54 protein-coding genes and 1 riboswitch (2 of these 55 only partly in view) are annotated in these 56,071 nt (G+C 73.8%); of the genes, 21 read left to right on the top strand and 33 right to left on the bottom strand.

Annotated features, from left to right (window positions below):
* Together O7542_RS29755 and O7542_RS29750 are read left to right on the top strand one after the other, a co-directional pair.
* Positions 1-1,031 carry the 3' portion of an ROK family protein gene (locus O7542_RS29755; RefSeq protein WP_030501547.1) on the top strand. Its footprint begins 145 nt before the window's first position, so the window shows 1,031 of its 1,176 coding nt (coding positions 146-1,176); its start codon lies off the left edge, out of view; it ends in the stop codon at positions 1,029-1,031.
* 98 nt (positions 1,032-1,129) lie between these two features.
* Complete coding sequence (locus tag O7542_RS29750) at positions 1,130-1,867, top strand: DUF4142 domain-containing protein (RefSeq protein WP_043328319.1); 738 nt, start codon at positions 1,130-1,132, stop codon at positions 1,865-1,867.
* A 13-nt stretch (positions 1,868-1,880) separates the two neighbouring features.
* Here the strand turns inward: O7542_RS29750 and O7542_RS29745 are convergent, their stop codons facing one another.
* The 4 genes from O7542_RS29745 to tsaB are packed head-to-tail and all read right to left on the bottom strand — an operon-like array spanning position 1,881 to position 4,321.
* Positions 1,881-2,135, bottom strand: coding sequence for a hypothetical protein (locus O7542_RS29745; RefSeq protein ID WP_030501549.1), 255 nt, complete (start codon positions 2,133-2,135; stop codon positions 1,881-1,883).
* 16 nt (positions 2,136-2,151) lie between these two features.
* Positions 2,152-3,198, bottom strand: a complete 1,047-nt coding sequence (gene tsaD, locus O7542_RS29740) for a tRNA (adenosine(37)-N6)-threonylcarbamoyltransferase complex transferase subunit TsaD (RefSeq protein ID WP_030501550.1) — start codon at positions 3,196-3,198, stop codon at positions 2,152-2,154.
* Between the two features lie 5 nt (positions 3,199-3,203).
* Positions 3,204-3,647, bottom strand: a complete 444-nt coding sequence (gene rimI, locus O7542_RS29735) for a ribosomal protein S18-alanine N-acetyltransferase (protein ID WP_064446583.1) — start codon at positions 3,645-3,647, stop codon at positions 3,204-3,206.
* Positions 3,644-4,321: a tRNA (adenosine(37)-N6)-threonylcarbamoyltransferase complex dimerization subunit type 1 TsaB gene (gene tsaB, locus O7542_RS29730; protein ID WP_281605507.1), complete on the bottom strand. Its 678-nt coding sequence runs from the start codon at positions 4,319-4,321 to the stop codon at positions 3,644-3,646. Before tsaB ends, rimI begins: the two co-directional genes overlap by 4 nt.
* A 171-nt stretch (positions 4,322-4,492) precedes the next feature.
* Between tsaB and O7542_RS29725 the strand changes: the two genes are divergently transcribed.
* Positions 4,493-5,218, top strand: coding sequence for a helix-turn-helix transcriptional regulator (locus O7542_RS29725; RefSeq protein ID WP_281605506.1), 726 nt, complete (start codon positions 4,493-4,495; stop codon positions 5,216-5,218).
* On the opposite strand, the gene ung is transcribed toward O7542_RS29725, so the two are convergent.
* A complete protein-coding gene (gene ung / locus O7542_RS29720; RefSeq protein WP_043328313.1) occupies positions 5,207-5,905 on the bottom strand; it encodes a uracil-DNA glycosylase in 699 nt (232 codons plus the stop codon). The two genes, O7542_RS29725 and ung, sit on opposite strands and share 12 nt — an antisense overlap.
* A 181-nt stretch (positions 5,906-6,086) precedes the next feature.
* On the opposite strand from ung, the gene O7542_RS29715 reads away from it, so the two are divergent.
* On the top strand, positions 6,087-7,457 hold the full coding sequence (locus O7542_RS29715; RefSeq protein ID WP_281605505.1) for a lipase family protein: 1,371 nt from the start codon (positions 6,087-6,089) through the stop codon (positions 7,455-7,457).
* A 1-nt stretch (position 7,458) separates the two neighbouring features.
* On the opposite strand, the gene tsaE is transcribed toward O7542_RS29715, so the two are convergent.
* From tsaE to O7542_RS29695, 4 genes are all read right to left on the bottom strand, one after another.
* Positions 7,459-7,941: a tRNA (adenosine(37)-N6)-threonylcarbamoyltransferase complex ATPase subunit type 1 TsaE gene (tsaE, locus tag O7542_RS29710; RefSeq protein WP_043328309.1), complete on the bottom strand. Its 483-nt coding sequence runs from the start codon at positions 7,939-7,941 to the stop codon at positions 7,459-7,461.
* Positions 7,938-9,023, bottom strand: a complete 1,086-nt coding sequence (locus tag O7542_RS29705) for an alpha/beta hydrolase (RefSeq protein WP_043328307.1) — start codon at positions 9,021-9,023, stop codon at positions 7,938-7,940. The genes tsaE and O7542_RS29705 overlap by 4 nt, the downstream gene beginning before the upstream one ends.
* A complete protein-coding gene (gene alr / locus O7542_RS29700) occupies positions 9,020-10,138 on the bottom strand; it encodes an alanine racemase (protein ID WP_043328305.1) in 1,119 nt (372 codons plus the stop codon). Before alr ends, O7542_RS29705 begins: the two co-directional genes overlap by 4 nt.
* An 85-nt stretch (positions 10,139-10,223) precedes the next feature.
* The gene (locus tag O7542_RS29695) at positions 10,224-11,693 is read right to left on the bottom strand and encodes an NAD(P)H-hydrate dehydratase (protein ID WP_043328303.1); all 1,470 of its coding nucleotides are present in this window, start codon (positions 11,691-11,693) and stop codon (positions 10,224-10,226) included.
* Between the two features lie 220 nt (positions 11,694-11,913).
* On the opposite strand from O7542_RS29695, the gene O7542_RS29690 reads away from it, so the two are divergent.
* Together O7542_RS29690 and O7542_RS29685 are read left to right on the top strand one after the other, a co-directional pair.
* Positions 11,914-12,216 (top strand): type VII secretion target, encoded by a 303-nt coding sequence (locus O7542_RS29690; protein WP_069087943.1) that lies wholly within the window; start codon positions 11,914-11,916, stop codon positions 12,214-12,216.
* Positions 12,213-13,865, top strand: coding sequence for an alpha/beta hydrolase (locus O7542_RS29685; RefSeq protein ID WP_281605504.1), 1,653 nt, complete (start codon positions 12,213-12,215; stop codon positions 13,863-13,865). Before O7542_RS29690 ends, O7542_RS29685 begins: the two co-directional genes overlap by 4 nt.
* Positions 13,866-13,984: 119 nt before the next feature.
* Here O7542_RS29685 and glmS read toward each other — a convergent pair whose 3' ends face one another.
* Complete coding sequence (gene glmS / locus O7542_RS29680) at positions 13,985-15,898, bottom strand: glutamine--fructose-6-phosphate transaminase (isomerizing) (protein WP_064446591.1); 1,914 nt, start codon at positions 15,896-15,898, stop codon at positions 13,985-13,987.
* 271 nt (positions 15,899-16,169) lie between these two features.
* On the opposite strand from glmS, the gene O7542_RS29675 reads away from it, so the two are divergent.
* Both O7542_RS29675 and O7542_RS29670 read left to right on the top strand, forming a co-directional pair.
* The gene (locus tag O7542_RS29675; RefSeq protein WP_166456944.1) at positions 16,170-17,150 is read left to right on the top strand and encodes an MmpS family transport accessory protein; all 981 of its coding nucleotides are present in this window, start codon (positions 16,170-16,172) and stop codon (positions 17,148-17,150) included.
* Between the two features lie 31 nt (positions 17,151-17,181).
* Positions 17,182-18,366, top strand: a complete 1,185-nt coding sequence (locus tag O7542_RS29670; RefSeq protein ID WP_166456945.1) for a pyridoxal phosphate-dependent aminotransferase — start codon at positions 17,182-17,184, stop codon at positions 18,364-18,366.
* 43 nt (positions 18,367-18,409) lie between these two features.
* Here the strand turns inward: O7542_RS29670 and glmM are convergent, their stop codons facing one another.
* The 6 genes from glmM to O7542_RS29640 form a co-directional block, all read right to left on the bottom strand.
* A complete protein-coding gene (gene glmM / locus O7542_RS29665) occupies positions 18,410-19,765 on the bottom strand; it encodes a phosphoglucosamine mutase (RefSeq protein WP_030501566.1) in 1,356 nt (451 codons plus the stop codon).
* Positions 19,766-19,881: 116 nt separating this feature from the next.
* Positions 19,882-20,346 (bottom strand): 30S ribosomal protein S9, encoded by a 465-nt coding sequence (gene rpsI, locus O7542_RS29660; protein WP_030501567.1) that lies wholly within the window; start codon positions 20,344-20,346, stop codon positions 19,882-19,884.
* Positions 20,347-20,366: 20 nt separating this feature from the next.
* Entirely contained in the window at positions 20,367-20,810 is a 444-nt protein-coding gene (rplM, locus tag O7542_RS29655; RefSeq protein ID WP_013288574.1) for a 50S ribosomal protein L13, read from the bottom strand.
* A 209-nt stretch (positions 20,811-21,019) separates the two neighbouring features.
* Positions 21,020-22,387 (bottom strand): nitrate/nitrite transporter, encoded by a 1,368-nt coding sequence (locus tag O7542_RS29650; protein ID WP_166456946.1) that lies wholly within the window; start codon positions 22,385-22,387, stop codon positions 21,020-21,022.
* 121 nt (positions 22,388-22,508) lie between these two features.
* Positions 22,509-22,802, bottom strand: coding sequence for a type II toxin-antitoxin system PemK/MazF family toxin (locus O7542_RS29645; RefSeq protein WP_166456947.1), 294 nt, complete (start codon positions 22,800-22,802; stop codon positions 22,509-22,511).
* Positions 22,792-23,049, bottom strand: a complete 258-nt coding sequence (locus O7542_RS29640; protein ID WP_030501570.1) for a DUF6364 family protein — start codon at positions 23,047-23,049, stop codon at positions 22,792-22,794. The genes O7542_RS29645 and O7542_RS29640 overlap by 11 nt, the downstream gene beginning before the upstream one ends.
* 170 nt (positions 23,050-23,219) lie before the next feature.
* On the opposite strand from O7542_RS29640, the gene O7542_RS29635 reads away from it, so the two are divergent.
* Together O7542_RS29635 and O7542_RS29630 are read left to right on the top strand one after the other, a co-directional pair.
* Positions 23,220-23,687, top strand: a complete 468-nt coding sequence (locus O7542_RS29635; RefSeq protein ID WP_043328291.1) for a helix-turn-helix domain-containing protein — start codon at positions 23,220-23,222, stop codon at positions 23,685-23,687.
* Positions 23,688-23,727: 40 nt separating this feature from the next.
* On the top strand, positions 23,728-24,327 hold the full coding sequence (locus tag O7542_RS29630; RefSeq protein ID WP_083296964.1) for a PIN domain-containing protein: 600 nt from the start codon (positions 23,728-23,730) through the stop codon (positions 24,325-24,327).
* On the opposite strand, the gene O7542_RS29625 is transcribed toward O7542_RS29630, so the two are convergent.
* Entirely contained in the window at positions 24,300-25,010 is a 711-nt protein-coding gene (locus O7542_RS29625; protein ID WP_281605503.1) for a class I SAM-dependent methyltransferase, read from the bottom strand. The genes O7542_RS29630 and O7542_RS29625 overlap by 28 nt on opposite strands.
* A 147-nt stretch (positions 25,011-25,157) precedes the next feature.
* Between O7542_RS29625 and O7542_RS29620 the strand changes: the two genes are divergently transcribed.
* Genes O7542_RS29620 through O7542_RS29600 form a run of 5 tightly spaced genes read left to right on the top strand, consistent with a single transcriptional unit; the run spans position 25,158 to position 32,671 of the window.
* Positions 25,158-27,266: a molybdopterin oxidoreductase family protein gene (locus tag O7542_RS29620; protein WP_281605502.1), complete on the top strand. Its 2,109-nt coding sequence runs from the start codon at positions 25,158-25,160 to the stop codon at positions 27,264-27,266.
* Positions 27,263-28,735 (top strand): FAD-dependent oxidoreductase, encoded by a 1,473-nt coding sequence (locus tag O7542_RS29615; RefSeq protein ID WP_281605501.1) that lies wholly within the window; start codon positions 27,263-27,265, stop codon positions 28,733-28,735. Before O7542_RS29620 ends, O7542_RS29615 begins: the two co-directional genes overlap by 4 nt.
* On the top strand, positions 28,732-31,239 hold the full coding sequence (gene nirB / locus O7542_RS29610; protein WP_281605500.1) for a nitrite reductase large subunit NirB: 2,508 nt from the start codon (positions 28,732-28,734) through the stop codon (positions 31,237-31,239). Before O7542_RS29615 ends, nirB begins: the two co-directional genes overlap by 4 nt.
* The gene (gene nirD, locus O7542_RS29605; RefSeq protein WP_064446599.1) at positions 31,236-31,583 is read left to right on the top strand and encodes a nitrite reductase small subunit NirD; all 348 of its coding nucleotides are present in this window, start codon (positions 31,236-31,238) and stop codon (positions 31,581-31,583) included. Before nirB ends, nirD begins: the two co-directional genes overlap by 4 nt.
* Positions 31,583-32,671, top strand: coding sequence for a uroporphyrinogen-III synthase (locus O7542_RS29600; RefSeq protein WP_030501576.1), 1,089 nt, complete (start codon positions 31,583-31,585; stop codon positions 32,669-32,671). Before nirD ends, O7542_RS29600 begins: the two co-directional genes overlap by 1 nt.
* An 11-nt stretch (positions 32,672-32,682) precedes the next feature.
* Here O7542_RS29600 and O7542_RS29595 read toward each other — a convergent pair whose 3' ends face one another.
* Genes O7542_RS29595 through O7542_RS29580 form a run of 4 tightly spaced genes read right to left on the bottom strand, consistent with a single transcriptional unit; the run spans position 32,683 to position 37,176 of the window.
* A complete protein-coding gene (locus tag O7542_RS29595) occupies positions 32,683-33,300 on the bottom strand; it encodes an ATP/GTP-binding protein (protein ID WP_030501577.1) in 618 nt (205 codons plus the stop codon).
* Positions 33,281-33,643 carry a DUF742 domain-containing protein gene (locus O7542_RS29590; protein WP_030501578.1) on the bottom strand — a complete coding sequence of 121 codons (363 nt, stop codon included), beginning with the start codon at positions 33,641-33,643 and terminating at the stop codon, positions 33,281-33,283. The genes O7542_RS29595 and O7542_RS29590 overlap by 20 nt, the downstream gene beginning before the upstream one ends.
* Before the next feature lie 60 nt (positions 33,644-33,703).
* Positions 33,704-34,111 (bottom strand): roadblock/LC7 domain-containing protein, encoded by a 408-nt coding sequence (locus tag O7542_RS29585; RefSeq protein ID WP_013288588.1) that lies wholly within the window; start codon positions 34,109-34,111, stop codon positions 33,704-33,706.
* Complete coding sequence (locus O7542_RS29580) at positions 34,108-37,176, bottom strand: nitrate- and nitrite sensing domain-containing protein (protein WP_281605499.1); 3,069 nt, start codon at positions 37,174-37,176, stop codon at positions 34,108-34,110. The genes O7542_RS29585 and O7542_RS29580 overlap by 4 nt, the downstream gene beginning before the upstream one ends.
* A 447-nt stretch (positions 37,177-37,623) precedes the next feature.
* Between O7542_RS29580 and O7542_RS29575 the strand changes: the two genes are divergently transcribed.
* Positions 37,624-38,805: an ABC transporter substrate-binding protein gene (locus O7542_RS29575; RefSeq protein ID WP_043328278.1), complete on the top strand. Its 1,182-nt coding sequence runs from the start codon at positions 37,624-37,626 to the stop codon at positions 38,803-38,805.
* A gap of 158 nt (positions 38,806-38,963) precedes the next feature.
* On the opposite strand, the gene O7542_RS29570 is transcribed toward O7542_RS29575, so the two are convergent.
* Both O7542_RS29570 and O7542_RS29565 read right to left on the bottom strand, forming a co-directional pair.
* A complete protein-coding gene (locus tag O7542_RS29570) occupies positions 38,964-39,797 on the bottom strand; it encodes an ABC transporter permease (protein WP_104113834.1) in 834 nt (277 codons plus the stop codon).
* A 102-nt stretch (positions 39,798-39,899) separates the two neighbouring features.
* The gene (locus O7542_RS29565; protein ID WP_043328275.1) at positions 39,900-40,928 is read right to left on the bottom strand and encodes an ABC transporter substrate-binding protein; all 1,029 of its coding nucleotides are present in this window, start codon (positions 40,926-40,928) and stop codon (positions 39,900-39,902) included.
* A 284-nt stretch (positions 40,929-41,212) separates the two neighbouring features.
* Here O7542_RS29565 and O7542_RS29560 point away from each other — a divergent pair, with 284 nt between their 5' ends.
* The 4 genes from O7542_RS29560 (at position 41,213) to O7542_RS29545 (ending at position 45,928) form a co-directional block, all read left to right on the top strand.
* A complete protein-coding gene (locus tag O7542_RS29560; RefSeq protein ID WP_064446604.1) occupies positions 41,213-41,995 on the top strand; it encodes an ABC transporter ATP-binding protein in 783 nt (260 codons plus the stop codon).
* Positions 41,996-41,997: 2 nt separating this feature from the next.
* Complete coding sequence (locus O7542_RS29555) at positions 41,998-42,948, top strand: LLM class F420-dependent oxidoreductase (RefSeq protein ID WP_064446605.1); 951 nt, start codon at positions 41,998-42,000, stop codon at positions 42,946-42,948.
* Positions 42,945-43,253 carry a cupin gene (locus O7542_RS29550; protein ID WP_043328269.1) on the top strand — a complete coding sequence of 103 codons (309 nt, stop codon included), beginning with the start codon at positions 42,945-42,947 and terminating at the stop codon, positions 43,251-43,253. Before O7542_RS29555 ends, O7542_RS29550 begins: the two co-directional genes overlap by 4 nt.
* Positions 43,254-43,327: 74 nt before the next feature.
* The gene (locus tag O7542_RS29545) at positions 43,328-45,928 is read left to right on the top strand and encodes a hypothetical protein (protein ID WP_281605498.1); all 2,601 of its coding nucleotides are present in this window, start codon (positions 43,328-43,330) and stop codon (positions 45,926-45,928) included.
* A gap of 46 nt (positions 45,929-45,974) precedes the next feature.
* On the opposite strand, the gene thiC is transcribed toward O7542_RS29545, so the two are convergent.
* From thiC to thiE, 7 genes are all read right to left on the bottom strand, one after another.
* Positions 45,975-47,558, bottom strand: coding sequence for a phosphomethylpyrimidine synthase ThiC (gene thiC, locus O7542_RS29540; RefSeq protein ID WP_104113831.1), 1,584 nt, complete (start codon positions 47,556-47,558; stop codon positions 45,975-45,977).
* Positions 47,559-47,575: 17 nt separating this feature from the next.
* Positions 47,576-48,364, bottom strand: a complete 789-nt coding sequence (gene thiD, locus O7542_RS29535; RefSeq protein WP_281605497.1) for a bifunctional hydroxymethylpyrimidine kinase/phosphomethylpyrimidine kinase — start codon at positions 48,362-48,364, stop codon at positions 47,576-47,578.
* Positions 48,361-49,110, bottom strand: coding sequence for a thiamine phosphate synthase (locus O7542_RS29530; RefSeq protein WP_281606515.1), 750 nt, complete (start codon positions 49,108-49,110; stop codon positions 48,361-48,363). Before O7542_RS29530 ends, thiD begins: the two co-directional genes overlap by 4 nt.
* 62 nt (positions 49,111-49,172) lie before the next feature.
* The gene (locus O7542_RS29525) at positions 49,173-49,946 is read right to left on the bottom strand and encodes a thiazole synthase (protein ID WP_043328260.1); all 774 of its coding nucleotides are present in this window, start codon (positions 49,944-49,946) and stop codon (positions 49,173-49,175) included.
* A 5-nt stretch (positions 49,947-49,951) separates the two neighbouring features.
* A complete protein-coding gene (gene thiS, locus O7542_RS29520) occupies positions 49,952-50,152 on the bottom strand; it encodes a sulfur carrier protein ThiS (RefSeq protein WP_013288601.1) in 201 nt (66 codons plus the stop codon).
* Positions 50,143-51,273: a glycine oxidase ThiO gene (gene thiO / locus O7542_RS29515; RefSeq protein WP_281605496.1), complete on the bottom strand. Its 1,131-nt coding sequence runs from the start codon at positions 51,271-51,273 to the stop codon at positions 50,143-50,145. Before thiO ends, thiS begins: the two co-directional genes overlap by 10 nt.
* Entirely contained in the window at positions 51,267-51,893 is a 627-nt protein-coding gene (thiE, locus tag O7542_RS29510) for a thiamine phosphate synthase (protein WP_281605495.1), read from the bottom strand. Before thiE ends, thiO begins: the two co-directional genes overlap by 7 nt.
* Positions 51,888-51,999, bottom strand: a riboswitch (TPP riboswitch). It overlaps the preceding gene by 6 nt.
* 118 nt (positions 52,000-52,117) lie before the next feature.
* On the opposite strand from thiE, the gene O7542_RS29505 reads away from it, so the two are divergent.
* Positions 52,118-53,002 (top strand): type IV toxin-antitoxin system AbiEi family antitoxin, encoded by an 885-nt coding sequence (locus O7542_RS29505; RefSeq protein WP_281605494.1) that lies wholly within the window; start codon positions 52,118-52,120, stop codon positions 53,000-53,002.
* A 285-nt stretch (positions 53,003-53,287) separates the two neighbouring features.
* On the opposite strand, the gene O7542_RS29500 is transcribed toward O7542_RS29505, so the two are convergent.
* The 3 genes in view from O7542_RS29500 to O7542_RS29490 are tightly spaced (at most 41 nt apart) and all read right to left on the bottom strand, a layout consistent with a single transcriptional unit that may run on beyond the window.
* Complete coding sequence (locus O7542_RS29500) at positions 53,288-54,250, bottom strand: aldo/keto reductase (protein WP_281605493.1); 963 nt, start codon at positions 54,248-54,250, stop codon at positions 53,288-53,290.
* A 37-nt stretch (positions 54,251-54,287) separates the two neighbouring features.
* On the bottom strand, positions 54,288-55,967 hold the full coding sequence (locus O7542_RS29495; protein WP_281605492.1) for an ATP-binding cassette domain-containing protein: 1,680 nt from the start codon (positions 55,965-55,967) through the stop codon (positions 54,288-54,290).
* A gap of 41 nt (positions 55,968-56,008) precedes the next feature.
* Positions 56,009-56,071, bottom strand: partial view of a methyltransferase gene (locus O7542_RS29490; protein ID WP_064446615.1) — the final stretch only. 543 nt of this gene lie beyond the right edge of the window; the window shows 63 of its 606 coding nt (coding positions 544-606); the start codon falls outside the window, past its right edge; its stop codon occupies positions 56,009-56,011.

Raw genomic sequence — 56,071 nt, 5'->3', positions numbered from 1 at the left:
CGGACCTGGCCGGCGCCGGTCTGGTCAGCGAGGGGACGCCGAAGGAGACCGGCCGGGCCGGACGACCGTCACTCGTCGTCCGGCCCGAGTCGGGGCGGGTCTACGCGTACGCGTACAGCGTCGAGGTGGACCGGCTGCGGGCCGCGCGGGTCGGACTCGGCGGTGAGGTGCTCGACCGCCGGGAGATGGACCGGCCGCGCAACCTGGTCGCCGGGGAGGCCGCCCCGCTGCTCGCCGGCGCGGTCAAGGAGATGCACCAGTCGGTGCCGCCGGACGCGATCTGCGTCGGCGCCGGCGTGGCGGTGTGCGGCATGGTCCGCCGCGAGGACGGGCTGGTCCGGCTCAGCCCCACCACCGGCTGGGTGGACGAGCCGATCGGTGCGGCGCTCGCCGTCGAGCTGGGGATAGACGTACCGATCACGGTGGGCAACGTGGCCGACGTGGCCGCGTACGCCGAGCACGCCCGGGGCGCGGCGGTCGGCTGCGACAACGTCATCTACATCTACGGCGACGTCGGTGTGGGCGCGGGCATCATCGCGGGAGGGCGGCGGCTGAGGGGGCACGGCGGCTACGGCGGCGAGGTGGGCCACATGGTGGTGGTCCGCGACGGGGTGCGCTGCGACTGCGGCCGGCGCGGCTGCTGGGAGACCGAGATCGGCGAGCACGGGCTGCTGCGCGCCGCCGGCCGGTCCGAGGCGCGCGGCCGGGACGCGCTGCTGGCGGTCTTCGACGCCGCCGACCGGGGCGACGCCCGCGCGCAGACCGCGGTACGGCAGGCCGGCGACTGGCTCGGCTTCGGCGTCGCGAACCTGGTGAACATCTTCAACCCGGAGATGGTCATCTTCGGCGGCACCATGCGTGACCTCTACCTGGCCTCCGCCGCGCAGGTGCGCAGCCGGCTCAACTCCAACGGGCTGCCCGCGTGCCTGGAGCACGTGCGGCTGCGTACCCCGAAGCTGGGCGACGACGCGGCGCTGATCGGCGCCGCCGAGCTGGCGTTCGAACGACTCCTCGCCGATCCGCTGAACTGATCGGCCCGGTGATCCGTACCAGTGTGCGGACGGGCGGCCGGCTTGCGCGGCCGTCCACGACCCCGCGTACCGGTCCGGACCGAGGAGGCACCGCAACCATGGCATCGCTGGAATCCGCACGCCGCAAGCTGGCGCACCGGGTGGTACTGCTGCTCGCCGCGCTGGGCGCGGGGATCGGCGTCGTTCCCGGGACGGCGCAGGCCGCGCCCAACCCCGGCGTGCAGATGAACGCCGCCGACATGACGCTGCTCAACGGCGTACGGCTGGCCGGGCTGTGGGAGATGCCGGCCGGGCAGATGGCGGCCGAGAAGGGCCAGTCCGCCCGGGTACGCGAGGTCGGCGCGGAGATCGCCAAGCAGCACGCGGAGCTGGACCAGCTGGTGGTCGAGGCGGCCAACAAGCTCGGCGCCACCCTGCCGACGGATCCGACGGCAGAGCAGCAGGGGTGGCTGACCGAGATGCGGAACGCCACCGGTGCCCGGTTCGACCAGATCTTCGTCACCCGGCTGCGGGTCGCCCACGGCAAGATCTTTCCGGTGATCGGCGCGGTCCGGGCCAGCACCCGCGACCCGATCGTGCGGAAGCTGGCCGAGGACGCCAACAAGTTCGTCAACGACCACATGACCATGCTGGAGAGCACCGGGCTGGTGCGCTGGCAGCAGTTGCCGCCGGCCGCGCTGCCGCCCGCGCAGAGCGACTCGCTCGTCGCCGCCGCCCAGGCCAACGTGGGCAGCGGCGGTGGGCTCCAGGTCGGCACCGGCCTGGTGTGGGCGGTGTTCCTGATCGCGCTCGGCACCGGCGGGTACGCGACCTGGCGGCTGACCCGCCGCTCCTAGCGGGGCGGCGGCGTCAGCGGTCGACCTGGGCGAAGTCCCAGCTGTGCGGCGGGCGGGCGATCAGGCGCGCCGGTGGCTCGGGCAGTTCCCGGGGGTTGTTCCGCCACTTGGAGATGACCACGAGCCGGTGGTCGGTGGAGGAGAACACCTCGCTGGAGACGTGCATCGGGTCGTGCTCGAACTCGGGCAGCGCGGTCTCGCAGACCCAGGTGATCAGGTCGGCGAAGCCGTACGACTCGGCCTTGGCCTCCCACATCCGGACGATCATGTCGGTTCCTCCCCGCTCACACACTGACCACTGTCAGCGGCATCGCCGAGTCGGCCGGCAGGTCCAGCCGGCTCGGCGCGACGCCCGCGGCGACCAGGTGCGAGCCGAGCGCGGCCACCATCGCGCCGTTGTCCGTGCAGAGCTTCGGCCGGGGCGTACGCACCCGGATGCCGTACTTGCCGGCCCGCTGCTCGGCCATCGCCCGCAGGCGGGAGTTGGCTGCCACTCCGCCGCCGATCACCAGCGTGTCGATGCCGCTGGTGCGGCAGGCGTCGATCGCCTTGCCGACCAGCACGTCGCAGACCGCCTCCTGGAAGGACGCCGCCACGTCGGCGACCGGGACCGGCTCACCGGCCCGCTGCCGCGCCTCCACCCAGCGGGCCACCGCCGTCTTCAGGCCGGAGAAGGAGAAGTCGAACCGGTGTCCGACCAGGTCCTTCGCGGCGGTCAGCCCGCGCGGGAAGGCGATCGCCGCCGGGTCACCGGCACGTGCTTCGCGGTCGATGTACGGTCCGCCCGGGAACGGCAGCCCGAGCAGCCGGGCCACCTTGTCGAACGCCTCGCCGGCCGCGTCGTCGATGGTGGCGCCGAGCGGTACGACGTCGCGGGCCAGGTCGTCGACGCGCAGCAGCGAGGAGTGGCCGCCGGAGACCAGCAGCGCGATGGCGGGCTCGGGCAGCGGGCCGTGTTCGAGCGTGTCCACAGCGACGTGCGCGGCGAGGTGGTTCACGCCGTACACCGGCTTTTCCGCCGCGACCGCGTACCCCTTGGCGGCGGCGACCCCGACGAGCAGCGCGCCGGCCAGGCCCGGCCCGGAGGTCACGGCGATGGCGTCGATGTCGGCGATGGTGACGCCTGCCTCGCGCAGCGCCCGGTCCATGGTCGGCACGATCGCCTCCAGGTGGGCGCGGCTGGCCACCTCGGGCACCACGCCGCCGAACCGGGCGTGCTCCTCGACGCTGGAGGCGAGCGCGTCGGCGAGCAGCGTGTGCCCGCGCACGATGCCCACGCCGGTCTCGTCGCAGGAGGTCTCGATGCCGAGGATCAGTGGTTCGTCAGCCATGCGCGTCAGTCCTCGTTGCGCTGCATGACCAGCGCGTCGGTGTTGCTCGGTTGGTAGTAGCCGCGCCGTACGCCGATCGGCTCGAAGCCGTAGCCGGCGTAGAGCCGCTGCGCCGGGGCGTTGTCCGCGGCGACCTCCAGCAGCGTGCTGCGGACGCCGCGCCGGGCCGCCTCGGCGAGCAGCGCCTCCAGCAGCAGCCGGCCGATGCCCCGCCGCTGCGCGTCCCGGCGGACCGCGACGTTCTGCACCCACGCCTCGTCGGGCGGGTAGACGGCCAGCCCGGCGTAGCCGAGCACGGTGCCGTCGTCGTCGGTGGCGGCGAGATAGAAGTGGCCGTTGGCGAGTTCGTTCCAGAACATCGCCGCCGACCACTGCTCGGCGCCGAACAGGTCCGCCTCGATGGGCAGCACCTCCTCGACGTGCCACCAGCGGAACCGGCCCAGCCTCATGGCAGGACCGGCTTGTGGCCGGTGGCGGCGACCGCGTCCGGGCGGCGCAGGTAGAGCGGGGTGAGCGTCTCACCGGGCGCGCCCGCGCGGATCCGCGGCGCGGCGAGACGCGCCAGCGCCAGCGGGTCCGGGTAGCGCGGCTCGTCCCGCACCGGCAGGCCGAGCACGTCCGCGTACCGGTGCGCGCCGTCGCCCACCGCGACGGTGACCGCCAGGTCGCGCGCCCGCTGCGCGACCACCGCCGGGGCCGCCACCTCCGGGCCGGCCAGGCGCTGACCGGCGCCGTCGTAGACGGCCCAGTAGATCTCCCGCCGCCGCGCGTCGCTCGCCGCCAGCACCGGCTCGCCGGCGGCCGCCGGGTGGCCGAGCCCGTCCAGCGAGCAGACACCGTACGTGGGGACGCCGAGCACCTGACCCATGGTGGCGGCGGTGACCAGCCCGACGCGCAGCCCGGTGAACGGGCCCGGGCCGAGGCCGGCGACGATCGCGGCCAGGTCGGCGGGCCGCGCGCCGACGTCCGCCAGCACGGCGTCGACCTGCGGCGCGAGCAGCTCGCCGTGGGCGCGGGCATCGACGGTGCACCGGGACGCGCGAACCGCGACGCCGTCCGCCGAGACCTCGGCCAGCGCCGCGGTCACCGCGGGCGTCGAGGAGTCCACCACGAGTACGAGCACGGTAAGCCAGCCTAGCCGTCCGCCCCGTCCGCCCTCGGCACGCCCTCGCCGCTGACCCGGTCACGGTGCGTAGTGTCCCGACGGAAGAGGTGACCTGGGAGCGATATACCTCTCGGTCATAAATATGACTCACAGGTATATCGCTCGACGGCGAGTTGCCATCCTCCGGAGATGACGGAGAGTCGCCTGGCCCAGGAGATCGCCCGCGCCCTGCGCCACGAACGGGAACTGGCCGGGCTCACCCAGCAGGCCCTGGCCGTGCGGGTCGGGATCAGCCAGGCCGCCGTCGCCCGGATCGAGCGCGGCGACCGGCTGCCCAGCCTGACCACCGCGGAACGTCTGCTCGCCGCGCTGGATCGGCAACTGCGGATCGAGGTCGAGCCGCTGGACAGTCACCTGGACGCGGCGCTTGACGAAATGGCCGGGACCGCGCTGACCGAGCGGATCGATCATCTCCGGCTCGACCCGATCATGGACGCGCTGGGCGACCTGCCGTACGTGCTGGCGGGCGGCACGGCGGCCCTGTTGCAGGGCGCGCCACTGCCGGTGGACGCGGTCGAGATCGCGGTGCGGTGGCGGGACTCCCCGCGGTTCACGGCGTTCCTGGAGCGGGGCCGCGCGCAGCGCTGGGATGCCCGATGGCAGGAGTGGGGCGGGGGCCACCCGGAGCCCGAGGAACCGGGCGAGCACCGCTGGCGGACCCGGTTCGGCGAGCTGCGGGCCCGGATGTGCGACGAACTGCCCGAGCCCATCGAGGTCCGCCTCGGTGAACGTACGTACCCGGTGGAGCCGCTGATCGAGGTGGAGGTGACCGACAAGCGTACGGCCGAGCTGCTGTCCCGGTACCGCCGGCGCCTCGCCGCGGCGGGCGAGGCGCCGGACGGGTCAGCCGGCTGAGCGTTCCCAGTCGACGGTGGGCAGCCCCGCGTCGGCGAGCGCCTTGTTTGCCGCGCTGAACGGACGGCTGCCGAGGAAGCCGCGCGGGTTCATCGGGCTCGGGTGCCCGGCCTCCAGCACCACGTGCCGCGGGTTGGTCACCAGCGCCGCCTTCTTGCGGGCGTAGCCGCCCCAGAGCAGGAAGACCACGCGCTGGTCGAGCGCGTCCAGCGCCCGGATCGTGGCGTCGGTGAACTCCTCCCAGCCCTTGTTCGCGTGCGAGCCGGGGGTGGCCTGCCGGACCGTCAGCACCGAGTTGAGCAGCAGCACGCCCTGCGCGGCCCAGCCGTCGAGGTTTCCGCTGCGCGGCTTGGGCACGCCCAGGTCCTCGCTCAGCTCCTTGAAGACGTTGCGCAGCGACGGCGGCACCGCCACCCCCTCGCGCACGCTGAAGCTCAGCCCGTGCGCCTGGCCCGCCTTGTGGTACGGGTCCTGGCCGAGGATGAGCACCCTCGTGTCGGCCGGGGCGCAGTGCCGGTAGGCGGAGAACAGGTCCTCCAGCGGCGGGAAGACCGTGGCGGTCGCGTACTCCCGGGTGACGAACTCGGCCAGCGCGGCGGTGCGGGCCGGGTCGAGGTGGGGGGTGAGCACGGCACGCCAGGCCTCCGGCAACAGCGCCGGCAGGTCCAGGGTGGGGGCGTCGGGCATCGGCAACCTCTCCTAGTCGGTCGCCATCTTCCTACCAGCCGCGACCGACACTCCCGGGCAGCGGCCGGGCCGGGTACTGGACGAGAAAAGTTACCGGAGCGTAACCTACTGGCAAGTTACTTACGCCACACCACCACTGCTAGCTTGCATCCACCACCATCGATGCTCGCTAGGAGTGCCCGTGAGCAGCAGGAACACCCGTCCCCGCACGCCCTCCGCCCGCCGCGCGATCGGCCTCCGGATCCTCGCCGTCGCCGCGGCGGCAGCCACCTACCTGGCCGGATCCGGCGCAGCCGCAGCCGCCGACGACGCCACGCCCGTGGTCTCCCGCGGCGTGACCATCCCCGCCTTCTACCACCCGCCCACCGACCTGCCCGCCACCAACGGCACGCTGATCCGCACCGAACCCCTGCCGCTCGGCCTGAGCATTCCCGGGCTCGACGGCCGCCCGATGCCCGGCACCGCCACCCGACTCATGTACCGGTCCACCGACTCCAACGGCCGGCCCGTCGCGGTGACCGGCGCCTACATCGAACCGTCGGCGGCGTGGCGGGGCGCCGGCCCGCGCCCGCTGGTGGCCGTCGCCTCCGGAACCATGGGGCAGGGCGACCAGTGCGCGCCGTCGTTCTCGCTGCAACACCCGCTCACGCTCACCGGCGACACCCTGTCCGTCGGCTACGAGGCCCTGGCGATCTATCGCCTCCTCGCCACCGGCGCGGCGGTCGTCGTCACCGACTACGTCGGCCTGGGCGCGACCGACCGGCTACACACCTACGTCAACCGCCTCGACGGCGGCCACGCCCTGCTCGACGCGGCCCGCGCCGCCCGCGCCGTACCCGGAGCATCGGTCACCGCCCAGTCCCGCGTCGGTCTGTACGGATACAGCCAGGGCGGGGGCGCCAGCGCCGCGGCCGCCGAACTCCACTCCACCTACGCGCCCGACGTGCCGCTCGCCGGCACCTACGTCGGCGCGCCGCCCGCCGACCTCACCGCGGTCATCGGCGGCATCGACGGCAGCGCGCTGGTGGGGGCGCTGGGATGGTCGCTGAACGGCTTCGCCCAGTCCGACCCGGCGCTGCGGGACGTCATCGAGGCCGCCGTCAACGACACCGGCCGGGCGGCGCTGAAGGACACCTCGACCATGTGCGTCGGCGACGCGATCCTCCGGTACGCGTTCACCAGGAGCAGCAAGTGGATCACCGGCGGCCGCTCCCTCACCGCCGTCATCGCCGCCTCGCCCGAGGCCCAGGCCGTCCTCGACCGGCAGCGCATCGGCACGCTCAAGCCCACCGGCCCGGTACGTGTGGCAACAGGCATCCAGGACGACATCGTGCCCCACCGGCAGGCCCGTCAACTGGCTGTCGACTGGTGCCGCAAGGGCGGCAACGTGACCTACCAGGCGATCAGCCTGCCCAACCTCGGCGACAAGATCCTCACCAACCACCTGGTGCCGCTCATCACCGACCAGGGCGACGCGGTGGCCTGGATGAGCGACCGGCTCGCCGGGCGGACCGCCTACTCCAACTGCTGGACGATGCCCCTTCAGCCCTGACTCAGGACAGTTCGGCGACCCGGGCGGCCCAGTCGCCACCGACCGGTTCCAGCGTGACCGCCCGGGTGTCGTCGTCGCGGCGGTCGATGCGTACCCGCAGGTGCGCGTCGACCAGCTGCTCGACCATTCCCTCGCCCCACTCCACCACTGTCACCGCCTCGTCCACCGAGGCGTCCAGGTCGAGGTCGTCGATCTCCGCCCGCGGGTCGGCGGCCTCACCCAGGCGGTACGCGTCGGCGTGCACGAGCGTCACCCGGCCGCCCCGATCCGGGTCGGGGCGGTGCACCCGGGCGATGACGAAGGTGGGCGAGGTGATGTCGCCGCGTACGCCCAGGCCGGCGCCGATGCCCTGGGTCAGCGCGGTCTTGCCGGCCCCGAGCGGGCCACTGAGCAGCAGCAGGTCACCCGCGCGCAGCACCCCGGCCAGCCGACGCCCGAACTCGTGGGTGTCGTCGACCGTCTTCAGCTCCACGACCACTGTCATAGCGAATCCAGGAACCTCTCCAGCGCCGCGTTCACCTCGTCGGCGTGCTCCAGCATCACCACGTGCCCGCTGTCGTCGATCTTCACGAACTCGGCGTGCGGCAGCCGCCGGACGATCTCCTCGGAGTGCGTCACCGGCGTGATCATGTCCTTGTCCCCCACGATCACCAGCACCGGCGTGCCGGCCAGCGCGGCCAGCGCCGGGAACCGGGAGTGGGTGGCGATCGTCCGCAGGTAGCGGGTGACCGTGTCGGCCGAGGTGCGCGAGTTCATCATCTCGACGTACGACACCAGGGCCGGGCTCGGCGCCGAGGTGCCGAAGCCGTACTTGCGGGTGAGCAGCCAGGCCACGTTCGAGGTCGACCGGCGCGCCCGGTCGATCACCGTGCCGCCGTACCGGGTGGCGTTGCTCATCATGTAGAGCACCGGCGAGCCGACGCGGCCGAGCAGCGCGGGCGCCACCAGCTTCGTCTCCGCCGCCAGACCGCCCGAGGTCGCCATCAGCACGGTGCCGACCACGCGGTCACCGAACATCTCCGGGTACAGCTCGGCCAGCGCCATGATCGTCATGCCGCCCATCGAGTGCCCGACCAGCACCAGCGGGCCCTCCGGGGCCACCTCGTCGAGCACCCGGCGCAGCGTGTGGCCCAGCGCGGTCAGGTCGTACTCGCCGCTCTCCAGCCGGCCGGAACGGCCGTGCCCCGGCTGGTCGTACGCGACCACCCGGTAGTCGCCGCGCTCGGCGAGCCGCTTGCGCTGGAAGTGGAACGTGCCCATGTCCAGGCAGAACCCGTGCACCAGCACCACAGTCGGGTGCCCGGCGACCGGGCGGGTCGGCTCGACCACCTCCACGTGGATGTCGGTGCCGTCCGGCATCTCCAGCCGGTACGCCTGGTCGTAGCGCTGCTCGCCGAAGACCTCGTCGGCGTACCTGTCGGTGGGGTCGTTCTTGAGCCGGCGGACCAGTACCCGCTCGCTGACCACGCCCGCCGCGAGCCCGGCGGCGGCCACCCCGACGGCGGCGCCGACCAGCCCGGCGACCTTGCCGGCGGCGGTACGCGGACGCGGCAACCGGAGACTCATGCGCGCTCGCCGTCGTAGAACCGGGGCACCCGCACGCCGCCGAAACGGGTCACGATCTCGTAGTTGATGGTGCCGACCGCCTCGGCCCAGTCGTCGGCTGTGGGCCCGCCGTCCGCGCCGTCGCCGAACAGCGTCACCATGTCACCGGCGGCCACCTCGTCGTCGCCGCAGTCGACCACGAACTGGTCCATGCAGACCCGGCCGGAAATGTTCCGGCGCTTGCCGGCGAGGTGCACCGGGCCGGTGTTGGAGGCGTGCCGGGGCACACCGTCGGCGTAGCCGAGCGGCACCACCGCCAGGTTGGTCTCCTGCTCGGTGAGGTAGGTGTGCCCGTAGGAGACGCCGGTGCCGGCCGCGACCCGCTTGGTCAGCATCACCCGGGCGCGGGCGGTCATCGCCGGGCGCAGGCCGAACTGCTCGCCCGCGACCGGCGACAGACCGTAGACCGCGATGCCGGGCCGGACCAGGTCGAAGTGCGTGTCCGGCCGGGTCAGCGTGGCGGCCGAGTTGGCCAGGTGGCGGTACCGAGGGCGCAGACCGGCGCGCGTCACCATCTCCAGCCCCTCGTGGAAGACGGCGAGCTGGCGGTCGGTGGTGGGGTGGCCGGGCGAGTCCGCGTACACGAAGTGGCTCCACACGCCGACCACCTCGACCAGGCCGTCGGCCTGGGCCTTCGCGGCGGCCTCCAGCAGCGCCGGCCAGTCGGCGACGGTGGCGCCGCCCCGCGCCAACCCGGTGTCGATCTTGAGGTGCAGCCGGGCCGGGCGGTCCGCCCGGCGGCTCGCCTCGATCATCTCGTCGAGCTGGGTGAGGCTGGCGCAGCCGAGGTCGACGCCGACGGTGATCCCGTCGTGCAGCGGCAGCCCGGGTGTGAGCAGCCAGGCCAGCACCGGCGCGGTGATGCCGTCCTGGCGCAGCCGCAGCGCCTCGTCCAGCGTGCAGACGCCGAGCTGGTCCGCCCCCGCGTCGAGCGCCGCGCGGGCGGCGGGCACCATGCCGTGGCCGTAGCCGTCGCCCTTGACCACCGCCATCAGCTCGGCGCTGGTGCCGGCCTTGAGCCGGGTCACGTTCTCCCGGATCGCGTCCAGGTCGACGCGCACCTCCGACTGCCACATGTCCCCAGCCTACTTCCGTCAGTGATCATCAGCGCCCTGAGCCGTGCGGGCGGTGCCCGTCGCCACCCGGGCGTCGCCGCCCGGATCAGCCCAGCCGGGCCAGTACCGGACGCAACGCCGCCGCCACGTCGGGCGCGGTGACCGGACCGCCGCGCGCCGCCTCCCGGCCGGCCAGCCCGTGCAGGTACGCCGCCGCGGCGGCCGCCCGCTCCGGGGCCAGCCCGGCGGCGAGCAGCGAACCGAGCAACCCGGCCAGCACGTCGCCGGTGCCACCGGTGGCGAGCACCGGCGTGCCGGTCGGGTTCACGTACGCGCGGCCGTCGGGCGTGCCGATGATCGTGTGGTCACCCTTGAGCAGCACCACCGCGTTCATCCAGGCGGCCAGCCGCAGCGCGGCGGCGACCCGGTCCTCCCCCGGCATCTCGCCGCAGAGCCGGGCGTACTCCCGGTCGTGCGGCGTCACCACGATCGGCGCGTCCCGGCCGCGCAGCCGGTCGGCCAGCTTGCCGTCGACGAGCAGCGTCAGCGCGTCCGCGTCGAGCACCACCGGCACCGGCGCGGCAAGCACCGCGCGCAGCTCGGCGGCGGACTCCTCGCCCGTACCGAGGCCGGAGCCGCACACCCACGCCTGCACCCGGCCCGCGTCCGCGACCCGGCCGGTGGCGATCACCGACGGGTGCTGGTGCAGCACCTCGCCCTTGGCGCTCCCGGCGTAGCGGACCAGGCCGGTCGGGCCGGCGAGCGCCCCGGCGACCGAGAGCACCGCGGCGCCGGGGTAGGTGGCCGAGCCGGTGGCCACGCCGACCACACCCCTGGTGTACTTCTCCGACGACGCGCCCAGCTCCGGCCACCAGCCGACCACGTCTGTCTGCTCGATCACCTGGAGCGCCGGGGTGCCGCGCAGCCACGGCGTCAGCCCGATGTCGACCAGCTCGACCTCGCCGGCCAGCTCGGCGGCCGGGCCGACGACCAGCGCCGGTTTGAGCGCGCCGAACGCCACCGTCACGTCGGCGCGGACCGCGCGGGGCCGCCCGGCGTCGGTCAGCGGGACGTGGCCGGTGTCGACAGCGACGCCGCTCGGCACATCGACAGCGACCACCGTGGCGGGCCCACCGTCGCGCCCGCGCTGCCCGGTCAGGCTCGCGGCCAACTGCTCGGCGGTCTCCCGCAGCCCACCGGTGCCGCCGATGCCCACGATCCCGTCGAGCACCAGGTCGGCTCCGGCGGGCGGCCGATCGACGACGCGCCCGCCGGCGGCACGCAGGGCCGCCAGCCCTTCCGCGTGCGCCCGCCCGGGGCTCAGCAGCAGCGCGGCCACCGCCGCGCCCCGGCGGGCCAGGTGCGCGCCCGCGAAGAGCGCGTCACCGCCGTTGTCGCCGGAGCCGATCAGCAGCAGCACCCGGGCGCCGTAGACCCCGCCCCGGTCACCGAGCAGCAAGGCGCAGCGCCGGGCCAGCCCGGCCGCGGCCCGCTGCATCAGCGCCCCGGGCGGAAGGGTGGCCATCAGGCCCGCCTCCGCCGCGCGAACGTCCGCGACGCGCCATACCGGTCTCATGCCACCCCGTCCCGTTCGTCGCGCCGGCTCAGCGCCCGCCCGCGGCTGTCCCGATCACGGCCTCACCCTACCGGCGGTACGAACCCGGGACCGGCTGACGGAAACGCCCTGTGGAAAACCCCGGCCGTTGTCCACAGGGGTCGGCGGCCGGGTCGCCGGACGGCCTAGCGTCCCGGTGTCCGGGGCCGGTGGGTGGCGTCGGGCGACCTGGGGAGGTCACGTGGTGGAGAAACCGTTCGACGTCGACCCGGAGCTGCTGCGCGCGGTCGCACGGGAGCTGGCCGACGACGCGTACCGGCTGGCCCGAGGGCCGGGGGCGGCGCCGGAGGCGCTGCTGGTGGCGGCGCCGGACGGCTGGCGGGCCGGGGCGGCGCTGGCCGACCTGGAGTCCGCGGTAAGGCGCTGGTCCGGCGCGCTCGGCGCCCGGGTGGCCGACACCGCCGGGGCGTTGCGCCGCGGGGCGGACGGCTACGAGGCGGTGGACGAGCGCGCCGCGCGCCGCCTCAGCGGGGTGCTCCGGTGACCGGCGGCGCTCCCGGGCGGCCCGATCCGAGCTCCGGAGGGCCCGGCGAGGGCCCGGCGGACGTCGGGTACGCGCAGCTCTGGCGGGCCGATCCGGCTGCCTGGTCCACGGCCGGGGTGGCCTGGCGAGGGCTCGCCGGGCCGGTGCGCCGTCGCGCCGACGCGCTGACCGCCCGGATCGGCACGCTCCGGCCCGGGTGGTCGGGCGCCGCCTCGGTCGCGGCCCAGCAGCGGATCGGGGACCTGCGCACCGACCTCACCGACGTGCTGCCCGCCCTGTTCGAGGTAGACCAGGTGCTGGCCGAGTTCGGCGCCCGGCTGGGGGCGGCGAAGGCCCGCCTCGGCGCGGAGGTGGCCCGCGCCGAGTCCGGCGGCCTGCTCGTCGACCGTGCCGGCGCGGTGCGGTCCGATCCGGCCCGCCCGGTGTCCCGGGCCGGTCCGGCGGTGGTGGACGCGCGGGCCGGGATCCGGGGCGCGCTGACACTCGCCGGCGCCGCCGACCGGGAGGCGGCTCGCCGCCTGGCGGAGCTGACCACCGCCACGGTGACCGGCTGGGTCAGCGTCCCGCCCGCGTGGCGGCCGGGCCCCGGCGCCGGGCCGGCCGAGGTGAGCCGCTGGTGGGCCGGGCTGAGCGCGGCCGAGCGGCGCTGGCTGGTCGGGCGGGAACCGGATCGGATCGGCCGCCTCGACGGCGTGCCGGCCGCCGCCCGGGACCAGGCCAACCGGCTGCTGCTCGGCGACCGGCGGGAGCAGTTGCTCGTCCGGCGGCTCGCGCTGCTGCGGCCGCTGCCGGCCGGACCGTTGGAGGCGTCCCGGCGGGTCCGGCTCGCCGGCGTCGAGGCAGCGCTGCGCGGGCTGAACCGGCTGAGCGAGCGGCTCGCCGCGCCCGGGCTGCCGCGGGCGTACCTGCTGGGGCTGGACCCGCGCGGCGACGGGCGCGCGGTGGTGGCGCTCGGCAACCCGGACCGGTCCGCCGCGGTGCTGACCTACGTCCCGGGCATGACCTCGGACCTCGCCGACGCGCCGGACGAGCTGGGCCGGGCCGCCCGGGTGCTGCAGCGGTGCGCGGCGCTGGGGCCGGGCGAGGAGGCGGCGGCGGTGCTCTGGCTGGACTACGACGCGCCCGACTTCCTCACCGAGGCGGCCGGCCCCCGGCAGGCCGAGGACGCCGGGCCGGCTCTGCACCGGTTCCAGGAAGGGCTACGCGCCGCACACGAGGGTTCGCCGGCCCGGCAGACGGTGCTCGGGCACAGCTACGGCTCGCTGGTGGTCGGCGCCGCCGCCCGGGACCACGGGCTGAGCGCGGACGCGCTGGTATTCGTCGGCTCGCCCGGCGTCGGCGTCGACCACGCCACCGAGCTGCGGATGCGCGCCGGCGAGGTCTGGTCGTCGACCGCGCCGGACGACGTGATCCGGCTGGCGCGTCCGCCGGACGAGCGGGCCCGCCGCGCCCTGCTCGCCGGCACGCCGCTCGGCCCGGCGCTGGCCGTGCTCGACCCGCACGCCGAGCGGCTCTGGTTCGGCGCCGACCCGAGCGCGCCGGGTTTCGGCGGGCGGCGGTTCCCGAGCGCCCCGCACGGTCACACCGGCTACTGGGACCCGGACAACCCGGCGCTGGACGGGATGGCCCGGATCGTGCTGGGCCGATGAGCCGCCCGATGCCGTCCGGCGGCCGTCCCAAAGGATCCGGGAGCCGCCCGGGGCGGGCCGGAGACGGCGCGGTCCCTCCCCCCGGCCGACGGGTGGAGGGACCGCTGGCGAAAAGCGGACTACTCGACGGTGACCGACTTGGCCAGGTTCCGGGGCTGGTCCACGTCGTGCCCGCGGGCGGCGGCGATCTCGGCGGCGAGCACCTGCAACGGCACGGTGGTCACCAGCGGCGCCAGCAGTGTCGGCGTACGCGGCACGTAGATCAGGTGGTCGGCGTAGCGGACCACCGCCTGGTCGCCCTCCTCCGCGATCACGATCGTGCGGGCGCCCCGGGCGCGTACCTCCTGGATGTTGGAGACGACCTTGTCGTGCAACATGCCCCGGCCGACCGGCGACGGCACGATGCAGATCACCGGGGTGCCCTGGTCGATCAGCGAGATCGGGCCGTGCTTCAGCTCACCGGCGGCGAAGCCCTCGGCGTGCATGTACGCCAGCTCCTTGAGCTTCAGCGCGCCCTCCAGCGCCACCGGGTAGCCCACGTGCCGGCCGATGAACAGCACCGTCGGCTCGGACTTCAGCTCGCGGCCCAGCTCGCGGACCGGCTCGATCCGGTCCAGCAGCTCCCGCAGCTTGCCCGGCATTTCCTGGAGCTGGGCGACCACCGCGCCCACCTCGTCGGCGAACTTGATGCCGCGCACCTGGGCCAGGTGCAGGCCGATCAGGTAGCAGGCGACGACCTGGGTGAGGAACGCCTTGGTGGAGGCGACGGCGATCTCCGGGCCGCCGTGGGTGTAGAGCACGGCGTCGGACTCGCGCGGGATGGTCGAGCCGTTGGTGTTGCAGATGGCCAGCACGCGGGCCTTCTGCTCCTTGGCGTGGCGCAGCGCCATCAGCGTGTCCATCGTCTCGCCGGACTGCGAGATCACCACGATCAGCGTGGACCGGTCCAGCACCGGGTCGCGGTAGCGGAACTCGCTGGCCAGCTCCACCTCGCAGGGGATTCGGGTCCAGTGCTCGATGGCGTACTTGGCGACCAGGCCGGCGTGGTAGGAGGTGCCGCAGGCGACGATGAAGATCTTGTCGACGTCGCGCAGGTCCTGCTCGCTGAGGCGGACCTCGTCGAGGGCGATCTCGCCGGTCTCGGTGAGCCGGCCCAGCAGCGTGTCGGCGATGGCCTGCGGCTGCTCCTCGATCTCCTTGAGCATGAACCAGTCGTAGCCGCCCTTTTCGGCGGCCGACGAGTCCCAGTCGATGTGGAAGTCGGTGCCGCTGGCCGGCTGACCGTGGAAGTCGGTGATGTCGATGCTGTCCGGGGTGATCAGGACGATCTGGTCCTGCCCCAGCTCGACCGCGTCCCGGGTGTGCTCGATGAACGCGGCGACGTCGCTGGCCAGGTAGTTCTCGCCGTCGCCCCGACCGACGACCAGCGGCGAGTTGCGCCGGGCGCCGACCACCGCGCCGGGGATGCCGGCGTCGACGGCGAGCAGCGTGAACGCGCCCTCCAGGCGCCCGCAGACCACGCGCATGGCGGCGGCGAGGAGCTGCGGGCTGTCGGTCTCGCCGGCCGCGCGCAGGTCGGCCAGCGCGCGGGCGATCAGGTGCGCGGCGCACTCGGTGTCGGTGTCGCTGGCGAACTCGACGCCCTCGTCCTCCAGCTCGGCGCGGAGCTTCGCGAAGTTCTCGATGATGCCGTTGTGGATCACCGCGACGCGGCCGTCCGGGGAGAGGTGCGGGTGGGCGTTACGGTCGGTCGGGCCGCCGTGGGTGGCCCAGCGGGTGTGGCCGATGCCGGTGGTGCCGTCGCCGATGCCGATCGGGCTGGCGGCGCAGTCCTCGGGGTTGTCGGCCGCCCGCTCGGAGAGGACCTTCTCCAGGTTCGCGAGCTTGCCGGCCTTCTTCTCGGTCAGGAGCTCGTCCTCGCAGACCACGGCGACACCGGCCGAGTCGTAGCCGCGGTATTCGAGCCGCCGCAGTCCGTCAAGCACGATGCCGAGCGCCGGGCGGGCACCGGCGTAACCCACGATTCCACACATGGTCCGCAGCCTAACCGAGTTTCGCTCATCGCGCGTGCTCGGAAGGCCGGTTAACGATCACTGAATTTGAGCGAACCGAACACCGGGGTTGCTATGTCGGACAACGCACCAGCCGGGCTCATCTGCCGTTTGCGTACCGGTTCGGGACGTGCCGCGCACCGGGCGGACCGGGTCCACGCGGGTGGCCGCCACGGCCTACATTGGGGCCGGGCTCCGCCCCCGGGCCCATCGTTCCGCGGGCGTCCGCGCCGTACCCCTGTGAGCTGAGCCGATGTCCGAGACGACCCCTACCCCCGAGCCGACCTCCGGACCGGTCGACCCGACCGCCGCGCCGGTGCCCCCGCAACCCTCCACCTGGACGCCGCCGGACCCGCTGGCCGCTCCGCAGCCGTGGACGCCACCCGAGCCCTGGTCGCCGTCGTCGCCGTCGCCCTGGAGCGCCCCCGGCGCCGGTCACCCCGGTCCGGCGGGCGGCGCCGAGGGGCGGCCGGCGGGCGATCCGGGCCGGGCCGCTCCGGCCGACTCACCGGGCGCCGGCGACCAGGGACAGCCCGGGACGCCGGGCGGGCCCGCCAACCCGGACGCACCGCAGTGGCCGGCCCAGCCGGGAGCACCGGGCTGGCCGGCGCAGCCGGGCACCCCTGGCTCGTCCCCACCGCCGAGCGCCTACCAGCCCGGCACGTATCCGCCCGGGCCGTACCCGCCCACCGCGTACCCGCCGGGGCCCTACCCGCCGCCGTACGCGTACCCGGGGATGCCGCCGCGCCGCAGCGGCGGCGGTTGGGCGGTCGGGGTGGTGGTCGGCATCGTCACCGTCCTGGCGCTGATCGTCTGCGGCTGCGTCGGGCTGGCCTTCCTCGGCAGCACCATGGACGACGGGTCCGCAGCCGGCACCGGGTACGAGGAGCCGATCTACGGCGAGCCCGGCGACTGGACCGACGACCCGAGCGCGCCCCCGGCGAGGCCGGCGACCACCCCGTCCGGCGGCCCCGGCAAGTACACAGTGCTGTACGAGGTGACCGGCTCCGAGGGCGACGCGGAGGTGCAGTACTACGACGCGAACGGCGACTTCCACCAGCTCAACCTGGTGGACTCGTCCTGGCGGCTGAGGTTCACCACGAACAACCGTGAGCGGGTCCAGATCGTCACCATGCCCGGAAGCGCTGCTGGGTTGACCTGCCGGATAACCATCGACGGCAAGGTCGTCTCCCAGAAGTCGGGAAGGTGGGGCGTGACCTGCTTCGGCTGGTGAGCCCGTGGTGGCGGGCCGTAGGCTCGCAGCCGTGACGACGACCGATCCCCTGGTGGCCCGGATGCGGCCGTTCGGCACCACCGTCTTCGCCGAGATGTCCGCGCTGGCCGTGCGTACCGGGGCGGTCAACCTCGGGCAGGGCTTCCCGGACACCGACGGCCCGCCGGAGATGCTCGCCGCCGCCGCCGAGGCGCTGCGTACCGGCCACAACCAGTACCCGCCCGGCCCGGGCATCCCCGCGCTGCGCGTCGCCGTCGCCGCGCACCAGCGACGGTTCTGGGACCTGGAGTACGACCCGGACGGCGAGATCGTCGTGACGGCCGGCGCGACCGAGGCGATCGCGGCGAGCATCCTCGCGCTGTGCGAGCCGGGTGACGAGGTGATCTGCTTCGAGCCGTACTACGACTCGTACGCCGCCTCGATCGCGCTCGCCGGAGCGGTGCGCCGCCCGGTGACGCTGCGGCCCGGCGCCGACGGCAGGTACGCGTTCGATCCGGACGAGCTGCGCGCCGCGTTCGGGCCGCGTACCCGGCTGGTGCTGCTGAACTCGCCGCACAACCCGACCGGCAAGGTCTTCACCGCAGACGAGCTGACGACGGTCGCCGAGCTGTGCCGGGAACACGACGTGTACGCGGTCACCGACGAGGTGTACGAGCACCTGGTGTTCACCGACGCCGCCGCGCCGCACGTGCCGCTGGCCACGCTGCCCGGCATGCGGGAGCGGACGCTACGCATCTCGTCGGCCGGCAAGACGTTCTCCTGCACCGGCTGGAAGGTCGGCTGGGTGAGCGGACCCGCGCCGCTGGTGGCGGCGGTGCTGCGGGTGAAGCAGTTCCTCACGTTCGTCAACGCCGGCCCGCTGCAACCGGCGGTGGCGGTGGCGCTCGGGCTGCCGGACGCCTACTTCACCGGGTTCCGGGACGACATGCAACGCCGCCGGGACCAGCTCGTCGCCGGGCTGGCCGACGCCGGGTTCGGCGTACTCGCGCCGGAGGGCACCTACTTCGTCACCGCCGACGTCACGCCGCTCGGCGGCCGGGACGGGGTGGAGTTCTGCCGGGCGCTGCCGGAGCGCTGCGGCGTGGTGGCGGTGCCCACGCAGGTGTTCTACGACGACGTGGAGGCCGGCCGACGGCTGGTCCGGTTCGCGTTCTGCAAGCGGCCGGAGGTGCTGGCCGAGGCGGTGACCCGGCTGCGCGGTCTGCGCGGAAACTGAACCGCCCGCTGGAGCGAGATCCCCAGCGGGCGGGCGGCGTGGCTCAGGCGACCGGGCTGGCGGTGCGGACCTGCTCGGCGATGCGCTCGGCGACCTCGCGCGCGGTGTCCTCGGTGGCCGCCTCGACCATGACCCGCACCAGCGGCTCGGTGCCCGACGGGCGCAGCAGCACCCGGCCGGTCTCGCCCAGCTCCGCCTCGGCGCGCTCGACCTCGGCCCGGACAGCCGGTGCGGCGGCGCCGACGGTACGGTCGCCGACCGGCACGTTGATCAGCACCTGGGGCAGCTTGGTGACCACGGCGGCCAGCTCGGCCAGCGAGGTGCCGGTGGCGGCCATCCGCGCCATCAGGTGCAGGCCGGTCAGCACGCCGTCGCCGGTGGTCGCGTACGCGGGCAGCACGATGTGCCCGCTCTGCTCGCCGCCGAGCGCCAGGCCGGAGGCGCGCAGCTCCTCCAGCACGTACCGGTCGCCGACCTTGGTCTCGACCAGCCGGATGCCGTGCTCGGACATGGCCAGCCGGAGACCGAGGTTGCTCATCACGGTGGCGACCAGCGTGTCCTGGGTCAGCTCGCCGGCGTCCCGCATGGCCAGCGCGAGGATCGCCATGACCTGGTCACCGTCGACCTCGTCGCCGTCGGCGGTGACCGCGACGCAGCGGTCGGCGTCGCCGTCGTGGGCGATGCCCAGGTGCGCGCCGTGCTCGACCACGGCGGCGCGCAGCGCGTCGATGTGGTTGGAACCGCACTCGTCGTTGATGTTGAGCCCGTCCGGCTCGGCGTGGATGGCGATGACCTCGGCGCCTGCCTCGCGGTAGGCGACCGGGGCGACGTCGGCCGCCGCGCCGTTGGCGCAGTCGACCACGACTTTGATCCCGTCGAGGCGGTGCGGCACGGTGCCGACCAGGTGCTGCACGTAGTGGTCGGCGCCGTCGAGCAGGTCGTGTACGCGGCCGACGCCGGCGCCGGTGGGGCGCTTCCAGGCGGTGGTGGCGTTCGCCTTCACCGCCTCCTCGATCCGCATCTCGATCTCGTCGGGCAGCTTGTGCCCGCCGGCGGCGAACAGCTTGATGCCGTTGTCCGGCATCGGGTTGTGCGAGGCGGACAGCATCACGCCCAGGTCGGCCTTGGCCTCGGCGGTGAGGAACGCCACGGCCGGGGTGGGCAGCACGCCGACCCGGACCACGTTGGCGCCGGCGCTGGTGAGCCCGGCGACCACCGCCGCCTCCAGCATCTCGCCGCTGGCCCGGGTGTCCCGGCCGACCACCGCGAGCGGCGGATGGCTCTTGTCGGTCTCGGCCAGCGTGTGGGCCGCGGCCACCGCGACCGCAAGCGCCAACTCCGGGGTGAGATCCGCGTTCGCCCGCCCGCGTACGCCGTCCGTGCCGAACAACCGGCCCATACCCGCCAACCTCCGTGGAACTGCCGATGAGGAGAGAAACGCGGAACGGCCGGTCCGCCTCCCGGGAAGGGGAAGCGGACCGGCCGTCCGTCAGAAGTACAAGGCGCTTGTGGTGATCAGCGCTTCGAGTACTGAGGAGCCTTGCGGGCCTTCTTGAGGCCGTACTTCTTGCTCTCCTTGACCCGGGCGTCACGGGTCAGGAAGCCGGCCTTCTTCAGGGCCGGGCGGTCGTCGGGCTCGCTGACGATCAGCGCCCGGGCGATGGCGAGCCGCAGCGCGCCGGCCTGGCCGGTGGTGCCGCCGCCACGCAGGTTGGCGATCACGTCGAACGCCTCGGCCTTCTCGGCGGTGACCAGCGGGTCCTTGATGAGCTGCTGGTGCACCTTGCTCGGGAAGTAGGCCTCGAGGTCGCGGCCGTTGCAGGTGATCTTGCCGCTGCCCGGGACGATCCGGACCCGGACGATGGCTTCCTTGCGCCGACCCACGGTCTGGATCGGGCGGTCACCACGGGGCGCGCGCGCGACGGGCGCCGGCGCCTCGGTGGCCTCGGGGGCGACCTCGGTGGCGGTGATGTCGGTCATGCTGCTTCCTTCGCCCGCGCTCACTGCGCGATCTGCTTGATCTCGAACGGCACCGGCTGCTGCGCGGTGTGCGGGTGCTCGGCACCGGCGTAGACCTTCAGCTTCTTGAGAAGCTGACGGCCCAGCTTGTTGTGCGGGAGCATGCCCTTCACGGCCAGCTCGATGGCCCGCTCGGGCCGCTTGGTGAGCAGCTCGTCGTAGCCGACCCGCTTCAGACCACCCGGGTAACCGGAGTGGCGGTAAGCGACCTTGGTCTGGCGCTTGTTGCCGGTCAGCGCGACCTTGCCCGCGTTCACGATGACGACGAAGTCGCCCGTGTCGACGTGCGGCGCGAAAGTCGGCTTGTGCTTGCCACGCAGGAGCGTGGCGGCGTGGGTCGCCAGGCGGCCCAGCACGACATCAGAGGCGTCGATGACGTGCCACTGACGCTCGATCTCACCCGGCTTCGGGCTGTACGTACGCACAGGTCTACCTTGTCTCGTCGTCGGTCTGGGGTCGCGCGCCGAGGTGACCGGGAATACCCAGCCGGACCAGCGCGCACGAACGACCAAGCGTACCTGATGCGGCACGCCTAAGAATGTCGTACAACAGCAGGCAACGATACCCGGCCGCCCGGCGGCAGGTCAAAACGGGGTAGTACCCCGCGTGGCCTGCGCGTTCGCCATGGCGCAGCTCACACGCCGACCAGCGTACGCGGCCCGGGACGCAGGTAGACCACCCAGGTCACCAGGAAGCAGAGCGCGTACCAGGCGATGAATGCCAGGTAGGCGGCGTCAGCCGTGCCGGAGGCCAGGAACGACTGCCGGAACGCCACGTTCACCAGCACCCCGCCCGAGGCTCCGACCGCCCCGGCGATGCCGATCACCGCCCCGGACAGGCGCCGGGCCCGCCGCTGCGCCGCCTCCGGGTCGCCGGTCAGCTCGCTCTCCGCGACGGCCCGGGCCCGGAAGATCGCCGGGATCATCTTGTACGTCGAGCCGTTGCCGATGCCGGAGAAGACGAACAGCGCCAGGAACCCGGCCAGGTAGAGCGGGAACGAGCGCTCCCGGGCCGCGTACAGCACCAGCCCGGCGCCGGCGGCCATGGCCACGAAGTTCCAGAACGTGACCCGGGCCCCGCCCAGCCGGTCGGCGAGCTGGCCGCCCACCGGCCGGATGAGCGACCCGATCAGCGGCCCGAGAAAGGTCAGCCAGGCGGCGTCGACGGGCGTCGGGAACCGCTCGTGGAACTGGAGTTGGAGCACCTGGCCGAAGGCGAACCCGAAGCCGATGAACGAGCCGAACGTGCCCACGTAGAGCAGCGACATCACCCAGGTGTGCGGGTCGCGGGCCGCCGCGCGCAGCGCGCCCGGCTCGTTGCGCGCCCCCGGAACGTTGTCCAGCCAGCGGGCCGCGGCCAGCGCGGCCAGCACGATCAGCGGCAGGTAGACCGCCGGCACCAGCCGGGGGTACGCGGCGCCGGCCGTCGCCAGCACCGCCAGCCCCACCAGTTGCACGGCAGGTACGCCCAGGTTGCCGCCACCGGCGTTGAGCCCCAGCGCCCGGCCCTTGAGCCGCTCCGGGAAGAACAGGTTGATGTTCGCCATCGAGGAGGCGAAGTTGCCGCCGCCGACGCCGGACAGGCAGGCCAGCACCATCAGCGTGGCGTACGACACCCCGGGCTCGATCAGCACCGCCATCGGCACCGCCGGCACGAGCAGCAGCAACGCGCTCACGATGGTCCAGTTCCGGCCGCCGAAGCGGGCCACCGCCAGCGTATACGGCAGCCGCAGCACCGCCCCCAGCGCGGCCGGTACGGCGGTGAGCAGGAACTTCCCGGCCGGGTCGATGCCGTACTCGGGACCCAGGAACAACACGGTCACCGACCAGAGGCTCCACACGGAGAAGCCGACGTGCTCGGCGAAGATCGAGACGTACAGGTTGCGCCGGGCGACCCGGGCGCCCCCGGCGGCCCAGAACGCCGGGTCCTCCGGCCGCCATTCGGTGAGCCGTCCGGCGGTGCGGGCCGACGGCCGGGTCGGTGCGGAAACGAGCGTGCTCACGGCGACTCCTCCTCGTCGATGACGAGGGGACGCTCTCAGCCGGCGGTTTCCCCGGCGTACCCCGCGCGCGTCGGCGCGGCAACGGAGATCGCACGTCCGCCGGAGGGCGCCCGTGAGGCGGTCACAGCTCCTGGAGGATCCGCAGGGCCCGGCCGACCCGCTGCATGGTCTCGGTGTCGGCCACGTCCACGCACTCGGCGAACCACTTCTTCATCGGTGCGGAGATCCGGTCGGGCATCACCACGTACGCGCCCATCGGCACGGCCAGCGGCGAGTCGCGCAGCAGCGACTCCTCGACCACCTCGGCCACGATCACGATGGGTACCGCAGTGGCGTTGTAGACGTCGGAGCTGATCACCAGACCGAACCGTTCCCGGGCGCCGGAGATGCGCCAGACCTCACCCCTACGCAGCACGCGGACGCCCGCCGAACAGGGCGTCGTCGACGAGCGCGGCCTCCTGGGCGTCGGCCAGGGCGGCGGCTTCCAGGTCCAGGCCGGCACGGCCGACCGCGTCGGCGTGCGCGGTGAAGACCTCGCGCAGCGCCTTCTCCCGGGCGGCCTGGTCCATCCAGGCGGAGAGGGAGAGCCCTTCCCGCTTGGCGAACCGGCGCGCTTCCTCGATCGTCTCGTCGGAGAACGACAGTGTCACCTTGGCGGTCATGCCGGGAAGACTACCCAGCGGTATGACCAGCAGTCATCCTCGTTCCCGCCGGACGAGGAATCGGACACCAGCAGGTGAAACAAGTGAAGCTGGTTGCGGATATTGCACTTGGACGCGACCATGGAGGAGGTCCGAACGGACGCGAGCCACATCTGCCACAGGGAGCCGCGATGAGCCTCAGCACCGGCATGGCCGCCTCGGTCATGCCCACCGAGGGAGCGGAGCGCCGGAAGGCGGCCGCCATGGAGGAGTTCCTCGTACGGCATCCCCTCGCTGCGGGCGAAGGCGTGGCCCGACTCGTCTCGGCGGACGGCGAAGAGGTCGAGGTTCCCGCCCAGATGTTCGACGTCCTCCATCAGATCTCGGCGATGCTCGCCCGCGGCGACGGCGTCGCGATCAGCGCCATCTCCCGCGAACTGACGACGACCGAGGCGGCGAGGCTGCTGGGCATGTCCCGCCCCACACTCGTCCGTCTCCTGGAGAACGGATCGATCGCCTCCCACCGGGTCGGCAGCCACCGGCGCCTCTTCCTCCGCGACGTCCTCGCATTCCGGCAACGACAAATGGAAGAGCGACGGAAGTCGTACGAGGCCCTGATGTGGGAGTCCGACGCGCTGGGTTTCACCGACGACGTGTAGTTCCGGGCCCGGCCAGTGGGCGCTGGGTAGGGTGTCCACTGTGATCCCCAGCGCCCCACTGGTGTTCCTGGACGCGAACATTCTCTATTCCAGGACCCTTCGCGACTGGATCAGTCTTCTCGCGCTCGAAGGCGACTGCGCCGTCTTCGATCTGCGGTACAGCGAGGACGTTCTGGCGGAATGGATGTATCGCCTGCGCCGTAAGCGGCCCGAGCATTCCGAGCAGGCGATCGGCGGCCAGCGACGCCGCTTCGTCCAGGCGTTCCCGTACGGCCTCGTCACCGGCTATTCGCCGAACGACGTCCCGTGCCCGCCGGACCCGGACGACCGGCACGTGCTGGCCGCCGCCGTGCACAGCCGCGCCGACATCCTGGTGACCGACGACCGGCGCGCCTTTCCGCCGGAATGCGTACGGGAATCGCTGTCGGTCCGCACCGGCGACGAGTTCCTCAACTGGGTGGCCGACCGTTCGATGCCTCTGGTCATGAGGACGTTGGCGCGGCAGATCGACTACTACCGGCGCAGCCTGGTCGCCGAGGACAAGGACGCGGTCGAACTGATCACCCATCTACGGAAGGCCGGCGCGCCCCGTTTCGCCGATCGGCTCGAGAATCACCTCGCCGAACCGTCCGGCCGCTGACCGCCGAAGACCGCGAAACGCCATTCCTTGAAGAAGCAGTCCACGTCCACCAGCCCCGCCTCGGTCAGCCACCGGCACTGGTCTGCCACCGTGGCCGGCCGGTCGTGCCGCATCCGCTGCCGGGCGCCGGCGATCTCCTCTGCGTCCGAGCCCAGCTCGGTGATCCGCGCCGTCCACACCTCGTCGTAGCGGCGGTCCAGCGCCGGCGTCGGCCCGGCCACCTGCTCGGCGTTGACGAACACGCCGCCCGGCGCCAGCGCGCCCGCGGCCCGCTTGTACAGCGCCCGTTTGCCCTCGTCGTCGAGGTGGTGGATGGCCAGCGCGGAGACCACCGCGTCGTACCGGCCGGCGGGCAGCAGGTCGGCCAGGTCGGCGTGCACAGTGCGGTGCGCCACGCCGCGTTCTGTCAGGTGTCCGGCGGCCACCGCGAGCATGCCGGGGGCGCCGTCCACGAGCGTCAGGCGGACGCCGGGCACGGCCGCGGTCAGCAGCAGGGACAGCAGGCCGGTGCCCGCGCCCAGGTCCAGCACCTCGGGGGTACGCCCGGCGGCGAGCGCGGCACGCAGCGGCGGCGCGGCCACCTCGACGGCGGTGCCGTAGAAGGCGTCGAAGCAGGGCACCAGTCGGCGTCGGGCCTGGTCGTAGCTGCCGGCCACCGCGTCGAACGCGTCCGCCACGCCCATCAGAGCCTCCCGTTATTTGAGACAACTTTCCCACATTGTAAACCCCGCCGAGGACGACGTCACCTACGTGCGGTGTGAAGCGCTCGTGACAGGACCGAAACAGAGCAGACCCGGACCGGAAACCGCCCGACGGCACGCTTTTCCGACATGACAGACGGTGCACGCACGGCGACGCGAACGGGTTCAGGCCCCGCGCAGGCCGCCACGCACTGCCCGTACTGCGCCCTGCAGTGCGGCATGGTGCTGCGCGCCACCGGCGACGGCGTCGAGGTCGGCGCCCGGGACTTCCCGACCAACCGGGGCGGGCTGTGCCAGAAGGGCTGGACCGCCGCCGACCTGCTCGACCACCCGGACCGGCTCACCACCCCGCTGCTGCGCGACCGGCCCGGCGGCGAGCTGCGCCCGGCGACCTGGGACGAGGCGCTCGACCGGATCGCCGCCGGGGTGCGGGACGTGCAGCAGCGCCACGGGCCGGACGCGGTAGCGGTCTTCGGCGGTGGCGGCCTCACCAACGAGAAGGCGTACGCGCTGGGCCGCTTCGCCCGGGTGACGCTGCGGACCCGGCACATCGACTACAACGGACGCTGGTGCATGTCCTCGGCCGCGGCGGCCGGCAACCGGGCGTTCGGGATCGACAGGGGGTTGCCGTTCCCGCTGGCGGACCTCGGCCGCGCGGACACGCTGCTGCTGGTCGGCGCGAACCCGGCCGAGACCATGCCGCCGCTGATGCGGCACGTCACCGACCTGCGGGAACGCGGCGGCCGGCTGATCGTGGTCGACCCGCGCGCCACCGCTACCGCCCGCCAGGCCGACCTGCACCTGCAACCGCTGCCCGGCACCGACCTCGCGGTGGCGAACGCGCTGCTGCACATCGCGCTCACCGAGGGCTGGCTGGACCGGGCGTACGTGGCGGAGCGGACCACCGGCTTCGACGAGGTCCGGCGGACGGTGGCCGGCTACTGGCCGGCGGAGGTGGAGCGGCTCTCCGGCGTGCCGGTGGCCGACCTGTACGCGACCGCCCGCGCGCTGGCCACAGTGGACCGGGCGATCATTCTCACCGCGCGGGGCGCCGAGCAACACGCCAAGGGCGTGGACACGGTCACCGCCCTCATCAACCTGGCGCTCGCCCTGGGCCTGCCCGGCCGCCCCGGCTCGGGTTACGGCTGCCTGACCGGGCAGGGCAACGGGCAGGGCGGCCGGGAACACGGGCAGAAGGCCGACCAGCTCCCCGGCTACCGGCGTATCGACGACCCGGCGGCCCGCGCGCACGTCGCCGGGGTGTGGGGCGTCGACCCGGACTCGCTGCCCGGGCCGGGGGTGCCCGCGTACCAGCTCCTGGACGCGCTGGGCACGCCGTCGGGCGCGCGGGCGCTGCTGGTGTTCGGCTCCAACCCGGTCGTGTCCGCGCCCCGCGCGGCCCGGGTCGAGTCCCGGCTGCGCGCCCTGGACCTGCTCGTGGTGGCGGACTTCGTCCGCTCCGAGACGGCCGAGCTGGCCGACGTGGTGCTGCCGGTCGCCCAGTGGGCCGAGGAGAACGGCACGATGACCAATCTGGAGGGCCGGGTGCTGCGTCGCCGCGCGCTGCGTGAGCCACCGGCCGGGGTCCGTACCGAGCTGGAGATCCTCGCCGCGCTCGCCGGGCGGCTGACCGACGGCGCGCCACTGCCGAGCGACCCGCGCGAGGTGTTCGCGGAGCTGGGCCGGGCCTCGGCCGGCGGTCCGGCCGACTACGCCGGGATCACCTGGGACCGGATCGACGCCGACACCGGCGTGTTCTGGCCCTGCCCGGACCGGGACGGCCCGGACACGCCCCGGCTGTTCGCCGACCGCTTCCCCACCCCGGACGGCCGGGCCCGGTTCCACGCCGTGACCCACCGGCCGGCCGCCGAGCCGGTGTGCGCCGACTACCCGCTGCACTTCACCACCGGCCGGGTGCTCGCGCAGTACCAGTCCGGCGCGCAGACCCGGCGGGTCGCCGCGTTGCGCCGGGCCGCGCCGGGCGGCTTCGTCGAGCTGCACCCGGACCTGGCGGCACGGCTCGGCGTGACCGAGGGAGCGCCGGTACGTGTGGTCTCCCGCCGGGGCGAGCTACGGGCGCCGGCCCGGCTCAGCACCGCGATCCGGCCGGACACCGTCTTCGCCCCGTTCCACTGGCCCGGCGCGCAACGCGCCAACTCGGTCACCAACGACGCGCTCGACCCGGTCTCCGGGATGCCCGAGTTCAAGATCTGCGCGGTCCGGGTGGAGCCGGCATGAACGAGCGCATCGTCGTCGTCGGCCACGGCATGGCCGGCGCCCGGCTCGCCGCCGAGCTGCACGCGCGCGGCGGGGACCACTCGATCACCGTGCTCGGGGCGGAGCCGCACCGCGCGTACAACCGGATCATGCTCTCCACGCTGCTCGCCGGACGCATCGGTGAGCCGGACGTGGAGCTGGTCGAAGCGGTGGGGCCGGGCGTCGAGGTGCACACCGGCGCGGCGGTCACCGCCGTGGACCGCGCCGCCGGCGAGGTGGTCACCGACGACGGCGAGCGACACGGGTACGACCACCTGGTGCTCGCCACCGGCAGCCGGGCCGTGGTGCCGCCGCTGCCGGGCCTCGCGCCGATGCCCGAGCGGGTCGTCCCGTTCCGCACGCTCGGCGACTGCCGGCGGATCCTCGCCGCCGCCGAGGGCGCGCGCCGCGTCGTCGTGCTCGGCGGCGGGCTGCTGGGCCTGGAGGCGGCCCGCGGGCTGGCCGCGCGGGGTCTCGACGTGACAGTGGTCCACCCGGTCGGACACCTGATGGAACGCCAGCTCGACCCGCCGGCCGGCGCGGTCCTCGCGGGCACGCTCGCCGGCCTGGGCGTCCGGTCCCGGCTCGGCGCGGCGGCCACCGCCGTGACCGCCGACGCCGACGGCGTCCGCCTGCACCTGGGCGACGCCGGGACGCTCGACGCCGACCTGCTGGTGCTCTGCTGCGGGGTACGCCCCGACACCGCGCTGGCCGCGGCGGCCGGACTCGCCGTCGAGCGGGGCGTGGTGGTGGACGACCGGATGCGGACCAGTGACCGGCGGATCTCCGCGATCGGCGACTGCGCGCAGCACGACGGCACGCTGACCGGGCTTGTGGCGCCGGCCTGGGCGCAGGCCCGGGTGGTGGCCGACGTGCTGACCGGCGCGGACCCGCTGGCCCGCTATCGGCCCCGCCCGGCGGTGACCCGGCTCAAGGCAGCCGGCATCGATCTGGCCGCGATGGGCGACGTGGCCGGAACCGGCGACGGGGACGGGCCGGTCGAGGAGCTGACCTTCGCCGACCCGGCCCGGGGCACGTACGCCCGGCTGCGCATCCGGGACGAGCGGCTGACCGGCGCGATCCTGCTCGGCGACAACCCGGCGGTCGGCACTGTGGTGCAGCTGTTCGACAGGGGCGCGCCGGTGCCGGCGGACCGGCGTTCGCTGCTGCTCGGCCGGGCGTTCGGCGAGGCGCCGGCCGGGCCGGCCGCGTCCCCGGCGCTGATGCCGGACGCCGCGACCGTGTGCCGGTGCAACGACGTGAGCAAGGGCGCGCTGGTGGCGTGCTGGCGGGCGGGCGCCCGGACGGCGGCGGCGCTGTCCGCGTCGACCCGGGCCGGCACCGGCTGCGGCAGTTGCCGGGACGCGGTGGCCGGCATCGCCGCCTGGCTCGCCGAGGCCGACCCGCAGGCGACCGACGCGGTACGCGAGACGGTGGAGGTGGCGTCATGAGTGAGCTGATTGTCGTCGGGAACGGCATGGTCGGGCAGCGCTTCGTCGAGGCGCTGCGGGCCCGGGACACCGGCGGGCGGTGGCGGGTCACGGTGCTGGCCGAGGAGCGGCGTCCGGCGTACGACCGGGTGCGGCTCTCGGCCGTCTTCGACGGGGTGGACGCCGACGAGCTGACTGTGCACACCCCCGACGCCGGAGTGGACCTGCGCCTGGGTGAACCGGCCACCGGCGTCGACCGGGCACGGCGCGTGGTGACCACGGCGGCCGGCGAGTACCCGTACGACGCGCTGGTGCTCGCCACCGGCTCGTACGCGTTCGTGCCGCCGGTCGACGGCACCGATCTGCCGGGCGTCTTCGTCTACCGGACGCTGGACGACCTGGCCGCGATCCGGGATCACGCCCGGGGCCGCCGCACCGGCGCGGTGATCGGTGGCGGGCTGCTCGGGCTGGAGGCGGCGAACGCGCTGCGGCTGCTCGGGCTCACCACGAGCGTGGTCGAGTTCGCGCCCCGGCTGATGCCGGTGCAGGTGGACGAGGCGGGCGGGTCGATGCTGCGCCGCTACGTCGAGGAGCTGGGCGTCACGCCGTACCTCGGGGTGGCCACCACGGCGCTGCGTCCCGGGCCGGACGGCACGGTGGCCGCGCTCGACCTCGCAGACGGGCGCACGCTGGACGCAGAGCTGGTGGTGGTGGCCGCCGGGATCCGGCCGCGCGACGAGCTGGCCCGGGCTGCCGGACTGCCGCTCGGCCCGCGCGGCGGCGTGCTGGTGGACGCCTCCTGCCGCACCGCCGACGAGCGGATCTGGGCGGTCGGTGAGTGCGCCGCGGTGGACGGGGTCTGCCACGGGCTGGTCGCGCCCGGGTACGCCACCGCCGAGGTGGTCGCGGACCGGCTGCTCGGCGGCGCGGCCACGTTCCCCGGCGCGGACACCGCCACGAAGCTTAAGCTGCTCGGCGTGGACGTGGCCTCGTTCGGCGACGCGCACGGCGTCACCCCCGGCTGCCTGGACGTGACGTTCACCGACCCGGCCACCCGCGCGTACGCGAAGCTGGTCCTCTCCGACGACGCGCGGACGCTGCTGGGCGGCGTGCTGGTCGGGGACGCGAGCGCGTACCCGGCGTTGCGGGCCAGTGTCGGCGGGCCGCTGCCCGCTCCCCCGCTGGCGTTGCTGGCGCCGGCCGGCGGCGCGGGCGCCGGCGCGGGGGCGCTGCCGGCCGCCGCCCAGGTCTGCTCCTGCAACGCGGTGACCCGGGCCGACCTGGACGCGGCGATCGCCGGCGGGGCGACCGACGTGCCGGCGTTGAAGGCGTGCACCCGGGCCGGTACGAGCTGCGGCTCCTGCGTGCCGATGCTCAAGCAGCTGCTGGACGCCGCCGGGGTGCGCCAGTCCACCGCGTTGTGCGAGCACTTCGACCGGAGCCGGCAGGAGCTGTTCGACCTGATCCGGGTGCGGGGCATCAGCACGTTCTCCCGGCTCGTCGCCGAGCACGGGCGCGGGAGCGGCTGCGACATCTGCAAGCCGGTGGTGGCCTCCATCCTGGCCTCGCTCGGGGCCGGTCACGTGCTCGACGGCGAGGCGGCGTCGCTGCAGGACACGAACGACCACTTCCTGGCCAACCTGCAACGCGACGGCAGCTACTCGGTGGTGCCCCGGATTCCGGGCGGGGAGATCACCCCGGAGAAGCTGATCGCGATCGGCGAGGTGGCCCGCGACTTCCAGCTCTACACGAAGATCACCGGCGGGCAGCGGATCGACCTGTTCGGCGCGCGGGTCGACCAGTTGCCGCAGATCTGGCGCCGGCTCGTCGACGCGGGCTTCGAGTCGGGCCACGCCTACGGCAAGGCGCTGCGTACCGTGAAGTCCTGCGTCGGCGACACCTGGTGCCGCTACGGCGTGCAGGACTCGGTCGGGCTCGCCGTCGCGCTGGAGCTGCGCTACCGGGGGCTGCGCGCGCCGCACAAGCTCAAGTCCGCGGTCTCCGGCTGCGCCCGCGAGTGCGCCGAGGCCCGGAGCAAGGACTTCGGCGTCATCGCCACCGAGGGCGGCTGGAACCTGTACGTCGGCGGCAACGGCGGCTTCCGGCCCCGGCACGCCGACCTGTTCGCCACCGACCTGAGCACCGCCGAGCTGGTCACGCTGATCGACAGGTTCCTCATGTACTACATCCGCGCGGCCGACCGGTTGCAGCGCACCGCCGCCTGGATCGAGGCGATGGACGGCGGCCTGGACCACCTCCGGTCGGTGATCGTGGACGACTCGCTCGGCCTCTGCGCCGACCTGGACGCGGCGATGGCCCGGCACGTCACGAGCTACTCCGACGAGTGGCGCGACGTGCTGGAGGACCCGGACCGGCTGCGCCGCTTCACCTCGTTCGTCAACGCGCCCGGCGTGCCCGACCCGTCCATCTCGTTCACCCGGGAGCGGGGCCAGCCGGTACCGGCCCGAGACGCCGGGCACCGCCGCCAACCCGTCGCGCTCGGACTGCCGGAGGTACGCCGATGAGCCCCGTCGTCACGCTGGACTGGACGCCGGTCTGCCCGCTGGACCGGCTCGACCTCGACCGGGGCGTGGCCGCGCTCGTCGACGGCGTGCAGGTGGCGGTGTTCCGCACCGCGCACGGCCTGTACGCGGTGGACAACCTCGACCCGGTCGGCGGCGCGTACGTCATGTCCCGCGGTCTCGTGGGCAGCCGGGGCGGCGTGCCGACGCTCGCCTCGCCGCTGCACAAGCAGGTCTACGACCTCACCACCGGGCGGTGCCTGGACCTGCCCGGCGTGACGTTGACGCGGCACCGGGTGCGCTGCCGGGACGGCCAGGTCGAGGTGCGGTTACGGCAGGAGCAGTGATGCGCGACGAGCTGGCCGGTTTCACCATCGGGGTCACCGCGGACCGGCGGCGCGACGAACTGGCCGCGCTGCTCCAGCGGCGCGGGGCGCGGGTGGTGCTCGCCCCGGCGCTGCGGATCGTCCCGCTCGCCGACGACACCGACCTGCGTGAGGCCACCCGGGCCTGCCTGGAACATCCGCCGGACGTGCTGATGGCCAACACCGGCATCGGCATGCGGGGCTGGCTGGAGGCGGCCGAGGGCTGGGGGCTGGCCGAGCCGCTGCGCGCCACGCTCGCCCGCGCGTACGTGGTGTCCCGGGGCCCGAAGGCGACCGGGGCGATCCGCGCCGCCGGACTGCGCGAGCACTGGTCGCCGGGCTCGGAGAGCTGCGACGAGGTGGTGGAGCACCTGGTCGCGCGCGGCGTGGCCGGCCAGGTGGTGGCGATGCAACTGCACGGCGAGCGGCAACCCGAGTGCACCGACGCGCTGGTGGCGGCCGGGGCCACGGTGATCGAGGTGCCGGTCTACCGGTGGGCGCCGCCGGCCGATCCGGCGCCGCTGCACCGGCTCATCGACCTGGTCGCCGGGCGGCTCGTCGACGCGGTCACGTTCACCTCGGCTCCGGCGGCCGAGGCCCTGCTGCGGGCGGCCGGGGACCGTACCGAGACGGTGCTGGAGGCGCTGCGCGGCGACGTGCTGGCCGGGTGCGTGGGCACCGTCACCGCCGAGCCGCTGGTCCGGCGTGGGGTGCCGGTGAGCGCGCCGAGCCGGGCCCGGTTGGGCGCGCTGGTCCGCACCATCGTCGAGGAGCTGCCCCGGCGCACGGTCTCGGTGAAGGCGGCCGGGCACGTGCTGACGCTGCGCGGCCACGCCGCGGTGGTGGACGGGGAACTGCGCCAGCTCGCGCCGGCCCCGATGGCCGTGCTGCGGGCGCTCGCCGCGTCACCCGGCAAGGTGCTCTCCCGCACCGCGCTGCTGCGTACGCTGCCGCGCGGCGCCGACGAGCACGCCGTGGAGATGGCCGTCGCCCGGCTGCGGGTCGGCCTGAAGGCGCCCCGCGTGGTGCAGACGGTCGTCAAGCGGGGGTACCGCCTGCGGGTCGACTGACCCGCAGGCGGTCAGCCCACCGAGGCCGGGTAGCCGTGCTCGGCCTGGAGGCGGAGCATCGCGTGCTCGACCACTGTCACCAGCACCTGCTTGACCGAGTCGCGCCGACGGGCGTCGCACAGGACCATCGGCACGTCCGGGGAGATGGCGAGCGCCTCCCGGATCTCCTCCATCTCGTAGTGCGGCGCGTCGTCGAAGCGGTTCAACGCCACGACGTACGGCAGCTTGCGGTTCTCGAAGTAGTCCAGCGGCGCGAACGCGTCGGTGATCCGCCGGGTGTCCACGAGCACCGCCGCGCCCACCGCGCCCCGGATGATCTCGTCCCACATGAACCAGAAACGGGTCTGGCCCGGGGTGCCGAACAGGTAGAGGATCAGGTCCTCGGCCATGGTGATACGGCCGAAGTCCATGGCGACCGTGGTGGTCTCCTTGCCCGGCACCTTCGACGGGTCGTCGATGCCCACGCCGGCCGCGGTCATCAGCGCCTCGGTGGTCAGCGGCTGGATCTCGGAGATCGCACCGACCAGCGTGGTCTTGCCCACGCCGAAGCCGCCCGCGACCACGATCTTCGCGGAGATGATCTCCCGGCCGCGGTTCACCCCGTCGGGGTCATAGTTCGCGAAGTCCACTTAGCACCCTTCCAAGCAGGTTCATCCGCGCCGCGAAACCCGTCGCGGGAGCGGCAGTGTGTAGCGTCAGCAGGCCCTCGGCCACCATGTCGGCGACCAGCACCCGGGTGACGCCCAGCGGCATCCGGGTGTAAGCGGCGATTTCCGCCAGCGACTGTGCCCGGCCTTCACAGACCGAGGAGATGCGGTACTTGTCGTGCCCGGCGAACCGCGCCTCGGCCGACTGCGTGGGCGTGCTGGACAGCACCGCCTCGAGCGCGATGTTCTGCAACGGCTCGGTGCGGCCCCGGGTGACCGCGTACGGTCGCACCAGCGCGCCACGCGGATCACGTCGCGGTTCCATCTCGCGATCACCTCCCCTCGTACGGAGCGCAGCGGCTCCGGCTCATGTCGGCGGGCCCGGTCAGGACCGGACGGCGTCCCTCGGCAGCGGGACCAACGCCTGCCCGACCCGTTCCACGAGCAACGCCATCTCGTAGCCGACCTGGCCCACGTCGCAGCTGCGCGCCGCGAGCACGGCCATCGACGAGCCGTCGCTGATGGACATCAGGAACAGGTAGCCGCTGTCCATCTCGATCACGGTCTGCAGCACCCCGCCGGCGCTGAACATGCGCGCCGCGCCCTCGGTCAGGCTCACCACGCCGGAGGTGATCGCGGCAAGCTGGTCGGCCCGGTCCCCCGGCAGATCCCGGGAGGAGGCGAGCAGCAGCCCGTCCGCGGAGACCGCCACCACGTGGGCGATGCCCGCCACGCTGTCGGCGAAGTTGGTGAGAAGCCAACCCATGTCCTGCATGGCCGCCGGCCTGTTCATCGGTTCGTCTCCTTGGTCGAGGTGCTGTTCAGGTCGGCGCCGGCCGTACGGCCCCGCTGGACGCCACGGTGGTAGGCGGAGAGCAGCCCCCGGACCTCGTCCGGCGTGCGCCGGCTGCGGTCCCGGCCGCTCTTCGGCTCTATCCCACCAGGCACGAGCTGTGCCTGCGGCACCCGCTTGGGCAGGCCGGAACGGGTGGTGCCGCCGGTGGTGGGCTCCGCGGCCCGGCTGGCCCGCGTCCAGCCCTCGTCGGCCGCCGTACGCCAGGCGCTCGGGTCGATGGCGGGTGCGGGCTCGGCGGCGGGTGGCGGCGCCGGGGCGGCCGGTGGCGGCGCCGCGGCGGCCGTGGGCGGCGACGCGACGGCGGGCGACGACGGGGCGGCGTCCGCGGGTGACGCGGACGGCACGGCCGGTGCGTGGTACGCGGCCGGCGTGCTCAGCCCCGACGCCTGGGCGCCCGGGGTACGGGTGGGCAGGGGCGGGCGAGCCGACGCCACGGGCGGCGGCACGGCCGGCTGGGCCGGCGCGGGCGGCTCGTCGAAGGTGGGCCGAGTGAAGATCGTGGTCTCGTCCTCTCCGTGCGAACGGAACCAGACCGCCTCCATCTCCCGGAATATCGGGGCCTCGGCCCGCTGCTCGGGACGGGCCACCACGGGCGTCGCCGGGGTGGTCTCCACCGCCGGCGCCGCGGCGAGCGGCTGGTAGGCCGGAGGTGCGACCGGCTGGGCGGCCTCGACGCCCGGCGACCGCTTGGGCAGCGGGTCCAGCGCCGGGTACGCCACCGTCGGCCCGCCGGCCGACCAGCCCGCCCCGGAGACCGGGGCCGGCGTTGCCGGAGGCGCCGGGACCGCCGGCAACGTGCCGGTCGCCCCGCCCAGCTGTACGGCGGGAGTGGTGTCCCGCGCCTCGGCGGGCGCCTGCCACCTGGCGGGCGGGGCGGTGGTCGCCCCGCGCCACCCGTCGGCGAGCGTCGCGGTGGCGGCGCCCCGGCCGGCGCCGGCAAGCGCGTCGGCGACGCCGACCTGGCTCAGCGGTGACTGCTCGACGGCCAGCGGCTGGCGCGGCCGGGTCAGCGGGGCCTGACCACGGTTGGCCGGCAGCACCACTGTCGAGTTCGGCAGCGTGACCTGGGCGACAGTGCCGCCCTCGACGTTGCGGCGCAGCTCGACCCGGATCCCGTACCGGGAGGCGAGCCGGCTCACCACGGCCAGACCCATCAGCCGGAACGCTGCCACGTCGACGGTCGGCGGCGCGGCCAGTCGCCGGTTGAGCGAGTCGAGCTGTTCGTCGCTGAGGCCGAGCCCCCGGTCCTCGATCTGGATCAGCACGTAGTCGCGGATCCGGCGGCCGTCGGCCACCACCGAGGTGTTCGGCGGCGAGAACCGGGTGGCGTTGTCGAGCAGCTCCGCGACCAGCCGGACGACGTCGTTGACGGCGTGGGCGGCCACCGAGATGTCGGTGTCGACGGTGCCGAACTCGATCCGGTTGTAGAGCTCCACCTCGGACTGCGCGGCGCGCAGCACGTCGACCAGGAGCGCGTCGTCGCGACGCGGCACCGCCGAGTCGGCACCGGCGAGCACCAGCAGGTTCTCGTCGTTGCGGCGCATCCGGGTGGCCAGGTGGTCCAGCTCGAACAGCTGCGCGAGACGCTTCGGGTCCTCCTCGGACCGCTCGATCGCGTCCAGCTCGCCGATCATGCGGTCGACCAGGCTCTGCGAGCGGCGGGCCAGGTTGAGGAACATCGCCGAGACGCTCGTGCGCAGCGCGGCCTGCTCGGCCGCCACCCGCACCGCCTCCCGGTGGACCACGTTGAAGGCAACGGCCACCTGGCCGACCTCGTCGCGGTTGGTCAGCTTGATCGGGTCCCGGACCTGCTGGACGATCTCGTCCACGCCGCCGTCGCCGATGGCGTTGACGTTCTGCAGCCGGCTCACCGCGTCCGGCAGGTCGTGGTTCGCCACCGCGAGCGCGCCCTCACGCAGCCGGCGCAGCGAGTCGTTCAGCGACCGGGCGAGCACCACGGCGAGCGTCACCGCGACGGCCAGCGTGATCAGCACCAGCAGGCCCTCCACGACCGCCTGCTGGATCACGTCGGCGCGTACCTCGTCGGCGTCGGCGAGCAGGTCGTCCAGGAGCTGGATCTCCGCCCACCGCATCAGCTCGTCGACCGCGCCGATGGCGTCGGACGCCTCCTGGCGGGTGACGAGCGCGGGACGCCCGACCGAGCGGGACAGGTCGGCGGCGACCCGGTCGGCGAGCTGGACCGCGTCACCGGACACGGTGCGGTCCACCAGGGCCCGCTGGGCCGGCGTCGCGGACCGGGAGAACGTGAGCAGCGCCTCCTGCTGACCGGTCAGGGTGGCCACGAAGGAGGAGAACTGCTCCTCGTCGATCCGGCCGGCGCCGAGCGCGGTGAAGGCGACCGCCTGCTCCTCGGCCACCTCGGCCTTGGCGTGGGCGAACGCGGCCACCGCGCGGCGGGCGTCGGCCAGGCTCTCCGCGCCCGGCTGCTGGGCCAGCGCGTCGCTGTACGCGACCAGGTCGTCCAGGACGATGCCGTAGCGCAGGCTGGCCTCGGCCACCGGCATCTGCGACCGGTCCAGCACCTCCTGGCGCGTGCCGTTCAGCGTGGACAGGTGGGCGTCGATGACCTTGAGCTGGCTGCTCACAGCGCCCGGCACGTCGCCGAGGCGGCGCCGCTCCTCCTGGTACGCCGCGATCCGCTCGTCGGTCTGGCGCACCCGCAGGTTGTACGCGTCCGGCTTCTCGTCCGGCTTGGCCAGGAAGACCGCCGCGGCCATCCGCTCCTTGTGGAGGTCCTGGGTGAGCGCCGAGATGTCGACCGACACGGCCGTCAGCGACCGGACCCGGTCCGCCTCGTACGCGCCCTGCCCCACCGAGACGAGTCGGATAGTTGCCAGTGCGATGACAGCCGCGACCGGAACGACCAGGATGAGGGCGAGTTTCGAGCGGATCCGCGCGTCGCGCAGCCTCGGCAGGCGCCGTCGCCGGTTCCGCTGTTCGGCGTTGGGGCTCCCGGGCAGGGTCGTAGGTCCGGTGCTCACGACATCGCCTCCGTCGTTTCTTCCACGCGCGACCCACTGACCCGTGCCTGGTGCAGCGGCCAGCGCCACGCGCGGCACGGCCGCGATTTCATCAGACGAGATCGTGTTTGGGAAGCCGCAGGGAGGCAGGAAACGGTCGGGGTCGGCGCAACCCGTGATCCGATCACCTAATACCTTCTTTTCTCCAACCCCCTGATCAGGGGATGTCACTCCAGAGTGGTCACACGCTTCTGTGCAGTAATTGTCAGTTAATGTTCCGTGTCCCCAGCATGTGGGATGGCTGTCCCGAAACAGCACTCGAGATCCCGGCTTGACCACAGGCCCCGGCATTGGCAAGGTTTTGCAGGCTTCGCGCACACCGTACGGCACACCAATCCCGTTCCTCCACTGAGGACGGACTAGCGGCGGTGATCGGGCGTCGGCCCGCGCCGCACCTGGAGGACTGAGTTGAGCCCCATCCGCTCCGCGAGCATCGCGGCGCTCGCATCGGCCGTGCTGGCCACCACGCTCACCGGCTGCGGGATCGGCGGGGAACCGCAGGACACCAGCCCCATCGTCATCGCCGCCGACCTGGAACTCTCCGGCGCGTCCGCGCCGGTCGGCAAGGTGTACCAGCGGGCGCTGGAACTGAAGGTCGAGCAGTTGAACTCGTCCGGTGCGCTGGGCGGCCGGAAGATCGATCTGCGGGTCAAGGACAACCGCTCCGACGCTGCGGAGTCCTTGCGGAACATCAATGATTTCAGCGGCGACTCACGGGTGAGCGCCGTCATCATGGGCGGCTGCAACGAATGCGCGGTGGGTGCGGCCCGCACCATCGGCGAGAAGCGCATTCCGACGATCGCACTGGCCTCCTCGAGCGCGGTCACCGAACCGGTGGGCGAACGGCGATATGTCTTCAGGCTCGCCCCGAACGCCGCCGACAGCGCCGCCGCGCTCGCCACCGAACTGGACCGGCGCGACATCCGCAAGGTCGCGCTGCTGCACAGCGCCGACGGTTACGGCCAGGAAGGGCTCACCGCGCTGCGCCGGGAACTGGAAAAGACCACGGTGCGGCTGGTCGGCAACGAATCGGTGCGGCTCACCGACACCGAGGTCGGCACGCAGGTCAACGAATTGATCGCCGCCAAGCCGCAGGCCCTGATCCTCTGGACCACGCCGGAGCAGGCGACGCTGGCCGCGACCACGGCCCGGCAGAGCAAGTTCCGCGGGTCGCTGTTCTTCGACGCCGCGGCCGCCGGCGACCTCTTCCTGGGCCCGTCGGCCCGCTCCACCGAAGAGGCCACGCTGATCTTCACGCAGACCATGGTGATCGACGACGTGATCGCCACCACACCGGCCAAGGCGGCGCGCCGGCAGTGGTTCCAGGAGTACACCGCCCGCTTCGGCGGCTACAACGGCTTCTCCTCGTTCGCGGCCGACGCGGTCCAACTGATCGTCGACGCCGAGCAGCGCGCCGGTGGCGAACCGGGCACTGTCGACCGGGACGCGCTGCGCGACGTGCTGGAGACCTCGCAGCTGGACGGGCTGTCCGGGCCGATCCGGATGACGCCGGACAACCACTCCGGGTTGATGCCGCAGGCGTTGACGACGCTCGTGGCGCGTGGTGGTCGCTGGCGGCTCGCCGGTTAGTCACTGTTGGGGCGTGGCCCCACCGCAACCGGCTCCGGGCGGTCAGGCTTGATCCCTGCGCCGGTTGCGGTGGGGCCACGCCTGTCGTGGTCGGCCGCCATCCGTGGGTTGAGGTCTACTTCTGGGTTCTCGGCCGACGTCGGGTTACCTGGTTGTGGTCAGCGGGCTGAGGTGGTGGCCTTCACCCAGGGCAGGGCCAGGCGCTCGACGAGGCTGAGGGCGGCGTAGAGCGCGATGCTCATCAGGGCCACCAGCACGATCGCCGCCCAGGCGGTGGCGGTGTCGCCGACGCCGTTGTACTGCAGGATCTGGTAGCCCAGACCGGGACGGTCCGAGTAGAACTCGCCGATCACCGCGCCGATCGCGGCCAGCGGCATGGCCACCTTGAGCCCGACGAAGATCTGCGGCAGGGCGGACGGGAAGCGCACCTTGCGGAACGACTGCCACCACGAGGCGTTCAGCGACCGGCTCAGCTCCGCCAGGTCCGCCGGCGTGGTGGTCAGGCCGGTGGCGGTGGAGAGCACGATCGGGAAGAAGCAGAGCAGGAACACCATGGTCAGAATGGGTTTCTGACCCCAGCCGACGGCCACCACCAGCAGCGGCCCGAACGCGATCTTCGGGACCGCGTTCACGGCCACCAGCAACGGCGCGAACATCCGCTCGACCCGGCGGGACGCGGCCAGCGCCATCCCGATCAGCACCCCGGCGGCCGACGAGAGCAGGAAGCCGAGCACTGTCATCCAGGTGGTGATGCCCAACGCGGGCAGCAGCACGTCGGTGGCGTTCGCGAGGGACTCCCCCACCGCCTGCGGCGGCGGCAGCGCGGCCGGGTGCACCAGGTTCAGCCCCGAGGTGACCAGCCACCAGCCGGCCACCGCGATCACCAGGCCGAGCGCCGGCAGCCCGACCGCAGCCGGACGTACGGCGAACCCGCGCCGGACCGCCGGGCGCGGCTGCGGCGCCTCCGGCCGGGCCTCGGTCAACTGTGTCAACGTGTCCTCCTCTCTGCGCCGGTCGGTGCGACCGGCACGGGAAGGGGGTGCGCCCCGCCGGGTGTCCGGCGGGGCGCACCCCCGTTGGCCCGAGCGGACCGGTCAGGCCTTCGGCGCGAGGTCGAAGTCGATGATCTGGTCCGGGGTGAGGTCCTGCTTGAGCGCGCCCGCGCCCTTCAGCAGGGCGATGCTCTTGGCCACCCGGCCACTGTCCAGCGTGCCGATCGCAGTGCCGGAGTTGCTCGACCGGACGTACGCGGCCATCAGCTGAAGCTCGGCGGAGGCCGCGGCCGGGACGGCGGCCGGCACGTTCTTCTTCAGGATCTCGGCGGCCTCGTCCGGGTTCGCCAGCGAGTACTCCAGGCCCTTGAGCAGCGCGGCGGTGAACTTCTTCACCATCTCCGGCTTCTCCTTGGCGAGCTTCGTGGAAGTGATCAGCGCGTTGCCGTAGAGGTCCTGCATCACGTTGCTGTACGGCAGGATGACCGGCTTCTTCTTGGTCACCGTCTCCACCGTCGGCTGGCCGACGACGAACTGGCCGATGCCGTCCACCGAGCCGGAGCCGAGCATCGGCATCAGGCTCTGCGCCTCACCGTTGACCCAGGTCACCTTGCTGCCGTCGATGCCGGCGAGCCGCGCGTACGTGGGGAAGAGGTTGCGCACGACGGAGGAGGGGGTGTCCGCGAGCTTCTTGCCCTCGAGGTCCTTCGGGGTGGCGATGTTCTTGCCCTCGACCGTGACGATCGCGGCCATGGTGCGCTGCTGGATCGCGGCCACCGCCACGAAGTCCTTCGCCAGGCCGTTGCCGAGCTGGAGGATGCCACCGGTCAGGTCGATCGGGCCGAACTGGGCCTGCCCGCCGGTGATGGTCTGGATGACGGAGCCGGTGCCCTGGCCGGGCTTGATGTCGACGTCGAAACCGGCCTCCTTGAAGAAGCCCTTGTCCTTCGCCACCCAGGCGTAGGAGTCACGGCCGAAGTTGCCGAACGAGGTGAGGTACGTCACCTTTTCCAGCGCGCCGCCGTTTCCGCCGCCGCTCTCGGACTTGTCCGAGTCGCTGCTGCAGCCGCCCACGAGGGCGAGGGCGGTAGCCAGAGCCGCGGCGGCGACCGTACGGGTCAGCCTTCTCATCAGTGCACCATGTCCTTTCCGACCAGGACTTTCTCGCCGGTCGGGTCGTGGGTCCGACGGGGCCGGCAGGAGGGTTGGGCCGACTGGACCGTCGTGAGGGGACTCTTCGCGCGCAACAGCGTACGAGAAGGCGGATGGCGTGCCCCCTCCGTCCCGGTTGCGGAACGGAAACGAAGTTGCGTGACGGAAAGCGGACTGACGTCCACCCCGGACAGTGCTATAAGCACCGTCCGCTACGCTAGCCCGGCTCGCATTCGGACGACGTGGAAGGGAGCCGGCGGAAGATGATCCGACTGTCCGGGGTGTCCCGCACCTTCGACGGCCGATCCGGGCAGGTGGAGGCGCTGCGCGGCATCGACCTCGACGTCGCCGAAGGCGAGTTCGTCGCCGTACTCGGCCGGTCCGGCTGTGGCAAGTCCACGCTCCTGCGCATGATCGCCGGCCTGCTCCCGGTCAGCGGCGGCGAGATCACCGTGGCCGGTACGCCGATCACGAAGCCCCGCCGCGACGTGGCCATGCTGTTCCAGCGGCCGGCCCTGCTGCCCTGGCGCACGGTGCTGGACAACGTGCTGCTGCCGGTGGAGATCTTCGGCTGGCGCCGGGCCGAGCACCGCGACCGCGCCCGCCAGCTGCTGGAGATGGCCGGGCTGGGCGGCTTCGAGAAGCGGCTCCCGCACGAGCTGTCCGGTGGCATGCAGCAGCGCGTCTCGCTCTGCCGGTCGCTCATCGGCTCACCCCGGGTGATGCTCATGGACGAGCCGTTCTCCGCGCTCGACGCGCTCACCCGCGAGGAGCTCTCCGGCGAACTCCAGCGGGTGCACATGGAGACGAAGGCCACGATCGTCTTCGTCACCCACTCGATCGACGAGGCGGTGCTGCTCGCCGACCGGGTCGTCGTGCTCAGCCCGCGCCCCGGCCGGATCCGCGAGGTGGTCGAGGTGAACGTCCCCCGGCCCCGCACGCTCGGCCGGCACGAACACCTGGCCGATGTCGCGCGGATCAGCGCCGAGCTGCACGAACTGCTGATGGAGCGGGACGCCCCCGGCGTACCCGTGGGAGGACGGTGACCATGCGGGTCTCGGTCTTCACCGAACCCCACCGCGGAGCGGACTACGACGACCAGCTCCGGTTCGCCCGGCTGGTCGAGGAGACCGGCTTCGAGGGCTTCTTCCGGGCCGACCACTACCGGGCGATGGGGGACGAGCCGGCGCTGCCCGGCCCCACCGACGCCTGGCTGACGCTCGCCGCACTGGCCCGGGAGACCTCCCGGATCCGGCTCGGCACGCTCGTCACGTCCGCCACGTTCCGGCTCCCCGGGCCGCTCGCCGTCATGGTCGCCCAGGTCGACCGGATGAGCGGCGGCCGGGTCGAGCTGGGCATCGGCGCCGGCTGGTACGAGCGTGAGCACACCGCGTTCGGCATCCCGTTCCCGCCGGTCAGCGAACGCTTCGACCGGCTCGCCGAGCAGCTGGAGATCGTCACCGGGCTGTGGCGCACCCCGGCCGACGAGACGTACAGCTTCACCGGCGAGCACTACCGCCTGGTCGACGCGCCGACGCTGCCCAAACCGGTGCAGCAGCCCGGCCCGCCGGTGATCGTCGGCGGCCGTGGACCGAAGCGCACGCCCGAGCTGGCCGCCCGCTACGCCGACGAGTTCAACATGCCGTTCAAGAGCGTGGCCGAGACCGCCTCCGCGTACGACCGGGTCCGGGAGGCGTGCGACCGCACCGGCCGGGACGCCTCCGGCCGGGCCCCGCTGACGCTCTCCGCCGGCATCGTCGTGGCGATCGGGCGCACCGACGCCGAGGCGCAGCGCCGGGCCGCCCCGCTGCACGTCACGAGCGCGCTGCCGCCGGAGGACCCGGTGGTCGGCTCCCCCGCCCAGCTCGTGGACCGGATCGGCGAGTTCGCCGCGATCGGGGCCACCCGGGTGCACCTGCGCCTGATCGACTTCGACGACCTCGACCACGTGGAGCTCATCGCCGCCGAGGTGCTCCCCCGACTGGACGGACCACGATGACCGAACTCTCCACCGACCTCGAACTCGGCCCGGTGGGCCAAGAGATCGTGTACGAGAACGACCGGGTACGGGTCTGGCACATCCGGCTGGAGCCGGGTGAGCGGCAGCCGCTGCACCGCCACGACCACCCGTACCTGGTGGTGGCGGTCCAGGGCGCGAAGAACGTGGTGCAGACGATCGACGGCACCACCATCGACGCCGACGAGCCGACCGGCGGCGTCGTCTACCGGGATCCGGGCGCGGTGCACATGCTGACCAACGTCGGCGACACCACCTACCTCGCCCGCCTGGTCGAGCTGAAGTAGCCACGCCGGCAGGTTCGCCGCGCCGCGCGGCGGCAAGGTGGCGATCGGGGGCACCGGGCCGTAACGTGCCGGACATGGCCTTTCGGACGTGGGGCAGGCTGCTGCTCACGGCGCTCGGAGTGAGCGTACTGGCCGGGGCCGGCCAGTTGGGCATCGCGTACGGCTTCGGAGTCGTCCGCCTCGACGGCGCGTTCGTCGACGCCTCGGTGAACAGGTGGCCCGCCCAGCTCGTCTGGGTGGGCTGGTTCGCCGTGGTCGCCACGGTCGCCGGAGCCGTCCTCACCGAGCGCTTCGCCCGCCGCGACGACCTCCCCGGCGGCACCACCGAACTGCTCTCCATCGCCGGCGTCAGCGCGCTGGGCGCGACGGTGGTCGCCCCGCTGTGCATGCAACCGGCCCGCGCGGCCGAGCTGGCCGGATCCGTCGACCCGGTCTGGGCCGCCGGCGTCTGCGCCGCGCTCGGCGCGGTGGTCGGCGCGGGCGCGGCGATCGCCGTACTGCTGAAGCCGCCGTTCGGCTGGGGTGTGGCGATCACCGCCGGGATCGTCTGGCTGCTGGCGCTGCTCTCCGTCGCGCCCACCATCGTCTCGGACCGCCCGCTGGCATCCGTCCGGCTCGGCGTCCTCGAACCGTCCTGGCTGGACCCGGCGGCCGCGCAGCGCCTGTCCATGCTGCTGCTGCCCACGCTGGCCCTGCTCGCCGGTGGCGCGGTCGGCGTGCTGGCACGCCGCGCCGGATGGCCGCCGCTGGTCGGTGGCGCGGCCGGCGCGGCCGGTCCGGTGCTCGTCGCGTTCGCCTACCTGACCGCCGGGCCGGGCGCCGCGACCGACAGGTACCAGCTCGCGCCCTACTACGGCGCGCTGATCGCTGTCGTCGCCGGTGCGCTCGGCTCGACCGCCACCACGATGCTGCCCCGGCCGGTCACCGCCGACGGCGATCCCGACGCGGTCGAGGCCACCGACATCCTCGCGCCGCTGCCGCACTCGGCCGCTCCGGGCGTCCCGGCCGCTCCGCCCGCGCCGCCGCTGACGAGCGGCGCCGCCGCGCCCGCGCACTGGAACTGGCCGGAGCCCGGCGGCTCGGCCACGGCGACGGCTCCGGCCGGTACCGATCTTCCCGCCGCCGGCCGGCCGGCCCTCGCGGATCTGCCCGCCGCCGATCTGCCGACCGCTGCGGAACGGCCGGCGGGTGAGCGCCCGGCCGTCGCCGACACGAGCCACGGCCAGCCCATGCCGGGTCTGCTGCCCCCGGGGCGCCGGACCTCGGCCATCGACGTCCTCGCCGCGGGCCGCCCCGACCCGGTCGCGGGTCCGGGCCCGGGCACGGGCACGGCCCACGCGGACAGCACCGGCGAGGCGGCCACCACGGACCGTCCGGCCGCTCCCGACCCGGCCGCCGGTTCCGAAGCCGCCGATCGAGCGTCCGGGCAGGCCACCGGCATTCCGGCCGACAGCGAGACCGCCACCGGCACCGGCACCGGCACCGGCACGGACGATGCCGCACCGGCGCCGGAAGCGGCGGCGGCCACGCCACGGGTGACCCGGCCGCGCCGCACCCGCGCGGGCCGGTCCAGCGGGACTACCGACGGGCCGGTGTCATCCGCCGACGGCACAGCACCCCGCCCCGGAGACGTCACCACTCCCAGCGCCGGCGCGGGCACCACCGCGAAGGACGCATCACCGGCCACCGCCGACAGCCACGTTCCCGGCCCGCGTACGGACAGCGGCGCCCTCGCCGGGCCGGTCACGGCCGACGCGGGCAGTGACACCCCCGCCGCGCCACCGGCCGAAGCCCCCGGAGACACCGGCGCGGCCGGCCGCGCCGCACGCCCCCGGCGTACCCGCACTCCGAAGGCGCCGCGCGCCACCGGTCCGACCTCCCCCGGCCCGGCCGACACCGCGCCGACGACACCGGGCGGCCGAACCGAAGCTGCGCCGAGCGGGGGAGCCGACGCCGAGCCGACCCCCCAGGCCACGAACCCGGACCGGGACGACACGAGCACCGACTCGAACGTGGTGGCGCCGACCGGGCGTACCGGACGCAACTTCTTCTTCGACGACCCGGCGCCCGCCCCGTCGACCCGGCCGCGGTTCGCGATGTTCGAGGACGTGACCGGGCAGCCCGGCGAGGTGCGCCCGGCCTGGCCGATCACCCCGGCGGGCCGGCCGCACCGCGCGACCGCCGAACCGGACGCGCCGGCCCGGGACGCCGCGGACGCGGTCGCCCCGGGCGAGCCGGCGCCGCGTCCCCGGCACCGTGGTCTGCCCGAGCCGGGTGCGAGCACCGGTTGGGACGCGCTCGCCACGAACGCCCGCCCGGCGGGGCCGCTCGCCCGGCCGGAGGCGGGGATGCCGCTCGCCCGGCCCGAGGCGGCGACTGCCGTACCGGGCGAGGCGGGTGCCGCGCCGCCGGAGGCCAAGGAGACGGAGGCGGACTCCCGGCGCGGGCGGCACTCCGGACCGGACGACGCCGACCCGCCCGCCGGGAAGTCGAAGGCCCGGCGTGGCCTGTTCCGGCGCAACCGGGCCAAGGATGAGCCGGAGCCGGCCGAGCGTACGGCCGAACCGACCACCGCGGCCGACGACGAGTACGTGGACTGGGTCGCCGGTCTCGCCTCGGACGACAACGCCGACGACGCCCGCTCGCTGCGTACCGGGCGGCACCACCGCGACTGAACGAGCACCGGGGCGGGCCGGGACACCAGGCCCGCCCCGGCTCCGGTCACGCCAGTGGCAGGTAGACCCGTGACCCGCCGGCGACGAACTCCTCCGACTTGTCGCGCATGCCCCGCGCGGCGTACTCCTTCAACTCCTGCGTGATCTTCATGGAGCAGAACTTCGGGCCGCACATCGAGCAGAAGTGCGCGGTCTTGGCGGGCTCGGCGGGCAGCGTCGCGTCGTGGTACGCCCGTGCGGTCTCCGGGTCGAGCGCCAGGTTGAACTGGTCTTCCCAGCGGAACTCGAACCGGGCCTTGGAGAGCGCGTCGTCCCACGCCTGCGCGCCGGGGTGCCCCTTGGCCAGGTCGGCCGCGTGCGCGGCGATCTTGTACGCGATCACGCCCGCCTTCACATCGTCGCGGTCGGGCAGCCCGAGGTGCTCCTTCGGGGTGACGTAGCAGAGCATGGCGGTGCCGAACATGCCGATCATCGCCGCGCCGATCGCCGAGGTGATGTGGTCGTACGCGGGCGCGACGTCGGTGGTCAGCGGCCCGAGCGTGTAGAACGGCGCCTCGTGGCACCACTCCTGCTGGAGGTCCACGTTCTCCTTGATCTTGTGCATCGGCACGTGCCCGGGGCCCTCGATCATCACCTGGACGTCGTACTCCCAGGCGATCTTCGTCAGTTCGCCGAGCGTGCGCAGCTCGGCGAACTGCGCCTCGTCGTTGGCGTCCGCGATGGAACCGGGGCGCAGGCCGTCACCGAGGGAGAACGTCACGTCGTACTTCGCGAGCAGCGAACACAGCTCCCGGAAGTTGGTGTAGAGGAAGTTCTCCTCGTGGTGCGCCAGGCACCAGGCCGCCATGATCGAGCCACCCCGGGACACGATGCCCGTCACCCGGTCCACCGCCAGCGGCACGTACGGCAGCAGCACCCCGGCGTGCACGGTCATGTAGTCGACGCCCTGCTCCGCCTGCTCGATGACGGTCTCGCGGAACACCTCCCAGCTCAGCTTCACCGGGTCACCGCCGACCTTCTCCAGCGCCTGGTAGATCGGCACCGTGCCGATCGGCACCGGCGCGTTCCGCACGATCGCCTCGCGCGTCTCGTGAATACGCTTGCCGGTGGACAGGTCCATCACGGTGTCCGCGCCCCACCGCGTGGCCCAGGTCAGCTTCTCCACCTCCTCGGCCACCGACGAGGTGACAGCCGAGGTGCCGATGTTCGCGTTGACCTTCACCAGGAACGCCTTGCCGATGATCGCCGGCTCGCACTCCGGGTGGTTCACGTTCAGCGGCAGCACGGCCCGACCGGCCGCGATCTCGTCCCGCACGAACTCCGGCGACACCGACTCCCGGATCGCCACGAACTCCATCTCCGGCGTGACGATCCCGGCCCGCGCGTACGCGAGCTGAGTCGGACGGGTTCCGGCCAGCGGCGTACCGGCGCCGCGTACCGGGGCGACGTCACCGCGCTCGGCGATCCACGGCCCGCGCAGCGCGGGCAGCCCCACCTCCGGGTCGGAGCCGGGACCGGAGGTGTCGTAGAGCCGTACCGGTGGGTTGTCCCCGGTCAGCGGCACCTCGGCGAACGGCACCCGGATGTCCGGGCGTGACCCTTCCACGTACACCTTGCGACGTGCCTGCATGACAGCCTCCCTGTCGCTCATGCGGACCAGCCGAAGTGGTCCAGCGGGCCGCGTCCCGCGCCCAGCTCCCAGGTCCGCGCGCCGGTCAGCGCGCGGGTGACGTACTCCTTGGCGACCGCCACCGCGACCGGCACCGCGTCACCCGCGGCGAGCCGGACCGCGACGGCGGCCGAGAACGAACAGCCGGTGCCGTGGTTGTGCCGGGTGTCCACCCGGGGCGCGCGCAGCAGCCGAGTGGTTCCGCCGCCCGACAGGACGTCCACCGACTCGCCGTCGGCGTCCACGTCACCGCCGGTCACCACCACGAACGCCGGTCCGCGCGCCGCCAGCGCCTCGGCCGCCGCCACCATTTCCTCGACCGTGCCCACCGGGGCTCCGGTGAGGGCCGCGGCCTCCGCGCAGTTCGGCGTCGCCACTTCCGCGTACGGCAGGAGCCGCTCGACCGCCTCCACCACGCCGAGCCGGTGCCCACTGGTGGCAACCAGTACCGGGTCGACGACCAGGTGTGGCAGCCGCCCGGCCCGGGCCGCCTCGGCCACCGCGTCGGCGACCGCCGGGGTACCGAGCATGCCGCTCTTCACGGCCCGCACGTCGAAGTCGCCGAGCACGCTGTCCATCTGGTCGCGCACCGTCTGCGGGGGCAGCGGCAGGACGGCGTCCACGCCCCTGGTGCTCTGCGCGGTGACAGCGGTGAGCACGCTCGTGCCGTACGCGCCGAGCGCGGCGAACGTCTTGAGGTCGGCCTGGATGCCTGCTCCTGCTCCGGAGTCGGATCCGGCGATCGTGAGGACTGTTCTCGGCGTCACTGGTCTTCTCCGTTTGTTGCGGTTGGGGGCTGCGGCCGACCGTGCCCACTCCGGGCGGTCAGGCTTGATCCCTCCGTGGGCACGGTCGGCCGCAGCCCTGTCGCGTGGGGGCCTCCGCTCGGGCCTGCCGGGTGGGTGCGTGCCAGACGGGTTGCTGCCTCCTGGAAGGCTCTGCCCAGCGTGGTGGCGGTTTCTCTCGGGTCGTCCGCGCGCATGATCGCGCCCAGCACGGCTACTCCGGCGGCGCCCGCCTCGACGCATGCGTGGACCTGGTCCGGGTTCTCGATGCCGCCCAGCGCGAGGACGGGCACGGGGCTGACCGCGATCAGCTCGCTCAATCCGCCCGGTCCCAACACAGGGCCGTAGCCGGGTTTTGTCTTTGTCTCGTAGAGCGGGGACAGGGTGGCGTAGTGCTCGGTGGTGAGGCGGGCCAGCTCGGCGGTGTCGTGGCAGGAGCGGCCGACCAGGCCGACGGCGGGCGGCGGGTACGGGCCGGCAGCCGGTAGGTGCACCGCGTCCCCGTCGAGCGGGTCGGGTCCGGCGACGACGAGCGTGCCGCCCGCGTCGGCGAGGATCGCGCGCAGGTCGACGGCGAGCGCGAGGCGTTCGGCGCGCGGCAGGTCCTTCTCCCGCAGCACCACCCACCGCACTCCCCCACCCACGGCAGCCGCCACCACGTCGACGAGCGCCCCCCGGGCCACCCGCCGATCGGTCAGCAGCACGACCCCGCTCGGCCTGCCCTGGATCTTGGTACGCGGCCGCCCCTCGGGGGGCGCCTCCGTACCAAGATCCGCTACGCGTGAGGCGGTCACAGGTCGGGCCGTCCCTCGTCGGGGGTGGACGGCAGGGCGTGGAAGCGGCGGGTGATGCGGCCGGCGCCGTACGCCAGGCGGCCGGCCTCGACCGCGTAGCGCATCGCCGTGGCCATCGCGACCGGGTCGGCGGCCCGGGTCACGGCGCTCGCCAGCAGCACCGCGTCGCAACCCAGCTCCATGGCGAGGGCGGCGTCGGAGGCGGTGCCGATGCCCGCGTCGAGCACCACCGGCACGTCGACCGCCTGCCGGATCAGCCGGATGTGGTGCGGGTTGCCGATGCCCAGCCCGGAGCCGATCGGCGACCCGGCCGGCATCACCGCCGCGCAGCCCACGTCGGCCAGCCGCCGCGCGAGCACCGGATCGTCCGACGTGTACGGCAGCACGGTGAACCCGTCCGCGACCAGCTCCTCGGCGGCGCGCAGCAGCTCCACCCCGTCGGGCAGGAGCGTGCGCTCGTCGCCGATCACCTCCAGCTTCACCCAGTCGGTGTCGAACGCCTCCCGGGCCAGGTGCGCCGTCTTCACCGCCTCCACAGCGGTCCGGCAGCCGGCGGTGTTCGGCAGCAGCCGTACGCCGCACCGCTCCACCAGGTCGAGCAGGCCACCCGACCCGCCGGGCGTGGTGTCGACCCGGCGCAGCGCCAGCGTCACCAGCTCGGTGCCGGCCGCGCGGATCGCCGCCTCCAGCACGTGCAGGTTCGCCGCGCCACCGGTGCCGAGGATGAGCCGGGAGCCGAACCCGACCCCGCCGATCTCAAGCGTGGACATCCTGCTCACCCGCCCTGGGTGGCGCTGAGCACCTCGACCCGGTCGCCGTCGCGCAGGACGCTCGCCGACCAGCCGCCGCGCGGCACCACCTCGCCGTTCACCGCCACGGCGAGCCCGCGCTCCCGGTCGGTGACGGTGCGGACCACCTCGGCGACGGTGACGCCCTCGGGCAGCGTCCGGCCGGTGCCGTTGACGATCAGTTCCACGTGCGCTCCTTCCCGAAGCGGTCCGGGGTGAAGGGGACGAGCGCGGGATCCGGCTCGCCGGTGACGATCAGCTCGGTGACCAGGTCGGCGGTGACCGGGGTGAGCACGATGCCGTGCCTGTGGTGCCCGGTCGCGGCGAGCACGCCCGGCTGCCCGGGCAGCGGCCCGATGATCGGCGCGTTGTCCGGCGTACCGGGGCGCAGCCCGGCGACTGCCTCCACCAGCTCGTACTCGACGAGTTCCGGCACCAGCTCCGTGGCGGCGCGCAGCAGTGTCAGCACGCCACCGGCGGTGACAGCGGTGTCCGCGCGCTCCTCGACCGTCGCCCCGACCACGACCTCGCCGCTGTCCCGGGGCACCAGGTAGACCGGCTCGCTGTCCGCGTACCCCCGGATCACGTGCCGGAAGCCCGGCGGACCGCCACCCGGCGCGCGCAGCCGCAGCACCTGGCCCTTCACCGGCCGGACCGGCAGGCCGGTCAGCGCCGCCGCGCCGCAGCCGGCCGCGACCACAGTGACCCGCGCGTCCACCTCGGACAGCGCGCCGACGCGCGCCGGGCGCAGCTCCACGCCGGCGCGTTCCGCGGCCGTGCGCAACGCGGCGACCAGCCGCCGCGGGTCGACCTGGTGATCACCGGGGGCCACCGCGCCGCCGCGCACACGCGGCGCCAACGCCGGCTCGCGGTCGCGCAGCTCCGAGGGACGCAGCGGCGTGATCGGCAGTTCCAGGCCCTGCTGGTACGACCACAGCCGCCTCGCCTCGGCCAGGTCGTCGGCGGTGAGCCCGACGACGAGCGTGCCCTCGGTGCGGTAGCCGATGTCGACGCCGCTCGCCTCGGCCAGCTCGGTCGCGAAGCCGGGCCAGCGGGCGGCGGACTCGACGAGCAGCGCGGTGAGTTCGTGCTCACCGAAGTACGCCTCGGCGACCGGCGACAGCATCCCGGCGGCCACCGACGACGCGCCCGACCCAGGCCGGTCGTCGTGCACCACCACGCGCAGTCCACGCTGCGCGCACCGCCACGCGATCGCCCACCCGACAGGCCCGCCCCCCACCACCGCCACGTCGTTAAGGAAGGGCCCCCTGTTAACGCCTCCGGTAGAGGAAGGGCCCCCTGTTAACACGTCAGGGCCCGCAGCAGCTCGGCGGTGGCGTGCGCGGGATCGGCTGCCCCGCTGAGCGCGCCGACCACCGCCACCCCGTACGCCCCGGCGGCCCGCAGCTCCGGCACGCTTGAGGCGGTCACCCCGCCGATCGCGATCACCGGCACGGTCACCGCTTCGGCGACCGCGCGTATCCCCTCGGGGCCGATCGGTTCCGGCAGGCCGGACTTGGTGGTGGTGGCGTGGCACGGGCCCACGCCCAGGTAGCTCGCGCCCGCGTCCACCGCGGCCCGGGCGGTCACCGGTTCGCGGGCGGTCGCGCCGAGCACCGCGTCCGGGCCGAGCACCCGGCGCGCGGCACGCACCGGCAGGTCGTCCGCGCCGACGTGGCCACCGGCGGCGTCCACCGCGAGCGCCACTTGCAGCCGGTCGTTGACCAGGCACTGTGCTCCGTACGGCCGGCAGGCGTCGACCACCAGCCGGGCCAGCTCGTACGCCTCCCGGTCGGTGGCGTCGTCCTCCACGCGCACCTGCACGACGAGGTCTGCGCCCGCCACGGGCAGTGCGGCACGCAACACGGCGAGCGGGTCACGCCCCGGCCGGGTGTCGGTGATGAGATGCAGTCGTCCCAGGGACAGCACGGCAACGCTCCTCCCTGCGCCGGCATTACCCGGATCAGGTTCGACGGTCGGGGGCTCCCAGCCCCCCTCTCAGCCCGGTCCGCACCGGGCTCCCGTGGGTCACTTGCGGCCTACCGTACGACGCGTCCCGCCCGTACGGAAGCCCGGGTGAGGTTTTTCCCAGGAACCAGCCGTGCGCCGGATCGGGGCAGCGGGTGACCGTCCCGTCACGACACGCTGCCTGGGTGTCCGTTCCCGCCCGTGTTCCCCGCCGCCTGGCGGTCCTGCCGTTCCGGGGCAGCGACGCCGTCTCCGAAGGGCTACTCACCTGGACGATGCTGCGCGGGCAGACCTGGATCCGCCTGCTGCCGGACGTGTACGTGCACCGCGACGGGTACCGCGCCGACGACCACCGGATGTGGTGCGAGGCGGTGGCGTTGCGCCTGCCGCCGGGGGCCGTGCTGGCGGGGCGCAGCGCCGCGTGGTTGTTCGGCGCGGACGTGCTCCCCCGCGACGCGCCGGTGACAGTACTGTTGCCGACTGCTGCGCGGCTGCGACCGCACCCACGGTTGCGGTTGGTCCGGTCACCGCTGCCGGAGCGGGACCGCACCCTCGTCGGCGGGCTGCCGGTCACCACGCCCCTTCGCACGGCGTTCGACCTGGGCCGGCAGGGCTCACTCGCCGAGGCGTTGGTCGCCGTCGAGGCGCTGCTGCGTCGCCGGGCCGTGAAGCTGCCCGCCCTGCGGGCCTACGCCGCCGCCCGGCCGGGCTGGCCGGGCGCTCCGCTGTTGCGCGAGGTGCTGGCGCTGGCCGAGCCGTTGAGCGAGTCCCCGATGGAGACTCGCCTGCGGCTGCTCGACGCCGGCCTCGGCCCGCTCACCGCCCAGCACGAGGTACGCGCCGGTGGACGCTTCGTGGCCCGGGTGGACCTGGCCTGGCCGGCGCTCCGCATCGAGCCGCCCGAGACACCACGGGCGTCAGAGGCCCGCCCGCAAACACCCATCGCGTTCCACTCGTCGCCAGATCCAGCCCCAAGCGGAACGCCATGGGTGTCTCAAGGCCCTTATGACACCCATGGTGTTCCACTCGTCGTGAGCGCTGCCTGTGGGTGGCACGCCATGGGTGGCTGACGCGTGGGCGAGCCTTGATGGGGCGCAGGCCGCGCGGGCGCGCCCCCAACTGAGGGCGCACAGTCCACGTGCGGGCGGAGCCGAACGCGTGGGTGAGCTGAGCGCGCGGGCAGCCCGGTGTGCGCAGGCCCAAACGGGTGAGCACACGCCCCGACGCACACACCCGACACACGAGCACACGCCCCGACGTGCAGGCCCGAGCGCGCCAGCACAGGCACCGGCGTGCAAGCCCGAGCGCGCCAGCACACGCCCGACGTGCAAGCCCGAGCGCGCGAGCGCGGACAGTCAGAGGATGGCGTCCAAGGCGGCCAGGTCCTCGTCGGACGGCTGCCACGTGCCGGCTTCGGCGTTCGCCGTCACCTGGTCGGGAGTGGTGGCGCCGGCGATCACGGACGTCACCGCGGGACGGGCCGCCAGGCCGCCGATGGCCACGTGCAGCATGCTGATGCCGCGCTCGGCCGCGTACGCATCGATCGCCTCGATGACGTCCCAGCGCGCGGCGGCCAGCCGCTCGGCGTACCGGCCGCCGCCGGCCAGCCGGCTACCGGCCGGGGGCGCCTCGCCTCGCTTGTACTTGCCGGTGAGCAGCCCGTTGGCCAGCGGGAAGAACGGCAGCATGCCGAGGCCGAACCGCTCGCACGCCGGGATCACCTCGGCCTCCACCCCGCGTTCCACCAGCGAGTAGTGGTTCTGCGCGGAGATGAACCGGGTACGCCCCTGCGACGACGCGGTCCAGTCGGCGTCGGCGATCTGCCAGCCGGCGAAGTTGGAGTTGCCCAGGTAGCGCACCTTGCCGGCGGTCACCAGGTCGTCGAGCGCGGCGAGCGTCTCGTCGATCGGGGTGCCCGGGTCGGGCTCGTGCATCTGGTACAGGTCGATGTGGTCGGTGCCGAGCCGGCGCAGCGACGCCTCGACGGCGCGGGCGATGTAGCGGCGGGCGCCCCGGGCGTCGTGGTCCGGCCCGTTCGCGCCGTGCATGTCCATGCCGAACTTGGTGGCCACCACCACGTCGTCGCGGCGGCCCTTGAGCGCCTGGCCGAGCAGTTCCTCGGAGGCGCCCTGCGGCTCGCCGTAGATGTCGGCGGTGTCGAAGAAGTTGATCCCGGCGTCGAGGGCGGCGTCGACCACCGCCCGGGTGCCGTCGAGGTCGAGTTTGCGGCCGAAGTTGTTGCAGCCGATGCCGACCACTGACACCACGAGCCCGGAGTCGCCCAGCCGGCGATAGGTCATCTCACTCACGAGATCCACCCTATGCCCGCTCCCCGGGGCCCACCCGGGGAGCGGCTCAGGCCACGTCCCAGACCGGCTCCGGCGTCTCCACCACGTCACCGTCGCCGCGGAACAGCACGAACCGGTCGAAGGTACGGGTGAACCACCTGTCGTGGGTGACCGCGACGACAGTTCCCTCGAACGCGGTCAGCCCGGCCTCCAGCGCCTCGGCCGAGGCCAGGTCGAGGTTGTCGGTGGGTTCGTCGAGCAGCAGCAGCGTCGCGCCGGACAGTTCCAGCAGCAGCACCAGGAAGCGGGCCTGCTGACCGCCGGAGAGCGTGCCGAACCGCTGGTCGCCCTGACCGGCCAGCTCGTACCGGGACAGCGCCGCCATGGCCGCGTGCCGGTCCATGCCGGTCCGGTGCTCGTCGCCGCGCCACAGCACCTCGACCAGCGTCTTCGCCATCAGCTCGGGGCGGTCGTGGGTCTGCGAGAAGTGCCCGGGCCGCACCCGCGCGCCGAGCCGGACCACGCCGCCGTGCGCGACCGGCGCGAGCGCGGCGGCGCCGTCGACCGGGGTGTTGCCGGGCTCCGGGTCGGTGCCGCCGCGGGCCAGCAGGCGCAGGAAGTGCGACTTGCCGGTGCCGTTCGCGCCGAGCACCGCGACCCGGTCGCCGTACCAGAGTTCCAGGTCGAACGGGTACGTCAAGCCGTCCAGCTCCAGCTGCTCGGCGATCACCGCGCGCTTGCCGGTCCGCCCGCCGGTCAGGCGCATCCGGATGTCCTGGTCCTTCGGGGGTACGGGCGGCGGCCCGGCCTCCTCGAACTTGCGCAGCCGGGTCTGCGCGGCCTGGTAGCGGGACGCCATCCCGTCGTTGTACGCGGCCTTCTGCTTGTACATCAGCATCAGCTCGCGCAGCTTCTGGTGCTCCTCGTCCCAGCGTTTGCGCAGCTCGTCGAGGCGGGCGTGCCGGGCGACCCGGGCGTCGTGCCAGCTCGCGAAGCCGCCCGGGTGCACCCAGGCGCTGCCGCCCTCCACCGCGACGACCCGGTCGGCGGTCTGGGCCAGCAGTTCCCGGTCGTGTGAGACGTACAGCACGGACTTGACCGACTCGCGCAGCCGCCCCTCCAGCCAGCGTTTGCCGGGTACGTCGAGGAAGTTGTCCGGCTCGTCGAGCAGCAGCACCTCGTCCGGGCCGCGCAGCAGCAGTTCCAGCGCGAAGCGTTTCTGCTGGCCGCCGGAGAGCGTGCGCACCGGCCGGTCCCGGGCACTGTCCCACGGCAGGTCCAGCACGATGGTGGCGACGGTGTCGAAGAGGACCTCCGCGTCGTAACCGCCGGTCTCGCCCCAGGCGGCGAGCGCCTCGGCGTACGCGAGCTGGGCCTTGGCGGCGGCGGAGCTGTACTTGCCGCGGACCTCGGCCGCCCGCATGGCCGCCTCGGTCTCGGCGAGCCGCCGCCCGGCGTCGCGCAGCGCGGGCGGGGCGAGGGAGAGCGCCAGGTCGGCGAGCGTTGACTCGTCGCCGATCATGCCGATGAACTGCCGCATCACGCCCAGCCCGCCGGAGCGCGCGATCGCGCCGGTCTTCACCGGCAGGTCACCGGCGACCATCCGCAGCAGCGTGGTCTTGCCGGCGCCGTTCGGGCCGACCAGCGCCACCTTGGCACCCTCACCGACCCGGAACGAGACGTCGCTGAACAGCTCACGCCCGTCCGGGAGGATGTGCCCGACCGCTGCCACGTCCACGTATCCCACGCGGGCATCCTGCCCGAGCCGGGCCGCTGGACGACACCGGATTACCGGGTGACGCGCAGCACCCGGTAGCCCTTCTGGCTGGCGTGCCGCTCGACGGACCAGCC

The organism is Micromonospora sp. WMMC264, assembly GCF_027497275.1.
Taxonomy (GTDB): Bacteria; Actinomycetota; Actinomycetes; order Mycobacteriales; family Micromonosporaceae; genus Micromonospora; species Micromonospora chalcea.
The sequence above is the reverse complement of the archived record's forward strand: the minus strand, read 5'-3'. Positions and strand labels throughout refer to the sequence as shown.

What these genes read in the sequence shown, in the direction of transcription:
- O7542_RS29750 (WP_043328319.1), top strand. Translation starts at nt 1,130, where the DNA reads ATGGCATCGCTGGAATCCGCACGCCGCAAGCTGGCGCACCGGGTGGTA.
- O7542_RS29745 (WP_030501549.1), bottom strand. Translation starts at nt 2,135, where the DNA reads ATGATCGTCCGGATGTGGGAGGCCAAGGCCGAGTCGTACGGCTTCGCC.
- tsaD (WP_030501550.1), bottom strand. Translation starts at nt 3,198, where the DNA reads ATGGCTGACGAACCACTGATCCTCGGCATCGAGACCTCCTGCGACGAG.
- rimI (WP_064446583.1), bottom strand. Translation starts at nt 3,647, where the DNA reads ATGAGGCTGGGCCGGTTCCGCTGGTGGCACGTCGAGGAGGTGCTGCCC.
- O7542_RS29725 (WP_281605506.1), top strand. Translation starts at nt 4,493, where the DNA reads ATGACGGAGAGTCGCCTGGCCCAGGAGATCGCCCGCGCCCTGCGCCAC.
- ung (WP_043328313.1), bottom strand. Translation starts at nt 5,905, where the DNA reads ATGCCCGACGCCCCCACCCTGGACCTGCCGGCGCTGTTGCCGGAGGCC.
- tsaE (WP_043328309.1), bottom strand. Translation starts at nt 7,941, where the DNA reads ATGACAGTGGTCGTGGAGCTGAAGACGGTCGACGACACCCACGAGTTC.
- O7542_RS29705 (WP_043328307.1), bottom strand. Translation starts at nt 9,023, where the DNA reads ATGAGTCTCCGGTTGCCGCGTCCGCGTACCGCCGCCGGCAAGGTCGCC.
- alr (WP_043328305.1), bottom strand. Translation starts at nt 10,138, where the DNA reads ATGTGGCAGTCGGAGGTGCGCGTCGACCTGGACGCGATCCGGGAGAAC.
- O7542_RS29695 (WP_043328303.1), bottom strand. Translation starts at nt 11,693, where the DNA reads ATGAGACCGGTATGGCGCGTCGCGGACGTTCGCGCGGCGGAGGCGGGC.
- glmS (WP_064446591.1), bottom strand. Translation starts at nt 15,898, where the DNA reads ATGTGTGGAATCGTGGGTTACGCCGGTGCCCGCCCGGCGCTCGGCATC.
- O7542_RS29675 (WP_166456944.1), top strand. Translation starts at nt 16,170, where the DNA reads ATGTCCGAGACGACCCCTACCCCCGAGCCGACCTCCGGACCGGTCGAC.
- glmM (WP_030501566.1), bottom strand. Translation starts at nt 19,765, where the DNA reads ATGGGCCGGTTGTTCGGCACGGACGGCGTACGCGGGCGGGCGAACGCG.
- rpsI (WP_030501567.1), bottom strand. Translation starts at nt 20,346, where the DNA reads ATGACCGACATCACCGCCACCGAGGTCGCCCCCGAGGCCACCGAGGCG.
- O7542_RS29640 (WP_030501570.1), bottom strand. Translation starts at nt 23,049, where the DNA reads ATGACCGCCAAGGTGACACTGTCGTTCTCCGACGAGACGATCGAGGAA.
- O7542_RS29635 (WP_043328291.1), top strand. Translation starts at nt 23,220, where the DNA reads ATGAGCCTCAGCACCGGCATGGCCGCCTCGGTCATGCCCACCGAGGGA.
- O7542_RS29625 (WP_281605503.1), bottom strand. Translation starts at nt 25,010, where the DNA reads ATGGGCGTGGCGGACGCGTTCGACGCGGTGGCCGGCAGCTACGACCAG.
- O7542_RS29620 (WP_281605502.1), top strand. Translation starts at nt 25,158, where the DNA reads ATGACAGACGGTGCACGCACGGCGACGCGAACGGGTTCAGGCCCCGCG.
- O7542_RS29615 (WP_281605501.1), top strand. Translation starts at nt 27,263, where the DNA reads ATGAACGAGCGCATCGTCGTCGTCGGCCACGGCATGGCCGGCGCCCGG.
- nirB (WP_281605500.1), top strand. Translation starts at nt 28,732, where the DNA reads ATGAGTGAGCTGATTGTCGTCGGGAACGGCATGGTCGGGCAGCGCTTC.
- nirD (WP_064446599.1), top strand. Translation starts at nt 31,236, where the DNA reads ATGAGCCCCGTCGTCACGCTGGACTGGACGCCGGTCTGCCCGCTGGAC.
- O7542_RS29600 (WP_030501576.1), top strand. Translation starts at nt 31,583, where the DNA reads ATGCGCGACGAGCTGGCCGGTTTCACCATCGGGGTCACCGCGGACCGG.
- O7542_RS29590 (WP_030501578.1), bottom strand. Translation starts at nt 33,643, where the DNA reads ATGGAACCGCGACGTGATCCGCGTGGCGCGCTGGTGCGACCGTACGCG.
- O7542_RS29585 (WP_013288588.1), bottom strand. Translation starts at nt 34,111, where the DNA reads ATGAACAGGCCGGCGGCCATGCAGGACATGGGTTGGCTTCTCACCAAC.
- O7542_RS29565 (WP_043328275.1), bottom strand. Translation starts at nt 40,928, where the DNA reads ATGAGAAGGCTGACCCGTACGGTCGCCGCCGCGGCTCTGGCTACCGCC.
- O7542_RS29560 (WP_064446604.1), top strand. Translation starts at nt 41,213, where the DNA reads ATGATCCGACTGTCCGGGGTGTCCCGCACCTTCGACGGCCGATCCGGG.
- O7542_RS29555 (WP_064446605.1), top strand. Translation starts at nt 41,998, where the DNA reads ATGCGGGTCTCGGTCTTCACCGAACCCCACCGCGGAGCGGACTACGAC.
- O7542_RS29550 (WP_043328269.1), top strand. Translation starts at nt 42,945, where the DNA reads ATGACCGAACTCTCCACCGACCTCGAACTCGGCCCGGTGGGCCAAGAG.
- O7542_RS29545 (WP_281605498.1), top strand. Translation starts at nt 43,328, where the DNA reads ATGGCCTTTCGGACGTGGGGCAGGCTGCTGCTCACGGCGCTCGGAGTG.
- thiC (WP_104113831.1), bottom strand. Translation starts at nt 47,558, where the DNA reads ATGCAGGCACGTCGCAAGGTGTACGTGGAAGGGTCACGCCCGGACATC.
- O7542_RS29525 (WP_043328260.1), bottom strand. Translation starts at nt 49,946, where the DNA reads ATGTCCACGCTTGAGATCGGCGGGGTCGGGTTCGGCTCCCGGCTCATC.